Annotated in this window: 42 protein-coding genes, 1 tRNA gene and 1 pseudogene (1 of these 44 only partly in view); 14 read left to right on the forward strand and 30 right to left on the reverse strand. The window is 59.2% G+C overall.

Going from position 1 to position 57,671, the window contains the following annotated elements; translation table 11 throughout:
- Positions 1 to 695 precede the first annotated feature (695 nt).
- The gene (locus ACUIAD_RS07540) at positions 696 to 1,166 is read left to right on the forward strand and encodes a hypothetical protein (RefSeq protein WP_445343222.1); all 471 of its coding nucleotides are present in this window, start codon (positions 696 to 698) and stop codon (positions 1,164 to 1,166) included.
- A 91-nt stretch (positions 1,167 to 1,257) separates the two neighbouring features.
- On the opposite strand, the gene ACUIAD_RS07545 is transcribed toward ACUIAD_RS07540, so the two are convergent.
- On the reverse strand, positions 1,258 to 1,950 hold the full coding sequence (locus ACUIAD_RS07545) for a helix-turn-helix transcriptional regulator (protein ID WP_445343223.1): 693 nt from the start codon (positions 1,948 to 1,950) through the stop codon (positions 1,258 to 1,260).
- A 1,369-nt stretch (positions 1,951 to 3,319) separates the two neighbouring features.
- Here ACUIAD_RS07545 and ACUIAD_RS07550 point away from each other — a divergent pair.
- From ACUIAD_RS07550 to ACUIAD_RS07570, 5 genes and pseudogenes are all read left to right on the forward strand, one after another.
- The gene (locus ACUIAD_RS07550; protein ID WP_445343224.1) at positions 3,320 to 3,496 is read left to right on the forward strand and encodes a hypothetical protein; all 177 of its coding nucleotides are present in this window, start codon (positions 3,320 to 3,322) and stop codon (positions 3,494 to 3,496) included.
- 148 nt (positions 3,497 to 3,644) lie between these two features.
- Positions 3,645 to 4,130: pseudogene (locus tag ACUIAD_RS07555) on the forward strand (cysteine hydrolase family protein); the annotation flags it as partial.
- Between the two features lie 810 nt (positions 4,131 to 4,940).
- Positions 4,941 to 5,195: a helix-turn-helix domain-containing protein gene (locus tag ACUIAD_RS07560; RefSeq protein ID WP_445343225.1), complete on the forward strand. Its 255-nt coding sequence runs from the start codon at positions 4,941 to 4,943 to the stop codon at positions 5,193 to 5,195.
- A 622-nt stretch (positions 5,196 to 5,817) separates the two neighbouring features.
- Positions 5,818 to 5,967 (forward strand): hypothetical protein, encoded by a 150-nt coding sequence (locus ACUIAD_RS07565; protein ID WP_445343226.1) that lies wholly within the window; start codon positions 5,818 to 5,820, stop codon positions 5,965 to 5,967.
- A gap of 612 nt (positions 5,968 to 6,579) precedes the next feature.
- Positions 6,580 to 6,822, forward strand: coding sequence for a helix-turn-helix domain-containing protein (locus tag ACUIAD_RS07570; RefSeq protein WP_445343227.1), 243 nt, complete (start codon positions 6,580 to 6,582; stop codon positions 6,820 to 6,822).
- Positions 6,823 to 9,310: 2,488 nt separating this feature from the next.
- Here the strand turns inward: ACUIAD_RS07570 and ACUIAD_RS07575 are convergent.
- A complete protein-coding gene (locus ACUIAD_RS07575; protein ID WP_445343228.1) occupies positions 9,311 to 10,105 on the reverse strand; it encodes a phage antirepressor KilAC domain-containing protein in 795 nt (264 codons plus the stop codon).
- A gap of 1,095 nt (positions 10,106 to 11,200) precedes the next feature.
- Here ACUIAD_RS07575 and ACUIAD_RS07580 point away from each other — a divergent pair.
- Positions 11,201 to 11,281, forward strand: a complete 81-nt coding sequence (locus ACUIAD_RS07580) for an Ltp family lipoprotein (protein ID WP_445343826.1) — start codon at positions 11,201 to 11,203, stop codon at positions 11,279 to 11,281.
- A 143-nt stretch (positions 11,282 to 11,424) separates the two neighbouring features.
- On the opposite strand, the gene ACUIAD_RS07585 is transcribed toward ACUIAD_RS07580, so the two are convergent.
- From ACUIAD_RS07585 to ACUIAD_RS07680, 20 genes are all read right to left on the reverse strand, one after another.
- Positions 11,425 to 11,501: transfer RNA gene (locus ACUIAD_RS07585), tRNA-Arg, on the reverse strand.
- 105 nt (positions 11,502 to 11,606) lie between these two features.
- Complete coding sequence (locus tag ACUIAD_RS07590) at positions 11,607 to 12,365, reverse strand: TlyA family RNA methyltransferase (RefSeq protein WP_445343827.1); 759 nt, start codon at positions 12,363 to 12,365, stop codon at positions 11,607 to 11,609.
- Positions 12,366 to 12,412: 47 nt separating this feature from the next.
- Positions 12,413 to 12,733, reverse strand: a complete 321-nt coding sequence (locus ACUIAD_RS07595) for a hypothetical protein (RefSeq protein WP_445343229.1) — start codon at positions 12,731 to 12,733, stop codon at positions 12,413 to 12,415.
- Between the two features lie 5 nt (positions 12,734 to 12,738).
- The gene (locus ACUIAD_RS07600; protein WP_445343230.1) at positions 12,739 to 13,803 is read right to left on the reverse strand and encodes an HAD-IIA family hydrolase; all 1,065 of its coding nucleotides are present in this window, start codon (positions 13,801 to 13,803) and stop codon (positions 12,739 to 12,741) included.
- Positions 13,800 to 15,911, reverse strand: a complete 2,112-nt coding sequence (locus tag ACUIAD_RS07605; RefSeq protein ID WP_445343231.1) for a helicase — start codon at positions 15,909 to 15,911, stop codon at positions 13,800 to 13,802. Before ACUIAD_RS07605 ends, ACUIAD_RS07600 begins: the two co-directional genes overlap by 4 nt.
- Before the next feature lie 23 nt (positions 15,912 to 15,934).
- Positions 15,935 to 17,266 (reverse strand): tyrosine--tRNA ligase, encoded by a 1,332-nt coding sequence (tyrS, locus tag ACUIAD_RS07610; RefSeq protein WP_445343232.1) that lies wholly within the window; start codon positions 17,264 to 17,266, stop codon positions 15,935 to 15,937.
- A gap of 247 nt (positions 17,267 to 17,513) precedes the next feature.
- Entirely contained in the window at positions 17,514 to 18,245 is a 732-nt protein-coding gene (locus ACUIAD_RS07615; protein ID WP_445343233.1) for an SGNH/GDSL hydrolase family protein, read from the reverse strand.
- A 94-nt stretch (positions 18,246 to 18,339) separates the two neighbouring features.
- Positions 18,340 to 19,785 carry an argininosuccinate lyase gene (argH, locus tag ACUIAD_RS07620; protein ID WP_445343828.1) on the reverse strand — a complete coding sequence of 482 codons (1,446 nt, stop codon included), beginning with the start codon at positions 19,783 to 19,785 and terminating at the stop codon, positions 18,340 to 18,342.
- Positions 19,786 to 19,802: 17 nt separating this feature from the next.
- Positions 19,803 to 21,038 carry an argininosuccinate synthase gene (locus ACUIAD_RS07625; RefSeq protein ID WP_121912662.1) on the reverse strand — a complete coding sequence of 412 codons (1,236 nt, stop codon included), beginning with the start codon at positions 21,036 to 21,038 and terminating at the stop codon, positions 19,803 to 19,805.
- Between the two features lie 59 nt (positions 21,039 to 21,097).
- Positions 21,098 to 21,634 (reverse strand): arginine repressor, encoded by a 537-nt coding sequence (locus ACUIAD_RS07630; RefSeq protein WP_445343234.1) that lies wholly within the window; start codon positions 21,632 to 21,634, stop codon positions 21,098 to 21,100.
- Complete coding sequence (gene argF / locus ACUIAD_RS07635; protein ID WP_445343235.1) at positions 21,634 to 22,608, reverse strand: ornithine carbamoyltransferase; 975 nt, start codon at positions 22,606 to 22,608, stop codon at positions 21,634 to 21,636. The genes ACUIAD_RS07630 and argF overlap by 1 nt, the downstream gene beginning before the upstream one ends.
- A gap of 47 nt (positions 22,609 to 22,655) precedes the next feature.
- Positions 22,656 to 23,951 (reverse strand): acetylornithine transaminase, encoded by a 1,296-nt coding sequence (locus tag ACUIAD_RS07640; protein ID WP_445343236.1) that lies wholly within the window; start codon positions 23,949 to 23,951, stop codon positions 22,656 to 22,658.
- Positions 23,938 to 24,885: an acetylglutamate kinase gene (argB, locus tag ACUIAD_RS07645; protein ID WP_445343237.1), complete on the reverse strand. Its 948-nt coding sequence runs from the start codon at positions 24,883 to 24,885 to the stop codon at positions 23,938 to 23,940. The genes ACUIAD_RS07640 and argB overlap by 14 nt, the downstream gene beginning before the upstream one ends.
- Positions 24,886 to 24,956: 71 nt before the next feature.
- Positions 24,957 to 26,126, reverse strand: a complete 1,170-nt coding sequence (gene argJ, locus ACUIAD_RS07650; RefSeq protein ID WP_445343238.1) for a bifunctional glutamate N-acetyltransferase/amino-acid acetyltransferase ArgJ — start codon at positions 26,124 to 26,126, stop codon at positions 24,957 to 24,959.
- Positions 26,123 to 27,217, reverse strand: a complete 1,095-nt coding sequence (gene argC / locus ACUIAD_RS07655; RefSeq protein ID WP_110452336.1) for an N-acetyl-gamma-glutamyl-phosphate reductase — start codon at positions 27,215 to 27,217, stop codon at positions 26,123 to 26,125. The genes argJ and argC overlap by 4 nt, the downstream gene beginning before the upstream one ends.
- Before the next feature lie 108 nt (positions 27,218 to 27,325).
- Positions 27,326 to 27,910 carry a DJ-1/PfpI family protein gene (locus ACUIAD_RS07660; RefSeq protein ID WP_445343239.1) on the reverse strand — a complete coding sequence of 195 codons (585 nt, stop codon included), beginning with the start codon at positions 27,908 to 27,910 and terminating at the stop codon, positions 27,326 to 27,328.
- A gap of 27 nt (positions 27,911 to 27,937) precedes the next feature.
- Positions 27,938 to 28,546 (reverse strand): hypothetical protein, encoded by a 609-nt coding sequence (locus ACUIAD_RS07665; protein ID WP_445343240.1) that lies wholly within the window; start codon positions 28,544 to 28,546, stop codon positions 27,938 to 27,940.
- A gap of 25 nt (positions 28,547 to 28,571) precedes the next feature.
- Positions 28,572 to 31,178 carry a phenylalanine--tRNA ligase subunit beta gene (pheT, locus tag ACUIAD_RS07670; RefSeq protein WP_445343241.1) on the reverse strand — a complete coding sequence of 869 codons (2,607 nt, stop codon included), beginning with the start codon at positions 31,176 to 31,178 and terminating at the stop codon, positions 28,572 to 28,574.
- A gap of 7 nt (positions 31,179 to 31,185) precedes the next feature.
- Positions 31,186 to 32,253 carry a phenylalanine--tRNA ligase subunit alpha gene (pheS, locus tag ACUIAD_RS07675; protein ID WP_110452338.1) on the reverse strand — a complete coding sequence of 356 codons (1,068 nt, stop codon included), beginning with the start codon at positions 32,251 to 32,253 and terminating at the stop codon, positions 31,186 to 31,188.
- Positions 32,254 to 32,322: 69 nt separating this feature from the next.
- Positions 32,323 to 33,243 carry a TrmH family RNA methyltransferase gene (locus ACUIAD_RS07680; RefSeq protein ID WP_181414470.1) on the reverse strand — a complete coding sequence of 307 codons (921 nt, stop codon included), beginning with the start codon at positions 33,241 to 33,243 and terminating at the stop codon, positions 32,323 to 32,325.
- A gap of 220 nt (positions 33,244 to 33,463) precedes the next feature.
- Between ACUIAD_RS07680 and ACUIAD_RS07685 the strand changes: the two genes are divergently transcribed.
- Positions 33,464 to 34,084: a superoxide dismutase gene (locus tag ACUIAD_RS07685; RefSeq protein ID WP_110452340.1), complete on the forward strand. Its 621-nt coding sequence runs from the start codon at positions 33,464 to 33,466 to the stop codon at positions 34,082 to 34,084.
- A 106-nt stretch (positions 34,085 to 34,190) separates the two neighbouring features.
- Here the strand turns inward: ACUIAD_RS07685 and ACUIAD_RS07690 are convergent, their stop codons facing one another.
- The 3 genes from ACUIAD_RS07690 to ACUIAD_RS07700 form a co-directional block, all read right to left on the reverse strand.
- On the reverse strand, positions 34,191 to 36,686 hold the full coding sequence (locus ACUIAD_RS07690) for an ATP-binding cassette domain-containing protein (RefSeq protein WP_445343242.1): 2,496 nt from the start codon (positions 36,684 to 36,686) through the stop codon (positions 34,191 to 34,193).
- A 10-nt stretch (positions 36,687 to 36,696) separates the two neighbouring features.
- A complete protein-coding gene (locus ACUIAD_RS07695) occupies positions 36,697 to 37,371 on the reverse strand; it encodes an ECF transporter S component (RefSeq protein ID WP_445337714.1) in 675 nt (224 codons plus the stop codon).
- Positions 37,372 to 37,562: 191 nt separating this feature from the next.
- Positions 37,563 to 38,939, reverse strand: coding sequence for a dipeptidase (locus ACUIAD_RS07700; RefSeq protein WP_110452342.1), 1,377 nt, complete (start codon positions 38,937 to 38,939; stop codon positions 37,563 to 37,565).
- A gap of 66 nt (positions 38,940 to 39,005) precedes the next feature.
- Between ACUIAD_RS07700 and ACUIAD_RS07705 the strand changes: the two genes are divergently transcribed.
- The 5 genes from ACUIAD_RS07705 (at position 39,006) to ACUIAD_RS07725 (ending at position 45,168) form a co-directional block, all read left to right on the forward strand.
- Entirely contained in the window at positions 39,006 to 39,632 is a 627-nt protein-coding gene (locus ACUIAD_RS07705; RefSeq protein WP_110452343.1) for a DUF3043 domain-containing protein, read from the forward strand.
- Between the two features lie 138 nt (positions 39,633 to 39,770).
- Positions 39,771 to 41,258 (forward strand): dihydrolipoyl dehydrogenase family protein, encoded by a 1,488-nt coding sequence (locus tag ACUIAD_RS07710; RefSeq protein WP_110452344.1) that lies wholly within the window; start codon positions 39,771 to 39,773, stop codon positions 41,256 to 41,258.
- A 48-nt stretch (positions 41,259 to 41,306) separates the two neighbouring features.
- A complete protein-coding gene (locus ACUIAD_RS07715) occupies positions 41,307 to 42,041 on the forward strand; it encodes a DUF4191 domain-containing protein (protein WP_110452345.1) in 735 nt (244 codons plus the stop codon).
- A gap of 143 nt (positions 42,042 to 42,184) precedes the next feature.
- Positions 42,185 to 43,621 (forward strand): type I glutamate--ammonia ligase, encoded by a 1,437-nt coding sequence (glnA, locus tag ACUIAD_RS07720; RefSeq protein ID WP_045924619.1) that lies wholly within the window; start codon positions 42,185 to 42,187, stop codon positions 43,619 to 43,621.
- 200 nt (positions 43,622 to 43,821) lie between these two features.
- Positions 43,822 to 45,168, forward strand: coding sequence for an MFS transporter (locus ACUIAD_RS07725; protein WP_110452346.1), 1,347 nt, complete (start codon positions 43,822 to 43,824; stop codon positions 45,166 to 45,168).
- Positions 45,169 to 45,253: 85 nt separating this feature from the next.
- Here ACUIAD_RS07725 and ACUIAD_RS07730 read toward each other — a convergent pair whose 3' ends face one another.
- From ACUIAD_RS07730 to ACUIAD_RS07740, 3 genes are all read right to left on the reverse strand, one after another.
- Entirely contained in the window at positions 45,254 to 46,483 is a 1,230-nt protein-coding gene (locus tag ACUIAD_RS07730; RefSeq protein ID WP_110452347.1) for an Mrp/NBP35 family ATP-binding protein, read from the reverse strand.
- A 69-nt stretch (positions 46,484 to 46,552) separates the two neighbouring features.
- On the reverse strand, positions 46,553 to 49,141 hold the full coding sequence (gene ligA, locus ACUIAD_RS07735) for an NAD-dependent DNA ligase LigA (protein ID WP_110452348.1): 2,589 nt from the start codon (positions 49,139 to 49,141) through the stop codon (positions 46,553 to 46,555).
- Positions 49,134 to 52,565 carry a tetratricopeptide repeat protein gene (locus tag ACUIAD_RS07740; protein ID WP_445343243.1) on the reverse strand — a complete coding sequence of 1,144 codons (3,432 nt, stop codon included), beginning with the start codon at positions 52,563 to 52,565 and terminating at the stop codon, positions 49,134 to 49,136. Before ACUIAD_RS07740 ends, ligA begins: the two co-directional genes overlap by 8 nt.
- Before the next feature lie 53 nt (positions 52,566 to 52,618).
- Between ACUIAD_RS07740 and ACUIAD_RS07745 the strand changes: the two genes are divergently transcribed.
- Entirely contained in the window at positions 52,619 to 54,874 is a 2,256-nt protein-coding gene (locus ACUIAD_RS07745) for a hypothetical protein (protein ID WP_445343244.1), read from the forward strand.
- Between the two features lie 18 nt (positions 54,875 to 54,892).
- Here ACUIAD_RS07745 and ACUIAD_RS07750 read toward each other — a convergent pair whose 3' ends face one another.
- Positions 54,893 to 57,130: a glycoside hydrolase family 3 C-terminal domain-containing protein gene (locus ACUIAD_RS07750; RefSeq protein WP_445343245.1), complete on the reverse strand. Its 2,238-nt coding sequence runs from the start codon at positions 57,128 to 57,130 to the stop codon at positions 54,893 to 54,895.
- A 69-nt stretch (positions 57,131 to 57,199) separates the two neighbouring features.
- Positions 57,200 to 57,671: the 3' portion of an MFS transporter gene (locus tag ACUIAD_RS07755; protein ID WP_110452351.1), read on the reverse strand. 905 nt of this gene lie beyond the right edge of the window; 472 of the gene's 1,377 nt are visible here — the last part of the coding sequence; its start codon lies off the right edge, out of view; its stop codon occupies positions 57,200 to 57,202.

Below are 57,671 nucleotides of genomic sequence, written 5' to 3' on the forward strand. Positions count from 1 at the left end.
CCTGCAGCTACTGATGCGTCGCTTATATGTCTTCGCTATGACTGCTGAAAACGAACTTATCTTTGGAGCAAATTCTTGAACATTCCCATTGCTTTCCCAGTCCGCTATAACTTCTGCAGCAGAAGATGAGAAGAGAAATATAAAATGCGGCGTGACTCTGCATCAAACTTTAAACATACTGAATACAGTACTTTTCGTATATTCTGACCCAGTAAGCAGCAAGCGCCCTGAAAACGGTAGGGCTTTAAGGTAAATAGGGTTAATCTTAATGTCACAGCAGACATATCAACCCTGCCACGCAAACACCTCTTTGATAAAAAACTCAAGCTATCGTCTGATGACTTTTCCATTCAAGCATCTGATCAACAACATCGTCTGCTCTTCAAATAACTGACAGATTGACAGCACATTGACTCTAAAAAGTATAAGGACGAATCACGCTCAAACTTTCAAGCAAGAGAATCCTATTCTGCACTTTATCAATCCAATCGAATATTTGTCCACAGGAGCTATGTACAAAAGCAACGCTAACGAATTGTTTCCAAACTTGGGGCTGTTTTCCACAGCATTCGATTAACATCGTAAACCCGTCATCTCTGTGACCTACAGGGGGGCTGATATGAATGCCGACTTCAATCTCACTTAGGCCTGCATGATATTCTATTGCCGTTCACTGAAGACGAGAGGAAGCGCAAATGCGCAAGGGCATCGCGGCTACAGTTGCCGCAATAGTCATGTTGATATGCTTGTCATCCTGCGGAGGAAATTCTTCAACAAGCTCGGATGCAGGAAAGCAAACGACCAGTTCACAAGGGGAGCCGAAGAAAACGAACAAAGCCCCACAACCGGCCGATCTAACAGGGACATGGAAGCAGACAAACGGTTCCGATAAAGACCACTACCAGCAGGCAACGGTGACCGCTGATAGCATAGAAATCAATTGGGTGAGCCCCGACACCACCAGCCTATATTGGTCCGGCAGCTTCACCCCGCCCACCACCGCCGGCGGCTACTCTTGGACCAGCCAGGGAAACAAGGACAAAATGTCGCAGAGCTTGCTCGCCTCACAGGACGACACCAAAGATTTCAAGTATGAAAACGGTGAAATCACGTACAAGGCCAGCGCGCTGAGCACCACAACCACCGTTCACCTCAAGAAGCAGTAGAAAATATCTGTATAGCCCCCCCTCAACTTCTAACCAAGAAATGTCATACAAAAGCGTATTTCTGAGGTGCGATCTGCTTTCCCTATGCAAGTCAGGTCATGCCAAAGATATGAATCAGAGTCCAGACAATACCTGCACCCAGAGAGAATCCAACGGCAGAAGTCACACAGAAATTGATGACCGGCCCCACAATCGGATGGGACTTGAACGCCTGGCTGTAGTATCGATTTCCGGGCATGAGCCACTTTCGTTCAAAGCGGGTTCGTTTACTACGGTCCACTTCCTCGCCAGACAGAAAGGCCTTGATCTCCCGATAGGTCTGCACATCATTGCGGGCTTTAATCTGCTCGATGTACGCGGCAGCTATGATACCCAAAATGCCCGTTATCAGAGCCAAGGCAAGCGTGGCATACAGAACCACATCTGACTTATTCAACTTCAAATAGAAAGTAAATCCGACGATAAGGGTCAAAAACATGAAGACCGTGAGAATTCCACAGACCAAGCCTAGTTGGCGAAGGTTTTTGGTTTCCGAATCAATGCTCTTATCCATGATGTCGAGGTCTCCTTTGATCAGCTGGTCTATGGTCACATCGAAGAGGTTGGACAGGAGGAGCAGGTTCTGCACGTCCGGGTAGGTACGGTCGTTCTCCCAGTTGGATATGGTCTGGCGGGACACAAATATCTTCCCCGCAAGATCGTCCTGGGACATGCCCCGCTCGGAGCGGTACCGGCGAATCTGATTGCCCAGTTCCATACCCTGCCACTCGCTTTCCCTGACCATCGTTCGCTGACTGATTGTTGGTTAATGACTATGTGGTTGCATCATCGTGACCTGCGCAAGTCCGACACCCTCAAGCTATCAACCCAACCCCTCGCCCACCAAAAATTCCTCTGCCAAAAGTCTTTGACACCCTCATTTTTCAAGGATTATCAGCATGGCTCAACCAGAATGTAGGTTGAAGAAACACGTCAGACGGGTTATCAACGCCGTACCAATCACACTCGCCACCCGTGGCCCATTGCCAAGCCCTATGTATTGTCATGCAATTAGGCCATCCAAAGATAAGAAAGTGTAGCCAGTAGGACAAGACCCGGTCATACTCCCCATGATCCACGAGTGACATCGAAGGATTAAGTCAACTGTTGTGCTTCACGATTTGAAATCGGCCATCGCCTCCGCGGCAAGACTTGACGGATCCAGTCCGTAGATACTCATCGGCATGGATTACGGTCCTATCCTGGAAATGGCAGCCACTTACCAAGGCGACTCTAAGAAGGCAACTTGGGTAAGTGGCTTACATACCAAGTCATGACACCGGCATTAGGCAAAACTATAAGAGAGTTCAGAACAACCATGAATTGACCGAGGAGCAGACGGGAATCAACAGCTGCTTCGAAGTGGACAACCAGATGCTCAGCACCATGGTGTCCAGAAACTCCGACCGGGACTTGCACTGTTCTATTCACTGACACAGGCTCTTTAGGTTGATCGAGCTTCACAGCAGCACGTTTCACCGTCTGTGCCAGAGGCTCGAATGCCTCAGAATACAGCGGAGTATCCTCCCTGAAAGTCGGTTAAGGAGAAAATTGCAGGATACAGATACGGTTCGGGCCGACTTGGCGTAGGCAACCGCTCCAGAAAACTAGTTGGTGGCATCCAGGGCAGCAACAATGCCCAGCTCGTGATCCCGCACCAAATATCAAGAAATGCACACGCATATCCATCCCTTATCTTCACTTACTGCCCTTCGCTCTCAATGCCATCAATCAGCAGGACATCGAGCCATAAGGCAGGGAGATCCTCTGTCTTCTCAGAACCGGGTAAATGCTTCTTAGCGTTTATCCACGATAACTAAACGCAGCTTCTGCCAGACTTTAGCACTTTTTAAAGATGAGCGCACGACCGGAGAAGCTTGAACAAAATCTGGTTCGCTCCACCTCATCTACAGTGGCTCCGTAGGTCGAGGGATCATCACAACAACAGACTTCACCTTCTCCGTTCGACGCTCGAGTGCCGCGAAATACAACCAATTCGCCGGAAGGACTATGACACCACAGACCTCTACCAATCTGAGGGATGATACGGTTCATGGAACATCACCGCTTTTGCCATCCTTACCATCGCCACCTTCCTTGGATGGGGACTGGTGGTGAACTCCTCAGCAAGCTGGCTCAACTGGCAGGGATACCTTCTGGGCCCCATCGGAGGCAAGGACGGGACCTGGGCGGCAGCAAACCTGGGTGTCATCATAGCCCTGTCTGTCGGATTCCTCGGAACGCTCCTGTTCCAGAAGGGCGATATCCGTCTTCAGGAGAGCATCGACTGAAACCGTAAGGGGTGCAGAGGGATACGCTCCATATTTCACAGCATGAAAGGAAATTATCATGATCAACAATGATGAATGGCTGGTGGTGATTGATCGCTAGGAGGCATTCGCCCACAATGAGTGGTCCCGTTGGGCCTGCTCCGACGGGGCCTACTACCAGACAGACAAGAACTACACCCGTCTCGCCAAGGCATACGGCGACCGCGTCGCTTACACCAGATACATTGCGCCGCAGCCGCCAAAAGGCGTATGGGTGGAATACATGAACGAATGGCCGGAATTCCAGGTCCCCTCCGACGATCCCAAGTATGACCTCACACCAGAGACCGCCGAGCTCGCCAAGGGGCATCCAATTGTCTCGCTCAGTACCTTCGGCAAGTGGGGGCCGGAATTGCGGGCGGCAATAAAGGGATCCCAGAAGATAGCCCTGTGCGGTGTCGCCACCGATGCCTGTGTGTTGCAGACCGCCTTGGCCGCTGCAGACCAAGGCATTGCCGTTCGATTGGCAGCAGATGCCTGCGCTGGATCCACGGCGGAAAACCACGAGCTGGCACTGGATACGATGGCCCTGTTTACACCGCTCATCACCATCACCGATACAGATCCACTACTGAGGGATCTTCAAACAGACTAACCTTCGGCATTCTTGATACATCTGTAGGTTGGGTTCTTTCCTCGCAAGAAGGAAAGAAACCAACCGCACAAACTCATTTGCCGCTACTCGTCTCATGCGAGCCAGCCAGATACTTCGCTTCCCATTGACTTTCCTAGCAGCTCTGAGATAACTATTTTAAGCAGACTGCTCAGTTATAAAGACTGTCCGACAACTTATGAGCCCAAGTATCCTTGAAACTTCCCACCTATCAACAACTCTGTTCCTCATCATTAGGCCGTGATATCTCACCACATATAGCGGAAACCCAAAGAACCGATACCTCTTAGATAGCAAGACAGATATCTATAGCAAATCAACCTAATCAATATCCTCCTCAGGAGGCAACTCACTAGGGCTTATGCCCAACTCTATTGCGCTATTCTTGTCGCATGGTCAGGAACAGCGAGCTACCCGAAATGGACCCGTTCTCACAGTTGATATCCGCATCAATCAAGGACCTGGCGACAAAAAGGCGGATGTCGAACGCCTATATAGCAAGGCAAATCAGCAAATCTCCAACCTATGTGTCACTACGCATTAGAGGTCTTGACGCATGGGATACGCACGATCTGAATGCACTTGCGCACCTCTTTGGTTACACAAACGGCTTTCGTATTATAGACGAAGCTCGCGGACTGTCAGATTCCAACAAGGCGAACTGAACAGCATTCTCTACTCCGTATGACTTTATCCGTCGAGAGACGAGTTGCAAACGTATGCTCTCTTGTTTTATGGGAACTGACAGGGCAGTTGCCAAGATATAGACGTATACATGCGATAATCTATCGTATGTCAAGGAAACAGAAATTCCATGGAACGAGTAGCGCTTCTAAGGTCGTTGCTGATTACATAAACCAGTTGGCAAAAGCAAGATGTGCCAAGCAAACAGACTTAGGGAGAGTCCTCGGGAGATCACAGTCCTATGTCCAGACTCGTTGTTCTGGACTGCAATCCTGGTCCTTGGACGACATTGATGCGCTGGCCAAGTACTTTGACTTCCCTAACGCCTTTGCCTTACTTGATAAAGCCAGAGGTATCCAATGAAATAATCGCGAGCCAGCCCTCACCCACACAGAAAGAATCATATTTACCACGAACTATAATTAAGGCTTGTCCAAAGCGCTACGCGTGCGCAGAATCTTGAAAGACCTGTCTGACGATGGACTAGTGGAAAAGTGAGGCTTGAATACCCAGACTATCTACCGCATGTTTGGCGCAAAACAAGACATTACAGTTGAGCCTCTCTCCAAGATCGCACAAGCCCTGCAAGTCTCACTGGCCCGCATCATAAGAAGACACGGAGAAGATAATAGAAAAGCAACAGTAACCAGAGACTGCGGCAAGGCGGAAGACTGAATTACACCTCTTTAATTTGAGTTTGTTTATCTCGCAACGACAGAACTGGGGCGCTTGAAGTCCAGGGCCCATTTTGCGAATGTTAAAACCCAGCCCGCCAGAACGAATAAGCTGCGCCTTCGGATACCGAGATCATACACACTGCCTGGTAATAATGTGCGAATCACTGTCGCTAGACTCTTTTAATTACCTCTGCAAACTGCTTCAGGGTATGCTCATATTCATGGGGAACAATAGGCATCAATCTAACGATCGACTCACTGCATATCTCAGAGATACTATGAAAGCCAAAGGTGTCACACAAGCAGATATGGCTATTGCATCAAACCGTTCACAGTCTTATATTGCGAAGCACCTGATGGGTGCAACCACATGGCGACTGGATGACGTGGAGGCCATTGCCCCGCTGTTCGGCTATCCGAATGTTCTTTCGTTCATGGCGGCCGCACTGTGTTGCTGAGGGTATCCGCTCCGACAAGGACATCCACGTTTATCTTCACAAGTGTATTAGATCGTTCTATAGCAAGCGGTTTACGCTTAACCCGGAAGAAAGATGCTTCCAGATGTGCGCCCATAGTCAGATATGTAACTGAGAGTTTTCTACTCATTGATTTCTTTATCTTCCGTCACCACCATGCAATAGTGAATGAAGGAGAGACGCACAGTTAACCTGTGTCCTATGCCGTCCAGAGAACTCGCTCCCACCCATCTAATATGCCTGACAGTACTAGTAAGAAGTTGCCCAGTCCGAGCCCTGATCGAAAGCGACTGTCCTGCTCGCAGTTTGCAATCAATGCTCATAACGGTCCGCATAACCATGAGACTCGGCTCTCTGACAGAGAGTTTCAAAGTCACGGAGACACATATTGATCGCCCAGTTACACTCTCAATTCTGCAAGCACTGAGTTTCACAGCACCACTTCGCGCGATTTCAAACGCAATACAATATGTGGGCACCATGTCACGCCGTCAAATTGTCAAAAATCTTTCAGCACTTCCATCCAATCGCATTTAATTAACAGCTGTCAGAAATTCAGATCAAGTCTTCAATTTCGATAGTATTGTATGGGTCATGAACTTTAATCAAGCAACAGCCAAGGCTCTTCATGCTGCCAGAGCAGTCAGCGGAATTACGTATGACGAGCTGGCAAAGAAAACAGGAATAAACGTACAAGCCATCTATCGTTTGTTTGGAGCAAAAGGCGAGATAAAAGTAAGTCAGCTTGCAGCGTTAGGAAAAGCTATGGGCCTCACTCCCTCTCAGATCATGGAGGACGCACAGCGCATCTTGGAGCGCAGCAAAGTTAAGAACTAGCCGGAACATCCGAGCTTCATAGAAAGTACCGACAGCGCACAGTTTCTTTCTCCTGTATTTGTATGGAGAAGACGGGATTCAGCGGCAGCAAGCCATGCAGTACTGTTGTCTGTACATTTTGTTGAAACGCCAGCTGATTGGATAAAACACTCATCCCAACCCGGCACCCTGCCAACCCGATATAGGTCATCCGCTACTCTTGCTAGGCAGACGCCAGCGATAGAAAATGACCATCTCGCTTTGCCGACAACTCATATAAGGTATTAGTACAGACGCCCTCCTTTAATCAAACTACATTGACCCGCGACAAATTCTTTATATGAGTTACTTTGCAAATCAGCCAACTGTTTCACCCTGTAGGTGATAAATTTCTGATATGGACACTAAACCTGGCCCTACAGATAGAGCAATTTCTGAGTATGTTCGCTCTGCCATGAAGCAAAAGCGAATCACTCAAATGCAAATAACTTTCAAAATAGGTCGTAAAGCCCAATCTTACGTAAGCAACAGGCTGAACGGCAAGTATTCTTGGAACATCAGCGATTTGGATACCATTGCTCCGATGCTTGGTTTACCAAACGCCTTATCGCTTATAAGCATCGCTGTGGGGTATGCAACGTAGACAATCTCGCCATATCTTCCGGTTCTCACGATCTTTATTCGCCACGATTACCAACACTGAGACTCGGCTAGTTTGACCTAAATGACCGGCTTCTTTCAATGCCCAAGCAGATATACTCATGTCGCAGCAATGACTTCGCAAATTGTACAAGATTCAACATTTTTGCCACGCGTCTTAATGCCCTATATAACCGATGACGAGAGAAACAACCCTGTTCGTCTCTTGCGCCGCAGACCTGCCAGGGACTCCGCTAGAATTCGGCAACGCGACACGCCTCATACATTCCGAACTGCTCATTATATTTCATCTGTTTCTCACCAGTAAATTTCCTGCCTCGACGCTCTTATCTAAAGGCTGTATAGCACCAGTGGAACAGCCCCTTTCTTCATTTTTCTGACTCTATATAGAGCCCTTTCTTCTTTCTAAACCTATAGGGATCAGAATTGGTTCAGCTAGCAGTCTACGCAATCCAAACCCTCGCACATTCAACACCCGTTACATCTTGACGTGCAATGGACAACGTTCTCTCTCCGAGTACTTATGTCGTCTAAGCCATGTTCTTAACGAGCAGTATGACTTCCGCATAAGGATCTGAACAGCAGTAAAGAATCCCACTCATCATCCAATTGCTGGGGTCACTTAGATACGAGCAGCAATGACAGTTACGGAAAACCGCAAACACAAAGAGGATAACTCTTACAATATAAAAGAGCTATAGTGCTTCCATGCCTAGAAGAAGATACCCATGGACTGTAGTAGATTACGCTGCGGCCCTAAACGTGGCTGAAATGATGTCAGCCAAACAATTGACACTCCGCGAAATAGTAAAGATGTCAGATGGACAACTGCGCTACAACCGCATACGAGATATAAAAAATGCGGATAAAGCTCCCGTCAGAATCAGCGAGTTCGTGCTAATCTGCGAGATTGCCGACTACTCTCCAATAAAGATGTTCGCAAAGGTCTGCCAAGATGCTCGGAGTATACGCTGCGGTTATCTGGCACCAGTATGGCCACGCCCGGATGGGGAGCTTCTGAAGCCAACGCAGGAGGAATTGACACGCCCCCCCTACGCTCAAGGACCGACTCATTGTGCAACCCACTTCTGTTCAAGAAAACCTAGAGCAGAAACTTCAGACCATGGAAAAGAAATAAGCTCAGAACTACTTGTCGTCTAGTTCAGTTGCTCTCTGCAGCACAGGCACACGATCTTACACATCGCCATATCTTCTGTTTCCTTAGCTCGACACACCCTGATTCAATAACAGATGGCGAAAAGCAGAGATGAGCCATCCCAGTCGAAGTAGGCCACACCCCAAGTCCAATTGCTGAGCCAATTCAGTGTTGTCTCGCCTCTTTTACGGATACCTACAACACAGCATTACTTCGATGACCGTATAGCATTCCAATTACCTTTATCTATGTGTGTTTCATACGTTCTGCGTCCATGCCCACGCACAAACTCGGAAGCAAGCATTTACAAGGCATCTGCCGCCGCTATAAATGATCCCATAGGACATTCATGCGCATTAATTTGGCCCGTATACTTGGATCCGACATTGGGCATGCACCTACTTTCCATGCTATTCCAGCAGTTGCAGCTGCGTTCTTTTGCAGATGACAATCGAGATCAGGGGGGGGCTATAGCGCGATGAATGCAGACGAGTCAAACAAGGGCTAGCTTTAGCCGAAATTAACCGGCCTACCCTTGCGTAGGTCCATAAGCGCTGCGGCTATTTCTACGAACACGTATAGCTGTTAATGCCTTCAAAGCAGAAATCTTTATTACCTTGGCAACCAAACCCGGAAACACTCTCCCCCCAAGCAGACAATCAATGTCGACTAGCCACGATTTATTTAACCCAGTCATGCAACCAGACTTTGCCTTGAGTCTCCTAGGAAGCAGGCAACAAAATATTCCTGCCCACGACCCGTGACTTTTGGAGTCTTACTGACCGTAATACGCCCATCGGGGTGAACCACCGTTGTCTCCTTCACGGTGAACAGTCCGAGATTCATGGACTTCTGAGTAGGCATGTTCCTCGCGCTGCTGGTTTTCATCAGATACCCCTGATTCCGCATCCAGGCAAAAAGACGCGTAGCGCCAATGTTCACACCATTTTCTTTGAGTATCTTTGCTAGATCCCCAACGAGGATGTTCGTTCGCGAAGCGGCAACAGCATCAGCGAATAACACCTTCGGCCGTTGAGCAGCTATCTGCCGTTCAGCCTCAACCCGAGCCTCTTGCTCCTCACGCAATGCCTTGTCCAAGTGAATCAGATAATCCGGAGCCGGCAGAGTACTTGCGATCACTTCGGATGACTTGAAAGCGCCGTAGCGTCGAACAGAGGGAAGTATTTCATGCGCTATCCAACGCCGGAACTCTCGAGCTTTCGGTTTGTCCGACCTAAGCACAATCTTGTACAACCCGGACTCGTTGACCATGTTGACCAGTTTGTTGTAGTTCACCCCTAACTTAGCGTCAAGGTCCACCTTGATTACCTCATCAGTATCCAAACATTGCACCACCCGGCCTAGATTTGACAGTCCAAGCGCGTCACATATGTCGTTGAGCACCCACCAAGTCTCCCCAGTCTCATGGGTTAGCGTCCTTACTCGCTGGCCTCTGAAATCAAAGGATTGCATAATATCATCAGACATTGTTTTCTCTTCCTTTGTCGCTCGACATAGTTATCACTGCGGCTGTTAATTTAATTTGTGTTATGTGAGCACACATATCTAATAGGATCTTGCTTCCCACGTCGCTTTGCTCAGCGGTAATAGTTAACTGCTCTGATGCATGAATGCTTGCGGTGTTTTGTGAGCTTTGATGACCGATTGAGATCGATTAAGTTACCGGGCAAATAGCTAGACAGTAAATATGTCAGTATGCCCGATGATTCGGAGATGACGGTGACCGCACGTTCTTGAGCTGCCAGGGTTACACGAACCCTTTCGGCCATCAATCGATTAGAGTCTATGATGTTCATAACCTCATTATGACTTTTATTATCATCAAAATCAAGTATAGAAAGATTATTTTCTTTTTTTACAATCGTATGAGTGTAAAACTTGTTGTCAATCAGTTATTATGGGAACCATGGGAAAGCAAAGAATAGGAATGAGCGATTTTGGATTACAAATAAGCAAGTCCATAAGAGCTGGCATGGGCATACGCAGACTGTCAGGACGGGCTCTCGGATTGCAGATAAACAGAAGCTACTCGTATGTGCAAGCTAGGGTCAATGACGAAAAGGAATGGGCAATATCAGACATTGAACGCATTTGCAATGCATGGGACATCACACCTGATCAACTCCTTAATCAACATTGATTCGCTCTTACCCATTGCCCGGGCAAGCACTTTGATCTGCCTCATTGATAGACACCTGAAGTTCTTTCTTACCGACCTTGCCACAGAGACCTCCCCTAAGACCCTTAGCGATATCCAAGGCAAACGCATTATACAAGAGCTTCTTTAGCGGCATACACCACTCAACCGAAGACCGACCAGGCAGTCTGCGTCGTGGTCCAGGAGTACAAGTCGACACTGTCTAAGACGAAGACGTATTCCAACATGATGTATATAAGCAAGCAGTGAGTCTACTCACAGCAGACCAACTAGGCATACTTAAAATCAGCTCAAGCCCAAAGCCACACAGCATGCCATCGACAACCTTCAGGCGGATTACAACACCGACACCCAGACCAAGGCAAAGTCGCATCAAAAGAAGATGGACGTGAGCCCCTGAATCAATCCGCACGCAGCTGACTAGTGAGCTCGAGCAGTTCCCTGACGACGAGGCAAGCTACGCCATCCAACACCTTAACCAATAAACACCACAGTCTGCATATAGTTCAGCTTCTAGAGGCTTTTTACGAAGACTTTGTCACACGGATGTCACACAAAATCGTGTTTCAAGTAAACTGCCTAAGCAATGAAAAGGCCCCACAGCCGTTGCGGCTGTAGGACTTCCGTGTGGTGCGCCAGACAGGATTCGAACCTGCAACCTGCTGATCCGTAGTCAGCTGCTCTAATCCGTTGGGCTACTGGCGCATGTCATCTTGACGAGGAACTCGTTTTTGACAACTCACTTATATTACCGCAATTGTGGATTCTGTCCAGTCTGGTGTGTCGCGCGGGAAGCGTGAACCACAGGATTCAGGCCGACTGTGACCAAGACAACCAGAGCAGATATTCAACGTTGCCATGGGCTCCGGTTATGGGCGATGGCATGGTAGCTCGGACAGCAAATCCATGCTCACGTGCACAGGCTAAGACGCGCTCCAGGGCCTCTTGCCTGCGGTCCTCGTCCGTCACAATGCCATGGTGGCCCAGCAGGCTACGTCCGACCTCGAACTGGGGCTTGACCAGCAACAAGCAGTTAGCAGTAGACGCCAGCAAGGCAGGGAGAACGGGAATGACGTAGGTCAGCGAGATGAAAGACACATCAGAGACCACGTATTCCGGACGATACGGCAGGTCACCCGACTGAACTTTGCGTATGTTGACACCACTCATGTCAATCACCCTAGGATCAGCGGCAATCCGTTCCAGCAACTGTCCGTGGCCCACATCAAGGGCGATAACACGCTTGGCACCATGCCTGAGCAAAACATCAGTGAAACCGCCCGTGGAAGCCCCGATGTCGAGGCAGAACCTGTCCTGCGGATCGGGCATCCCCTGCGTCGCAAAAGTCGTCAGGGCACCCTCCAGCTTCAGTGCTCCCCGGGAGGCATAGTCATCGCCCGGGTCCAGAAGAATCACATCACCTGGCTGGACGCTCTGAGCAGGCCTTGATGCCAGATGATCATTGACCGTAACCCGGCCCTGACGAATCAGCGCCTGGGCTCTGGCCCGCGAATCCGTCAGCCCCTGTGCAGGCAGGATGCGATCAAGTCGGTCGCGGGCAAGAGCCACAGTTCTTTGGCAACCATCCCCAGCGCTGACGACCGTATCCTCATCGTTCACTTGCCCTCCCGATTCAGATCCTGCTGAAGCCCGGCCAGCACCTTGCCGAGCATCTCAACCTGTTGGGCATCGTCCAGATCGTCCAATTTCGCTAAATCAGGGAAACGCTCCAAAAGGGGGGCCATGGCTTGCTTATCCATGGGCTCTTCAGGTTCTGACGCAGTTGTATTCTCGTCTTCTGTCTGTGAGGACCCTGCAGAATCCTCAGACTCAACAGGCTGCTCAACCTGGCCAGACTGCTCAGACAGCCCGTAATCATTGGAACCTTGCGAAGATCCATTCGCTCCGAGCTGTCCTGACTTGACCTCTTCCGACATGGGCGCTACGCCCCGACGACGAAGGCAGGCAGATCCAGCGAATCCATATCGCCACCACGATCCTGATACTCCCAGAGCGCACAGGCGCAGGCCCGTACAGCATCCAGATCAGATATGGGGTCGCTATCGCCCTCAAGAGCACGCAGGGTGACATGCCCGTCATCATCCACCTTTGCGGTTTGGTCTCCGCAGTGCCAGGTCTGGTCGGCCTCCTTGTTGGGCTGTGGTAGCGACTCGGCCAGGCCACGCAGGTCTTCAGCCAGATAGGTCGGCCGCCACTTGGCAGGTGCAGTCAGAATAGCGGGTGTTCGAGCCACACCCGTCAGGACGAGCATAGAGTCGTAGCCGCCCCGGTTGGCTGCTTCGATGTCAGTGTCCAGACGATCGCCCACAGGCAGGCATCGGTCAATGTCCAGGATCTTCTCCTGGCTGCCAGCCAAGAGCTGCCGAGCCTCGTCGTACATGGCCGATTCCGGCTTGCCCGCCGAGTCCTCCGGTTGCTTGCCAGTGGCCAAAATCACCGGTTGGAGCATGGCCCCATTGCCGGGCGCCATACCGCCCTCTCGGGGCAGGGTCTGATCCTTGTTGGTAGTGAAGTAACGTGCACCGTTTTCAATGGCAAATGCGGCCTGAGCCAGGTCCTGCCAGCTCAGTTCGGGATACCAAGCCTGAATAACAGCATCTGGCTGATCGGCAGCCTTATCCACGGGCACCATCCCGTTGATGCGGATCTGCTCGCGCAAATGGTCTGAACCGATGACCAGCACCCTGGCGCCCTCCTGCAGGTATCGGCGCAACATTCGTGCGGCGACGACGGCTGAGGTAATGACCTGGCCATCGTCCAGGGTCAGCCCAAACCCGCGCAGCTGATCGGCCACCACATGGGGAAACCGGGATGCATTGTTGGTGGTGTAGGCCATGCGCATGCCAAGTGTCTGAGCGCGGTCGATGCCCTCGGCCGCATGCTCAACAGGGTCAGCGCCCCGGTAGACCACTCCGTCCAGATCCAGTAGAGCCAGACGGTAGACCTCTGCCGGGGCGTCTTCAGTTCCTTTGAGGAAGACGGTCATGATTCGGCCCTGGCTTCATCAGACGTATCCGACTCCTTGACCTGCTCACCCTTAGACTGTTCATTTTGATGATCGGCAGTATCGGCTTCAGATTCTGCGCCCTGGCCAGACACATCACCATCGTCAGTAGCCGGTTCATCGGCAACAGTCGCGTCGGTTTCGTCGCCAGTCTGGTCGCTTTGAGAGCCATCCCCCGAAGTTTCCGCATCAAGGCGAGAGGTCTCTCCCTCGGATTGCTCCGCAACATCTGATGATTCCGGCATTCCGGATTCGGACATTGCGGATGAATCAGCCGACTCAGTTGAATCAACTGTGTCAGTCGAGTCCGCTGAATCGTTCGAACCTACTGATTCAAGAGATTCCTCAACCTGGCTTTCATCGGCACTCTGTTCGGATTCGTCAGTGACATCAGACCCGGCATCTTCAGTCTCAGCCTCATCCGAGTCCTCCTCGCCGCCATCCGGGTCAATGGAGAGATCCTCCATCATGGCCGGATCCAGGTGTTCCAGGTCGTAGTCGATCAGGATCTCCTCAGACTGTCCGCCATTCTGTCCATCCTCGTCCTCATCCTCGTCGGCATACTCAGCTTCCAGCCGATCCAGTAGGGGTTCCAACTCCAGAGCCTCCTGGCTGCGACCAGCCTGTTCGAGGAAGTTCTGCTCGGCCTGCACGGCACGCATCCGATAGTCACCACTGAGTCCGCGGGCCTTGACCAGGGCCTGAACGGTCTCGATGGCCTTGTCCCACAAGCCCAGATCGCCCAATGCTCCGGCATAAACCAGGAACATCTCCGCCTTGGACTCGCCTTGCAGCTGGCTGCCCTCCTCAGAGGTGGCCTCCTCGATGGCCTTGCGAGGATTGCCCAGGCCACGCTCGCAGTCGGCGATGAAGGGCAGGTAATCAGAATAGCCGTTCATACGGTGTGCGGTACGGAACTCCTTCAAGGCCAGCTTGTAGTCGCCCTGACGATAGGCCACCAGGGCCAGAGTCTCACGGGCAAGATCGATCCGCGAAGCCTGCCGGGCAGCCCACTTGGCGTGGGCTAGAGCACCTTGGGGATCGGTCTCCTCCAGCGCGTAGGCGGCCAGGATGTGCAGACCAATGTTCTCGGCATGCTCCTTGCTCAGTCCGCGCAGGCGTAGGCGATCATCCTTGGAGAGCATGGACCACTCCAGGCCCTTGGGCATCTTGGGCTCGCCAGGCCGACGATCCGTGTAGGGGTTCTGCGATGGGTAGGAAATGGTCCCGTCTGAGTTGCGGCGACCGCGGTCATAGCCATTCTGGCGGTCACGCTGATAAGTCCCGCGGCGGTCATCACGGCGATGGTCGTCACGACGACGGTCATCGCGACCATGCTGGCCCTGGTACCTGTCGCCATGGGAACGGTCACCCCGATAGCCGCCTTGACGATGGTCGTCACGGGAACGGTCGCCATAGGAACGGTTGCCATAGTGACGATCTCCATGTGAACGTTCCTGGCGTGGACGGTCATCACGGGAATGGTTGTTCCATGAGCGATCACCGCCAGACTGCTCACCCTGCCTACGATCAAACCTCCGGTCGTCATCCCGACGACGGTTGCCACGGAAGCCCTGCCCACGATCATGGTCACGGTCATGCCGCTGGTAGCCATATCCCGACCGACCGCTGTCGTTGTCATGATCATGATGCCCGTATCCACCATGACCGTTGGCATGGAAGTCGCGACGTGGACGGTCGCCATCTTGCCGACGGCCGTGGCGGTCGTCACGCCTGTCGAAATGACGGTCCCGGTCGTAATCCTTGCGGAAGCCGCCGTGACCATCCTGACGGTCATACCTGTATCCGCGATTGTCGCGGTCGAACCGGTCGTGCCCGCGCCCGCGGAAGGGCCGCTGGCCATTCCTGTTCTCGGAACGACGCTTTTCACCGCCCTCGCCGTCATGGTTGTGGAAGTTGCCGGAACGGTGGTCTCCCGAACGATAGCCTCCGGAGCGGTATCCGCCCGAGTGCGAACCGCCCTTGTGGAAGCCCGAAGAGCGACGGCCGCCCGACCGGAAGCCTCCTGGGCGCGAACCGCCCCGGCCCCGTCCGCGATCGCCCCGGGAATGATTGTGTTCTTCTGCCATCAGTGTCCTTAATTCCTACGTTCCTACTTGCCGGCCCGACGCTCAAGCGCGCCCAGGGCCTTCTTTCCTCTGCGAACCAGGGCGAAGCGCCCATGCAGAAAGTCCTTGTTCTCCAAAACCTGATCCGGATCCTCGACCCGCTGGTTATTCAGGTAGAAACCGCCCGATGCCACAGTCTTGCGCGCCTCGGAGACCGAACGGAAGAGTCCGGCCGCAACCCCGGCTTCCACCAGACGTTGACCCTCACTGGCAGCGGGCAGGGCTCGCCCACCTTGGCCATCATCGATCTTGAGGCCGTCGAGTGCGGAATCCAGCACATCCTCGTCCAGCTCCTCCAGGGTCTTGCCGCGACCGAAGAGGGCACCAGAGGCATCAATGGCTCCTTGGGCGGCATGCTCGCCATGCACATATGAGGTCACCTGCCAGGCGAGAACCTTCTGGGCCTCGCGCGCGCCCGGATCCTGGGCGGTCCTCTCCTCCAGACGTTCAATCTCGGCCTTGGGCAGGAAGGTGAAGGTCTTCAGCAGCTTAACCACCTGGTCGTCAGGCTGATTGAACCAGAACTGGTAGAAGCGGTAGGGGCTGAACATGGTGGGATCCAGCCAGACCGCGTTGCCCTCGGACTTGCCGAACTTCTTGCCCTGGGAGTCGGTGATCAATGGGCTGGTCATGACGTTGACGGAGGCATTGCGAACCTTGCGAATCAGGTCCAGGCCGCTGGTCAGGTTCCCCCACTGGTCGCTGCCGCCCAGCTGCAGGCTGCATCCGTAGCGGTCGAAGAGCTCCAGGAAGTCGTTGCCCTGAAGCACCTGGTAGCTGAACTCGGTAAAGGAGATGCCCTCGTCGGAGTCCAGACGGCGGGCCACCGTGTCCTTGGCCAGCATGGTGCCCATGCGGAAGTTCTTGCCCACATCGCGCAGGAAGTCGATGGTGCTCATAGAGCCGGTCCACTCATAATTATTGACGAATCGGACGGGATTCTCACCTTTGGTGTCCAGGAAGCGCCCGATCTGGCCACGCAGGCGCTCGGTCCACTCGGCCACGGTTTGCTTGGGGTTCAGCGTGCGCTCCCCCGACTGCCGAGGATCACCGATAAGCCCAGTGGCCCCGCCTACAACGGCGATGGGATGCAGACCGGCCGCCTGCAGGTGGCGCATGTTGAGCAGCTGGACCAAATTGCCCACGTGCAGTGAGGGGGCTGTGGGATCAAATCCGCAATAATAGGTCACCGAGGGGTCGGCCAGCACCTTCCTGAGCTCGGACTCGTCCGTGCACTGGGCAATGAGACCGCGCCACTTGAGTTCGTCGAAAAGCGAATCGAAACCCGCCTGCCTGAAATCGGTGACCTGCGACATGAGAGGCTACTCCCTATCGAATATTTGATGAATGTATGCTAAACCCTACTATTCTTGCAACAGATACCGACACGGCAGACCCCCGGACCGCCGCAGACAAGGCCGAACCGAGCTGGAATTCCGAGGCATGAAGACTGATTGATTATTCATAGCAGATCAGCCGCTGTTGCATGATTATTGGCCGCTGACCGCTTTCGCTAAGGCAGAGCGAACCGTGGGGTCTCTCAGCGAGTTCACCGCGTCCAAATCAGGAATGCGCGGGTACGGACAACTGATCGATCAAGTCTTGGGGAATGTGGTCGATCACGCAGGCGGCCATGCGCCGGTAACCCTCAACCCCCGGATGAAAGTGGTCAATGCCCCAGAAGTCAGGTCGATCAGTGCCAACATCGTCGCGGGTGGCATCCACGAAGGGCACCAATGCCTCTTGACAGACCCGACGGCTGGTCTGCGTCTGGCGGGCTATCCGACGCTCCACCTCGGCCCTGAGCGCCCGGCCCAGGGCAGGATCCCGATAGAGCTGACCGGAGCTTAGGACCAGCACCTGATGACCCTTGTTTTTGGCCAACTCGATGCTGGCAGCCAGGTCATCCCGCCACTGCTCATCGGTTCGGTTGGCCATGATGTCGTTGGAGCCTGCACACAGAACCAGCAGATCAGGATGGTCCTTCAGGGCGGGCAGGAACCGGTAGCGCACCCTGCGGATGGTGGCTCCCAGCCGACCCTGGGTCGCCCAGGATACCGGACGCCCCAGCCGAGCAGCCAGGCAGGCGGCTATATCAGGGACGAAGCCCTGGCTCTGGTCCTTCACCCCGCAGCCAACCGCCATGGAGTCGCCCACCACCAGCATGGTCAGCGGCTCCAGGTCGCGGCCTTGGTCCGGGGGCGAGCACAGCCCCTGGCGGGAACCAGGCGGCTCCTCAGCCAGAGTGATGTGCTGCTTGGCCCACCAAGCCTGGACCAGTGCCACCGGATTCATATTCGCCGCCGCCTTTCGCTCTTTGCAATCCCCCTTGAGGAATTTGCCGTTCGGAATTCTAACGCGGGCACCGGCCTGGCGGAAACCAGAAAGCTCACCTGGGCGGACGGTAGGCAGGCCCATCAGACTGCGAATCGGCGAAGGCCTTCAATTCCTCCAGCTTATGTGCAGCCCGGTCCATCTGCTCCTTTACCCTCTCCGGTGCGGTCCCCCCCTGGCCCTGGCGAGCACGCACGGCTCCCCCGGCGGTCAGAACGGCACGGACCTCAGGAGCCCGATCGGCGGGCACCCAGTCAGCGAAGATCCTGACAAAATCGTCATCCTCCAGATCAGCCAGCTCGCAATCTCGCCCCTCGGCCAACTTGACGCAGGCCCCGGAGAGTTCATGGGCATGCCGGAAGGGCACTCCTTGCCTGACCAGCCATTCGGCCAGGTCGGTGGCCAGAGCGAATCCTGTGGGTGCCTGCTCCTCCAGCCGATCCTTGTTGAAGGTCAAAGTAGCGACCATGCCAACAAAGGCAGGCAGCAGGACCTCCAGGGTATCCACCTGGTCGAAGACCGCCTCCTTGTCCTCCTGCAAGTCTCGCGCATAGGCTGTCGGCAGCCCCTTGAGGGTGGTCAGCAGGCCAGCCAGATCTCCGACCAGTCGACCTGCCTTGCCGCGAGCCAGCTCGGCCACGTCCGGATTCTTCTTCTGAGGCATGATGGAGGATCCGGTGGAATAACCGTCGTCTAGTCGAACGAAGGCGAACTCCTGGGTATTCCAGATGATGATCTCCTCGGCCAGCCTGGATAGGTCCACGCCAATCATGGCGGCGACAAAAGCGAATTCAGCCACAACATCCCTGGCGGCTGTCCCGTCGATGGAGTTGGCGCAGACCCGGCTAAAGCCCAGATCCCGGGCCACTGGCAGGGGGTCCAGACCAAGGGTGGTGCCAGCGAGCGCACCCGATCCGTATGGGCTGGCATCAGCACGCCGATCCCAGTCTCTCAGGCGCTCCAGGTCACGGATCAGGGGCCAGACATGGGCCATGAGCTGGTGGGCCAGGAGGACAGGCTGGGCATGCTGCATGTGGGTGCGGCCAGGCATGACCGTGGTCCCCGCCGAACGTGCCTGATCCATCAGAGCCTGGGCCGTGCTTAACAGGTCCTTGGCCAGCACCCGGGCGTGACGACGCAGCCAAATCCGAATCAGGGTGGCGATCTGATCGTTGCGCGAACGCCCGGCCCGCAGCTTGCCGCCCAGCTGGTCCCCCGCTATGTCGATCAGACCACGCTCCAGTGCCGTGGCCTCGTCCTCATCGCCAGGTTCAGGGGCGAAGGCGCCGGAATCTACCTGGTCCTGGAGTTCATCCAGGGCCTGCTCCATACGCGCCAGTTCGTCATCATCCAGCAACCCAGCACGGTTGAGGGCCCGAGCGTGGGCCCGGGAACCGGCAAGGTCGTCGTCGGCCAGTCGCCAGTCGAACTGGGTGGATCGGCTGAGCTCGACCAGCGCTGGCGAGGGACCACCGCTGAAGCGCCCGCCCCAGAGGGCCATGGGCTTGTCGCCGGTGCTCACTGCTCTTGTCCGTCCTGTGCGATGCCGTTGCCGAAGCGCATATCACGGGCGGCGGCCACTTTGTCAGCCAGGCCGTAGATGGCGATGAATCCGTTGGAGGCGTTCTGGTCGAAGCTGTCGCCGGACTCGTAGGTGGCCAGGCTGTAGTCGTAGAGTGAGCTGTCGGAGTGCCGACCGGTGACCACGGCCCGTCCCCCGTGCATGACCATGCGGATGCGGCCGGACACGTAGCGCTGGGTCTCCTCGATGAAGGCGTTCAGGGAGCGGACGGCAGGCGAGTACCACTGGGCATCGTAGACCAGCTCGCCCCAGCGCTTGTCGATGTCCCGCTTGATCCGGTGCTGTTCACGCTCCAGGCAGCAGTTCTCCAGCTCCTGGTGGGCGGTAATCAGGGCAACGGCCCCCGGAGCCTCATAGAGCTCGCGAGACTTGATGCCCACCAGCCTGTCCTCGATCAGATCCACGCGTCCAATCCCCTGGGCTCCGGCCCGGCGGTTCATCTCCTCGATGGCCTCCAGAGGCGTGACGGCCCTGCCGTCGATGCGCACGGGTATGCCCTGCTCGAAGTCGATGGTCACCTCATCTTCGACCGGTGGGAAGGCCGGGTCGTCGGTGTAGGAGTAGACGTCCTTGGTAGGCCCGTTCCAAGGATCCTCCAGGTAACCGGTCTCGATGGCCCGTCCCCAGACATTCTGGTCGATGGAGTAGGGGCTCTCCTCGGTCTGCTCGATGGGCAGGTGGTGCTCCTTGGCGTAGGCGATCTCCACATCCCGCATCAGTCCCAGGTCACGGATGGGGCTGATGGCCTTCAGCGAGGGGTCGATGGACATGATGGAGACCTCGAAACGGACCTGGTCGTTGCCCTTGCCGGTGCAGCCGTGGGCTATGGTGTCGGCGCCGTACTGGTGGGCCGCCTGGACCAGATGCTTGGTGATCAGCGGCCTCGAGATGGCCGATACCAGCGGATAGACCCCCTCGTACATGGCATTGGCCTTGAGCGCCAGCATGCAATAATCCCTGGCAAACTCGTCCCGGGCATCCACCACGACGGACTCGACGGCTCCGCAGTCCAGGGCCCGCTGGCGGATGGTCTGCAGGCGCTCGCCGCCCTGGCCCACATCCAGGGAGACGGCCACCACATCCTTGCCGGTGCGCTCCTTGAGGTAGGGAATGGACACCGAGGTGTCCAGGCCGCCCGAGTAGGCCAGCACGATGCGATTGTTTTCGGTCATGGCGATCCTCTTTCCTTGTAATTTCACACTTGTCAATATTCAGTTCGTGCTTCCGGCGATCATCGGACCTTGGCATCCTCCTGGCCGGAGACGATGGTCATGAGCCAGTCGGCCCGGGATGAAGCCGATTCATCGTCTGCAGCGATGATCAGAATCGTGTCGTCCCCGGCTATGGTGCCCAGAATCCCCTTGATGGGCTGGCGGTCCAGGGCGGAAGCCGCATACTGGGCGGCGCCGGCCGGGGTTCTGACCACCAGCAGGTTGCGGGCCCGTGCCACCGAAGTGATCAGTCCGGTCAGAATCTTGGCCAGGTAGGCATCGGTCTTGTTCTCCCCCTCGACCTCAGGCCCTTCGGCGGCAGCCGCCTCCATGGCCTGCTGGTCGGTGGTGGCGGGAATCCAGTAGGCCATGCTGCCGTCTGCATACCGCAGCTTGGTGGCATGCAGGTCGTCCAGGTCCCGGCTCAGGGTCGCCTGGGTCACCTCGATGCCTTGTTCAGCCAGCAGGGCCGACAGCTGCTGCTGGGAGTTGACCCGATGTCGGTTCAGGGCCTGGCGGATGGCATCCAGCCGGGCCACCTTGGTCGTCGGACGCATCAGCACACCCCCTGCAGGAGGGATTCGTCACCCCGGGAGCGGGCCACCAGCCAGGTCATCAGAGCCTTCTGGGCGTGCAGCCGGTTTTCCGCCTCGTCCCAGACCACGGACTGTGGGCCGTCGATGACCTCGGCCGTCACCTCACGGCCCCTATATGCGGGCAGGCAGTGCTGGAAGAGGGCATCCGGGCGGGCATGGGCCATAAGTTGAGTGTTGACCTGATAGGGCAGGAAGGGATGGGAGCGGATTTCGTACTGATCCTCCTCGCCCATGGAGACCCAGGTGTCAGTGAAGACGCAGTCAGCGTCCTCCACGGCCTGGACCGGATCCGTGGTGACCAGAATGGATCCGCCGTTTTCAGCGGCCAGGGTCCGCGCCTGTTCCACCAGGTTTGGATCGGGCAGGAAGCCGTTGGGTCCGGCAATCCGCACATTCATGCCGGCTACTGCCCCGCCCAGCAGATAGGAGTTGGCCATGTTATTGGCTGCGTCGCCCAGATAGGCGATGGTCATGCCGGCCAAGGCATCGACCCCGCCCCGGTGCTGGGCCAGGGTCAGGAAGTCGGCCAGAACCTGGCAGGGATGGAAGGAATCGGTCAGCGCGTTGATGACGGGCACAGTGGAATGGGCAGCCATGGTCTCCACCCGATCCTGGCCAAAGGTGCGCCAGACTATGGTGGATGTCATCCGCGTCAGTACACGGGCAGTGTCAGCTACAGGCTCGCCACGGCCCAGCTGCGAGCCTGCGCTGTCAATGACCATGGGATAGCCGCCCAGCTGGGCCACGCCGACGCAGAAGCTTGTCCTAGTGCGAGTGCTGGGCTTGTCGAAGATGATGGCCACAGCCTGAGGCCCCTGATATGGCTGAAATAAATAGGGATTTGCCCTGAAAGCCATGCCCAGTCGAAGAACCTCCAGCTGCTCCTCATGATTGAGGTCATCGTCGCGCAGCATGTGCCGCAAACCGTTGTTCATCTCTGTCTCCCTATCGATATGGTCGTGTACGTCATTGATGGCTGATCTCACTGATCATCCTGCCGCAAGCCCTTGTCCGCGAGACTGGTCGGAGCCTTAGACAGGATATCGACGGCTCGGTCGATCTGATCGGCTTGGATGATCAAAGGCGGAGCCAGACGCAGGGCATCAGGGGTCACCGCATTGACGATCAGCCCGTGGTTCAAGGCCCAGGAGGCCAGATCACCGGCACAAGAAGCGCTCAACTGGACCGCATCCAACAGTCCCCTGCCTCTGACCTGGGTGTAGAGGGGATTGCCGCAGGCGGTAAGGCCGGAGCGCAATCTCTCGCCCATCTCCCGCGCCCGTTCCAGCAGACCCTCCCGCTGGATGGTCTCCAGGGTGGTCAGCGCCAGGGCCGATCCCAGGGGATTGCCGCCGAAGGTGGACCCGTGCATGCCAGGGGTCAGCAGACCTGATGGTCCAGAGCCGAAAGTGATCATCCCGCCCATGGGAAAGCCGCCTGCCACCCCTTTGGCGAAGGTGAGCACGTCCGGGCAGGCGCCTCCGGACAGGCTCTGGTCTTGGAAGGCGAACCAGTGGCCGGTCCTGCCCATGCCGGTTTGCACCTCGTCCAGAATCATCAGGGCTCCATGCTGGCTACAGAGCTCACGCACCTGCCGAACGTAGTCAGGATTCAGCGGCAGCACCCCGGCCTCTCCCTGGATGAGCTCCAGAATGACGGCAGCCACCGGCTCTCCTGAGGTCTCCCCCTGTGCGAAGGCCTCTTCTATAGCCTCGCCGTCTTCTGCGGGCAGGAAGCCCATACCCGGAACCAAGGGCTGGAAGGGCTCTCGGATGGCCGGCTTCCATGTCAGGCTCAAGGAGCCCATGCTGCGGCCGTGGAAGCTATGGGTCAGAGCCAGGATCCGGCCGGGATGCCCGCCCATGCGTGCGCCATGCAGCCGGGCAAGCTTGATGGCCGCCTCATTGGCCTCGGTCCCCGAGTTGGCGAAGAAGACGCGGGATCCCTCCGGTGCCTGAGCCAGGTCCAGCAGTCGTTCGGCCAGCTCAATCTGCGGCTGGGAGGCGAAGAAGTTGCTGATGTGGGCCATCTTTCCAGCCTGCTCTGCCAATGCCTTGTTCCAAGCAGGATGGGCGTAACCGAGGGCATTGACCGCAATTCCGGCCATCATGTCCAGATAGCGATTGCCGTCCAGGTCCCAGATCCAGGCGCCTCGGCCATGGTCCATGACCCTGCCCGGCCGACCGAAGACCTGCATGTGGACGCGGTCATAGCGGTCTGCCCATTGACTGCTCTGCGGCCCCTCGGGAGTCCTCATAGGTGCATCAGCCTTCGTCATGGCTCCTCCTCATGATCATGTCCTGGCCCGGTACAACCACCGTGCCGATGCCGTTGCGGGTGAATATCTCGTTGAGCATGGAATGCGGTCGCCGCCCGTCGATGACGTGGGCCTCGCCCACCCCGGAGCGCACGGCCTGCAGGCAGGCCTCCATCTTGGGACGCATCCCCTCATGCATGTCCTCCAACATATCCTCCAGCCGGTCCACACCGATGCTGGAGACCAGGGAGTCGACTTGAGGCCAGTTGGCGTACAGTCCCTCCACATCGGTAAGAATGACCAGTTTCCGTGCCCCCAGAGCTACTGCCAGAGCCGAAGCGGCCGCATCGGCATTCACGTTGAGCACCTGGGTGGGATCCTGCTCGTCAGGAGCCACAGAGGAGACTATGGGAATTCGCCCGGCATCGATCAGGTCCTCGACGGCCGAGGCATCCACGCCTACGACTTCGCCTACCAGGCCCAGATCAACCGGCTTGCCATCCGCCATGCCAGTACGGCGGGCTGCACTGAACAGGCCAGCATCCTCCCCTGACAGGCCGACAGCCATGGGACCGTGTGCATTGATGGCACCGACCAGATCCCTGCCTACCTGTCCGGTCAGCACCATCCGAACCACCTTCATGGTTTCGGGGGTGGTCACCCGTAGGCCGCCGCGGAAAACCGAGGGAATGCCCAGGGCCTGAAGCATACGGGATATCTGCGGACCGCCCCCGTGCACCACCACCGGATGCATGCCCACCTGCCTCAGGAAGACCATGTCCTGAGCGAAGCACTGCCGTAGATGGTCGTCCACCATGGCATGGCCGCCGTATTTGACTACGATTCGCTGGCCGGCGAACTCCTCCAGCCAGGGCAGGGCCTCGATAAGCACCTGGGCCTTGCGGGCATCGTCCAAGGCCTTTTCATCTTCGGCATCCTGCTCGTCTTCCGCCATCCTCTTCCCCTTCCTTGTAACCATCTTCCGATTACTGCGGCTCGTGGCGCTGTGTACGATCCGGCTTCCTGTCAGGTGTGGTAGTCGGCATTGATGGTCACGTACTCGTGGGTCAGATCATCGGTCCATACCGTGGCCTGGCTATCGCCCTGGCCAAGGTCAATGTCGATATGGACCTCGGGCACATGCAGGTCAACCAGCTCCGGGTCCTGACCGGGACGACCTCCCTGGCAGACCTTGATGCCGTTAAAGCTGACATCCACATGGGCCGGGTCATAGGCCGCCGTCGAAACCGGCACAGTGCCTAGGGAGGACACCACTCGGCCCCAGTTGGGGTCCTCACCGGCCACCGCGCACTTGAGCAGCGTGGAGCCGGAGACCGCCCGGGCGCAGGCAAGGGCTGCATCCTCGTTCTCGGCACCATCCACACGGATGCGGATCCGATGCCTGCTGCCCTCGCCGTCGGCCACAATCCGATGGGCCAGATCCGCGCAGGCCTGACCGAGCTTCTCCTGGAACTGATCGGGATCAGGCCGTACTCCTGAGGCCCCGGAGGCCATCAGCAGGACGGTGTCATTGGTGGACATGCACCCGTCCACGTCGATCCGGTTGAAGCTGAGCTGGCAAGCCTTTAACAGGGCTTGACGTGCCTCTTCCAGCTCCAGAATGGCGTCAGTAGTGATTACGCAGATCATGGTGGCCAACTGCGGGGCGATCATCCCGGAGCCCTTGACCATGCCGCCCAGCCGCCAGCCAGACCCGTCCACAGCCACGGTCTTGGTGCAAGTATCGGTGGTCAATATGGCCTTTGCGGCCTCTTCACCAGCCTCCTGACTGGCCGACATCTCCTGGGCAGCCTGGTCGATGCCGGTCAATATGGAGTCCAGATGCAGCAGATGACCGATGATCCCGGTGGAGCAGACAGCAACCCGCTTGGTCGGCAGGCCCAGTTGCTCTCCTGTCCGTTCGGCCATGGCCCTGGCCTGGTCCAGGCCCTCGGGACCCGTGCAGGCGTTGGCATTGCCGGAGTTGATGACCACGGCTCCAGCATGGCCTTCTTCAAGGATTCGGCTGGTCCAGATGACCGGAGCGGCCCGGAAACGATTGGGCGTAAATACCCCAACAGCTGTGTCCATGGGTCCGCTGTTGACGACCAAGGCCAGGTTTCGGCGCTGTGAACCTCCCGGTCGATGGGCAATGGCGGTGCCGGTCCGGAAGCCTGCAGGATAGGTGATGCTCATGGTGCCACTCCTATGGTTGTCAGTCCGGTCTCCTCGGGCAGACCCAGGGCCAGATTCACGGCCTGAAGGGCCTGGCCTGCGGTGCCCCGGGTCAGGTTGTCGATGGCGGCAAAAGCATAGAGGCGGTCAGCGCGCTGGTCTACAGCGACCTGGACCTGGGCCCGGTTGGAACCGTACACATCGGCCGTGGAAGGAAGCCTGCCCTCGGGGAGCAGATCGACAAACTGCTCCTCGGCATAGATCTCTTCCCAGACGGCACGAATATCAGCCATCCCCATGCTCCGTCCACGCGCGCTCAGCTTGGCTGAGACCACAGCCAGAATCCCCCTTGACATGGGGACGAGTATGGGCGTCAGCCCCAGGCGGATGGGTTGTTTCCCAAGACCCCCGTGGTTCTGATCCGCAACTGCGGCCTTACGCAGGTTCTGCAGAATCTCGGGGATATGCCGGTGAGTGCCGCCGACCGAATAGGGATGGGCTGAATTGATGGCTTGTGCTGCCAGCAGATCCATTCTGCCGCTTGAGCGTCCGGCGCCCGAGTAACCGACAGCAAGGTCGGCCACCAGATCAGCAGTCTGCACCAGTCCGGCGGCCAGAGCAGGCTGGAAGGCCAGAGTAACTGCCGTGACATTGCAGCCGGGACCAGCGATCCGCCGAGTCTGTCCAAGCAACTGACGCTGACGGCCGCCACCCGGGTTGAGCAATTCAGGCATCCCGTAGGTCCACGGACTTGAAAAAGGCCCGCCGTAGTAGTCCTGCCAGTCGCCCGGATCCTCCAGCCGGTGATCAGCCCCCAGGTCGACCATCAGCGATTGCGGATCCAGCTGCTCGGCCAGGGGGCCCGAAGCCCCGTGAGGCAGGGCCAGAACAACTAGATCATGACCAGCCAAGATCTCTGGATCGGTATCCTGAATCTGCAACGAGGCCAGCGACTCCGGAAGGTTGGGTGAGAACTCCCCCAGCAACTGACCAGCCGAGCCATGACCGGTGACTGTACATACCTGAAAGGCTGGATGTGCCGCCAATAGACGGATCATCTCTGAGCCGGCATACCCCGAAGCTCCTGCTACAGCCACCGTGTATTGCCGCATGAGTGCTCCCTTCATCGGGCACCATCATACATACTCATGCAGTAAAACGCATATTTATACAATTCGGCGTGTCGCTATGTATATTCTCGAGCTGCGCATCACTTTCATCTACGCGAAGGGGTCATAACCGGAATCTCGGTTGCGGATGTATTCCATCTGCGTACTGGCCTTGTCCGCAGCCTCGGGCCCGCATGTGTCCTCCACAAAGGCCAGGGCCATATCGATGCCGGCCGAGATACCCGAAGAGGTGCGAAACTTTCCATCGACCACCCAGCGGGCATCCTTGGTCCAGTCCACTCGCTCTCCTGTGCTGACGACCCAGTCAAAGGCCAAGTCATTGGAGGTCGCACGCCGACCATCGAGCACACCGGCGGCAGCCAAGAGAGCCGAGCCTGTGCAGACAGTCATCACCTGCGACGACCTGGCTGCCAGATCTGCCAGCTGCCCTATCCATTGGTCATTTCCAACCAGAGTTCGCGTGCCGGAACCGCCGGGTATCAGCAAAACTCCCTTGGGATCAATCGCTTCGGGTCCTACAGCTTCGACCCTGACGCCGCCTTCCCCGACTTTCAATCCAGGGCCGTCCAAGGAGAAAAGCCGCACCCGGGCGCCATCAGTATTGATGAAAACCTCAAAAGGGCCAAAGACATCCAAGGGTTCAAACCCGTCGAATACGGCAATATTGATATCCATGCCCATATGAGTGACCCTTCATAGATCTCAGGCGCTGACTCCATCTGAGCCGGAGCCGCCGCCACCCGTCGAGGGCGACGGGATCATCTGCTGGTAAAAGTCGTTCAGTGAGATGCCGTTGATCAGCAGCCATATCCAGGCCAGCGTGAAGAGCAGGTTGATGATCAGGGCAGCCATGGCCAACCCATAACCCTTCATATGCAGTCGGCGGGTCCGATACATGGAAACGCCACCCAGCAAAGCGGGAATCACAGGCATGGGCAAGAAGAGGGCCATGAGGAAGGCAATGATAGCGCAGGGATCCCAGTGGCCGTAGGCCGGCTTTTGGGAGGGATCGTTCAAATCGGGCATGCCCTGGGGAGGCCACCCGGGCACACCGGGACGGGCCTGAGGATTGCCAGGATTTCCGCTGCGACCGGGACCCGGCTGACCCGCCATAGGCATGGGCCAGTTGGCGCGGTTGTCTTGATGCGAATCGGATTCCTTGGCCTTGGGTTCGGGGTCTGGGCGACCGTAGATATAGGGATTCCATCCTGGATAACGATCAGCGCGGGCGCCGTACAGAGGCTGATCGCTGCCATCGTGATCCTGTCGGTCGGGTCCCCCGGCTGTGCCCTGTTCTTGAGAATCCGTCATATTCCTCGGTCCTTTTGATGACCGGTCAAGCGCGCAGTACGGCGCCCAGACCCGCAGTCTTGTCAACGATGGCTTTGCGCAGGGACTCACTGTCCTCGGACGTTAAGGTACGGTCCGGGGCGCGGAAGGTGACTGCGAAGGCCAGCGATTTTGCATGCTCACCGATCTGATCGCCAGTGAAGACGTCGAACAGCTCGATGCATTCCAGACTAGACCCCGCCGCTTCTCTGATGGCGGAAGTCAGGTCGGCGGCAGAAACCGTGTCAGGCACAGTAAAGGCCAGATCCTGATGAACCGGCGGGAAGGTCGATACCGGTTTGGCCTGCAGGGGGCTATAGTCCAGATGGTCAAGCACCGAATCCAGACTCAGCTCGAAGGCGGCTGAGTGGGCAGGGAAGCCCAGAGCCTGATCAACACGGGGATGCAGCTCGCCCACCATACCGATAAGCGTGCCGTCATTGAGAACCAGCCTAGCGGTACGGCCCGGATGCCACTGGTCGGGCACCTGCTCGGCCGACGGCTGCTCCAGCCGATAGGCAGATCCGAGCCTGTTCAAGACCCGACGAGCTGATTCGACCGCATCAGTCCAGTCCACATCCCTGCTGTCCTTGAGCCAGCCATCCTCCTGAGCGTGGCCGGTCAACAGGGCCGCCACATGCAGCCGCTGCCCTGGCAGCCCCTGGTCGAGACGAGCCAGATCTTCGTCGCTGGGCCGCACGCCGCCCGGAAGGGTGGGCACGGCAGGAGCCTTGGGGTCGCGACGGAAGACATAGCCGATCTCAAAAAGACGCACATCCGTGTTGCCACGTCGCAGGTTGCGCTCCACGGTGTTGGCCAGCGGCAGCAACAGGCTCTGCCGCAGATAGGGCCTGTCTGCGGCCATGGGGTTGGCCAGCTCCACGCTGTTGACATGAACCTCATCAGCGTCCATGCTGAAGGCCTTAAAATCATTGTCGCCGACGAATGGATAATCCAGGACCTCGGTCAGCCCGTACTCGGCCAGAGTGTCGGCCACCCAGCGACGGCGCTGCTGACGATCAGTCAGGCCAACCGCACCTGACACCTTGGGCGATGGCACCGTGACGGGAATGCGGTCATAGCCCACCAGGCGGGCCACCTCCTCGACCAGGTCGCAGCCCTCGCCCAGGTCGGGCCTCCAGGTTGGCGGGGTCACCGAAAGCCGATCGGCTGGATCACCTTGGACTGTACAGCCGATATCACGCAAAATGGCCACAATGCGCTGGGGTTCCACGTCCAGTCCAGTTAGCCTGGCCACCTCGCTGACGGCAAAGTCGATAACTGGCATGGGCTTGGTCTGATCCATATCCAGCGGAGCATCCAGATCCTGACCACCGGCAAGGCGATGCAGCAGGTCAGCGGCCATAGCTGCGGCGGCCGGCTGCATCTGCGGGTCGACCCCACGCTCAAAGCGCTTGGAGGCTTCCGAGGGCAGCTTGTGACGACGGGCGGTCCGGGCGATGGTCACCTGGTCGAAGTGAGCGGACTCAATCAGAATGTTCTGCGTCTGATCGGTCACCTCTCCGTACAGACCGCCCATGACTCCGGCCAGCCCCAGAATGCGGGAACCCTCTTGGCCCTCGGGCGAGTCAGTGATGAGCAGATCCTCGGTGCTGAGTTCGCGATCCTTGCCGTCCAGTGTGGTCAGGCGCTCGCCCTGCCTGGCCCTGCGGACCACGATGGGCCCGCTGAGCTTGTCCAGATCGTAGGCGTGCAGGGGCTGGCCCAGATCCAGCATGACGTAGTTGGTGATGTCCACCGGCAGGCTGATGGAGCGCATGCCGGCCCGCACCAGCCGTCGACGCATCCAGCTGGGAGTGGCAGTCTTAGGATCGCACCCGGTCAGAGCACGCAGATAGTAGCGGTCGCAACCGGGCTGACCATGAATAGGGTTATCGTCCTCAACATGCACGGCCAGCGGAGCTTGATCCTCTTGAGCTGCAGAGGCAGGCACCGTCTTGTTCAGCTCAATCACCGGATCCGTGTACTTAGCGCCTGTGGAGTGGTGGTATTCACGAGCAACCCCCCGGTAGGAGAAGGCGTAGCCACGGTCAGGGGTGATGTTGATCTCAAGGACAGGCTTGTTCATATGCAGCAGGGCCATGGCATCGTCCCCTGGTTTGAGCTGCTCATACTGCTCGGGGGTGAACCCGTAATTGCGCAGCAGGATGATGCCCTGATGATCTGAGCCCAGCCCCAGCTCACGCTCGGAGGCGCACATGCCGTCCGAAATATGACCGTAGGTCTTGCGGGGTTCGATGCGGAAGTCCCCAGGCAGGACGGCCCCCGGCAGGGTCACCACCACCTTTTCGCCAGGAGCCATGTTGGGAGCCCCGCAGACGATGCCCCGAGGCACCTTTCGGCCCTGGTCGTCCACGGCGTTGTACTGCTCGCCCACATCCACATGGCACCAGTTGATGGTCTTGCCGTTCTTCTGAGGTTCAGGCTTGGCATCCACCACATAGCCGACCACGATGGGGCCGGTCACCGTGGACTGATGAATGTCCTCTTCCTCCAGACCAACCCGGACCAGATCCTTGGCCAGTTGTTCATAGGTCAGATCCTCAGGGACCTGCACATGCTCCTTGAGCCAGTCGATATCTACCATTGGCATCTGACGGTCACTCCCCCATCTCGAACTGCTGGCTGAACCGCACGTCGCCTTCGACCAGGTCGTGCATATCGTTGATGTCGTGGCGCAGAAGCAGGGTGCGCTCCATGCCCACGCCGAAGGCGAAGCCCGAGTAGCGCTGCGGGTCCACGCCGGCCGACCTCAGAACGTTGGGGTTGACCATGCCGCAGCCTCCCCATTCGATCCATCCGGGCCCACCCTTCTTGTCGGGGAACCAGAGATCCATCTCGGCGCTGGGTTCGGTGAACGGGAAGTATGAGGGACGCAGTCTGGTCCGGGCCTCGGGACCGAACATGGCTACGGCGAGCTTATCCAAGGTGCCCTTGAGATCGGCCATGGTCAGGTGTTCATCGACGGCGATGGCCTCGCACTGGTGGAAGACCGGGGTATGGGTGGCATCCAGTTCGTCAGTGCGGAAGACCCTGCCCGTGCAGGCCACGTAGAGCGGCACGCCGCGGGTTATCAGGGAACGGGCCTGGTCGGGCGAGGTATGGGTGCGCATGACCATGTTGGATCCGACGAAACCGGCGGCATCCCTGGCCTGGCTGCCCTTGACATAGAAGGTGTCCTGCATTTGGCGGGCAGGGTGATCAGGGCCGAAGTTGAGGGCATCGAAGTTGTACCACTCGGCCTCAAGCTCGGGGCCCTGGGCGATGCTCCAACCCATGGAGACGAAGAAGTCCTCCACGTCCTCCATGAGCTTGGACAGAGGGTGACGGGCTCCCTGGGGACGGCGGTTGACCGGCAGGGTCATATCCACCTGCTCGGCAGCCAGGCGACGGGACTCCTCCTCCTGGCGCAACTGCCGCTCCTTGAGCCCATAGGCACGGCCGAAATCAGCCTTGAGCTTGCCTGCCAGACGCCCGGCGGTCTTCTTCTGATCCGCTGGAAGCGTTCCAATGATCCGGCCGGATCCGGCCAGGGCTGAACCTGTTCCCGCATATCTGGCTTTGACTGCTTTCAGCTCCTCCAGATCGGAGGCCTCGAGAATCCTTTCGATGCCCTCGTGGACCTCGTCGGTCATCGCCGCGGGGTCGAATTCTACCTGTGCCACCATGGACCTTTCCACTGTTGCCATTGCCGTGTCCGGGCCGCAAATCAGCGGAAATCCCGGTCGTTGACGCCTTCACATTCTTTCAATACGACTCGACATGGCCATGGCGTAGAGCAGCACTGCCGCCGAGGTAGCCAGGTTGAGGGATTCAGCCCGCCCATAAATAGGGATGCGGACAATCTGATCCATGGATTGCAGCAGCTCATTGGGCAGTCCGCGTGCCTCATTGCCGAAGAGCAAGACCGTGGGCTGACGTGTCGAGTCTGGCTTGGCTAGGGTATCGCTCGCCATCAAATCAGTTAGGGAGCTGACGGGTTTGTCCGGCGTGCCATAGACATCGGCCGCCACCATGGTCCGGCCCTGCCGTCTGCACAGGGTCAGGAAGTCCTCTGTGCCCATGGTCATCAGAGGTATGTGAAAGGCCGAACCTGCTGTGGAGCGAATGACCTTGGGATTGGCGGGTTCCACGCACTGGTCCACCAGAATGACCGCCCGGCAGCCGGCAGCATCAGCGGCGCGAATGACAGTTCCCGCATTGCCTGGATCACGGATCTGCCAGAAGGCCGCCACCAGGTCGAAGCTCTCCCCTGTCAGACGCCGGGAATCATCAAGGTCCTTCGGCTGAGCCAGAAATCCGTCAGTACGCGCCTGGGCCAGGATTCCCTGGGCGTTGCCACTGACGGCATGCATGACTCGGGAGGAGACGAAGTGCCCATAGCAGTCAGGCAGATCCCGGGCCTGTTGCATGATGGCACCCACGGTCTCGTTGAGTGGACGAGGATGACCGCTCTGGGATGCAGAAGAGGATTCATCCGCTTGAACATAAAGGTCAGTCAGTAGATCAGGACGCCAGCGGACCGCCTCGCGCACGCTCTGCGGTCCCTCTATCAGGAAGCGGCCATGACGCTGCCGGGCCCGCCGATCCTGTAGTTCAGCCAAACGACGAATTCGTTGGGCACGGGGATTGTCAAGAAGGGAATCATCAAAGGGCATGGGCATAACTCTAGCCCCGGCAGCCGAGAGCCCTGCGATCGGACCTCAATGAGCCAGCATCTGTGGGAAAGTTCACTGAAAGGAAGGTCTGCACCCCTTGTGCTCACCGGACAAAAGGCTAGGGTTAAAGGACTGGTCGGGTCGACCACATCCGTCGCTGGTATGGCGCAGACCGACCATCGCACATCTGGATTGTCCAGAATCATTGTGAGGAGACGATATGCCCGTATACACACTTCCCGATCTGCCCTACGACTACTCGGCACTGGAGCCGTACGTGTCCGGCAAGATCATGGAGCTGCATCATGACAAGCACCATCAGGCTTATGTAAACGGGGCCAACAAAGCCCTTGAACAGATCCACGATGCAGCCGAGTCCGGCAACGTGGCTCAGTCCAACCTGCTGGAGAAGAACCTGGCATTCAACCTGGCCGGGCACAAGAACCACTCCATCTTCTGGAAGAACATGGCCCCGGCCGATGGCCAGGAGCCCACTGGCGAGCTCAAGGCCGCCATCGAGGACCAGTTCGGGTCCTTCCAGGGCTTCCAGACCTACTTCGAGTCCATGTGCGCCGGCATCCAGGGCTCCGGCTGGGCCGTCCTGGCCTGGGATACCTTGGGCGAGCGCCTGGTCACCCTGCAGATGTACGACCACCAGGGCAACCTGCCCGTCACCATCTTCCCACTGGTTCTGCTGGACCTCTGGGAGCATGCCTACTACCTGGAGTACCAGAACGACCGGGCCAGCTACGTCAAGGCCTGGTGGCACATCGTCAACTGGGAGGATGCCTCCAAGCGCTTCGACGAGGTGCGCAACATCAACACCACTCTGGCTAGGTAAAAGACCAGCGCTTCCAACCACTGGCAGACCCCGGCCTTCCCCACCTCTGCGGGAGAGGAAAGACCGGGGTCTGTCCATGTCTGGAGTCTGTCGGAACTCCTGGCAGTCAGTTGCCGAAGAAGGCGATGGAGCCTGTCATGGCAGCCATGGTCAGGGAGATCGCGGGCACAGCCAGGCAGATGAGCAGGAAGCCCGCATCACGTGGTCTGACCTGGGAGACCCTGGCATGGGTGCGCGGCGTGCTGCCGCCGAATCCGCGAGCCTCCATGGCCGTGGCCAAGGTCGTCGAACGCCTGATGGACAGAACCAGCAGAGCGAAAGCCTGGGGCATGAAAGCCTTGAAATGATTTTCGTCACCCAGTCCACGGCTGCGGCGCGAGGCGGTCAGGGCCGACCAGTCGTCCTTGAGAACAGTGAAGAGCCGCATACCCGCCAGCCCCCCGTAGACGAAGCGATCAGGCAGATGGAGCACCTGGCTGAAGGCATCAGCCAGGTCGGTGGCGTCTATTCCAAGAACCGTGATGATGGCGGGGATTCCGATGGCCAAAATCCGCAGCGCCGTAGCCAAGGCCAGGTCCAGGGACCGCTGGGTGATGTGGATCATTCCCCATTGCCAGAAGGTGGCGCCGCCGCTCTTGCCATAGAGGATGATCGCCAGGGCCGAGCCGGGCGCCCCCAGGAAGATGGGCCAGGTGGATCTGACCACACGCAGAGGCGTAAAGCCTGCCGCGCCCAGCAGCAGGAACTCCAGGATCAGGGCCGTCGTGGCCGAGACCGGGTCCAGGCTGATCAGCAGGGGCAAAGCTGCCAGAAAAGCCCCAATCAGACGGAAGGCCGGATTGATGGAGGCTATATAGGGCGATCTGCTGGCCGGCTTGACCGGCTCGTCCCGCTGATCCATGGGCGTGACGGTCAGTCTGGCGGCAACAGCCTGGTGGCGAGTCTGCGGATTTGACCCAGCTGCAGGCCAGACGGTCTTCTGGTCTCCTAGGGGCGTCATCTCCACTAGGCGGGCGTCCAAGGCCTGGACCAGCTCCCGGTCATGGGTGACCAGAACGATGCATGCTCCTTGGTCGCGCAGGTCCGCAATCAGCTGGGCCATGCTGACCCAGGTGTTCCTGTCCTGCCCGAAAGTGGGCTCGTCAAGAATCAGCACCTGCGGCGCAGCAGCCAGAGCCGAAGCCACGGTCAGCCGCCGCTTCTCGCCGCCGGAGAGCGTGTAAGGGTTAGCACGTGCATACTGCCTCAGGCTGAAGCGGCTCAGCAGCTCCAAGGCGCGATCCTGGGCCTGGTCCTCGGTCATGCCGGTACGGATGGGAGCCAGCTTGACCTCATCAATGACCGTGCCCCGGGCGAATTGATGCTCAGGATTCTGAAAGACATAGGCGATGCGCGCCGCCAGCTGAGATGACGTCCATCGAATGGGATCGGGCTCCGTAGGCGTTCCTCCCTGGGACCCCCGAAGCAGGCGATCCTGGGCAAGAACCGAACCAGCCACGGGCTCCAGCAGACCAGCCAGGGTCATAGCCAGCGTGGATTTGCCCGCCCCGTTGGCTCCTACCAGGGCAGTGACCTGCCCAGCTCTGAATTCCAGATCGATGTGCTCGGCAACCGCCCGGCCCTGACGGCCCACCGCCAGATCCCGTGCAGCCAGCAGGACGGGATGATCATCCTGACCGGAACCGGATTGCCCGGACCGGACCCGGTCATATCCAAGCTCAGGGATTGAATCCTCGGCGCTCCTAAAGGCCTCAGGGACCCAGATACCCAGGGAGGCCAGGTCCAGCCCAGGATCAGTGAAGACCTCCTCAGGGCTGCCGTCGGCCATGATCACAGTCCTGCGATAGGCCGAGGCACCCGATCCTCCTGTGCCGCCTTCAACCTCTCCCAGCCCAAGCACGATGACCCGGTCGATCATGTCCATCCAAGGCCCTGCCCGGTGCTCGACCAGAATCATAGTGGAGCCTTGCCGTTCCAGGACCTTCCTGACAGCGCCGACAATCTGCTCGACACCGACCGGATCCAAATTGGCCGTGGGCTCATCCAGCAAGAGCAATCCAGGCTGCATGGCCAGGGCGCCAGCCAGAGCCAGACGTTGCATCTGCCCTCCGCTCAGATGCAAGGTGGATCGGGTCAGCTGCAGATCGGCCAGACCCACCTCAGCCATAGCCTGCCGCACCCGTGGCCAGATCTCCTCCCGGGGCAGCCCCATGTTCTCGGGCCCGAAGGCCACGTTGTCGCCCAGCCGCTGAAAGATGGCCTGCGCATCCGGATCCTGCAGGACCAGGCCCACACGTCCCCGGCTGGATGCGGCAGGATTGCCGTCAATCAGGACCTGGCCTCGGGTCACTCCGCCCTCATCGTCCTCAACCTGGTTCTGACCGGCTTGCGGGGCATGATCGCCCAGCAGTCCGGCCACACCCTCGAGAATGGTCGACTTGCCGATTCCAGAGGCTCCCAGCAGCAGAACCCGCTGACCTGCAGGAACGCTCAAGGAAAGATCCCTGACAGCAAAGTGGTTGCGATAGGCATGCCGATAACCCCAGCCGCGCAATTCCAAGGACGCGGGCCGGTAGGGATTGTCCTGGATGCACTGATCCACGCCCGGACCTCTACTTCCCGGCCGTGCGAACATCGCGGCCGGATGCGAAACGGTCCAAGGCCCCGGTGGCGGCGATGGACTTGTAGAGGTACCAGACCAGCACTCCTGCGATCAATGCGCCAGAAATCAAAGTGGCAATCAAATAAATCAGTCCATAGGGACCGGTCAGACTGATGGCCTGCAGGTGTGTGCAGAAGGAGTACAGCCAGCAGCCGAAACCAGCGGCGGCACCAGAGAGCGCCGCCGTCTTCATGCTCCAGCGGCGGTAGCGCAGCAGCATGAAGACCAGCTCAGCCATGAAGCCTTGAAGCAGACCGATCAGCATGGTCTCCACAGGAACCCAAAGACTGCCCAGCAATGACTCCAGGATGGCGGCGACCAGTTCAGCATAGACGGCTGCACCCGGCTTACGCACGATGACCGAGGCCAAGGGGCCGGCAAACAGATAGAGACCGTTAAGAATGCCGCCCAGACCGGGCACAACCCCGTCCAGGAAGGACCAGGGAATAGTAGTCACCATGGCGACCACCCAGTAGATGACGGCGGAAGCGACCCCGATGACCGAGGCGACGGCAATATCCACCACCCTCCACCGTCTGGATGGGCCTCTGACTTCGACGGGAGTCCGCGCAGACTCCGGTTCTGATCCGGAAACAGTATTGTTCATGAAATGACCATCGGTCATGATCTTGTGCCTTTCCTCGGAGCGCTCCCTATGAGCGCCATCCCGTTCAGGCACGGGTCCAGTGACATCCGTGCGCCGGCATTGCCCGGTAAACGTTCGTCCGGTTGAGGCTAAGCCTCCTCTCAGCCGCACGCCCTTAGGCATACGGCCCCCGTGTCACCTGCCATCCTAGAACATGCGATGGCCAAAAGTCAGTTCTGAAGTTCGCCCAGGGAATCCAACAGGAGGGCCTCGGTGATGATGTTGTCGACCAGCCCCTGCAGAGAGATGGACTCGTTCGGGCTGTGGGCGTTGGACTGGGGATCCTCGGGGCCGGTCACCAGGACCTGGGCCTCAGGGAAGAGCCGCTTGAGCTCGGGGATGAAGGGGATGGATCCGCCCTCGCCCTTGTTGACCGGGTCGTGTCCAAAGGCCTGTCGCATGGCCTCCTCGGCCTGCTTGACCACCGGGCTGTCGGCATCCATGGCCCATCCCATGCCCAAGTCGCTAGGGGTGACCTCCACTCTGGCCCCATGAGGGGCATGGGCGATCAAAAAATCAGCCAAGGCCTGCACGGCCTGCTCGGGCCGCTGGGTGGGCGCAGTGCGCAGGGAAATGCGGAAGCGGGTTTTGTCGGTCAGCACGTTGAAGGAACCCTCCACAGGGTGCGCATCGAAGCCTATCACCGCCGCGGCTGGCTTGGTCCAGAGCCGGGAGGCCAGGGAGTCGGTTCCAGCCAGTCGGTAGGAGTCCACCACGCCTGCATCAGCACGCAGCTGGGCCTGGTCCAGGTCACGCTGCAGGCCGCCGATGGGCTGGCCGCCCTCCAGGCCAGGCACCGCCAGTTGGCCCTGGTCGTCATACATGGAGGCAATCAGCATGGCGGCCAGAGTGTTGGCATCCAGAATGGGCCCGCCGAACTGCCCGGAATGGACCGGGTGCTCCAGGACGGTGACCGTGACATCCAGGTCCGCATTCCCTCGCAGGGAAGTGGTCAAGCTTGGGGTATCCGCCGACCAGTTGCCCGAGTCGGCCACGATGATCAGATCCGAGGCGAAGTCATCCCGATGAGCCTGGAGGAAGGGGATGAAGCTGCGTGAGCCCATCTCCTCCTCCCCTTCGATGAAGACCTTGACATTGACGCGCAGGTCCTTATCCAAGGCATGCAGGGCACCCGAGTGGATGGCAATACCGCCGCCGTCGTCAGCGGATCCACGTCCGTAAAGCCGTCCCTCCTTCTCCACGCCGGTAAAGGGGTCAGTGGACCACTGGGAGGGGTCGGGCACCGGCTGCACATCGTGGTGGGCATAGAGCAGGACGGTCGGAGCATTGGCATCCACTTGCCGGGATCCGATGACCTCGAAGGCGCCCGGAGTCCCGTCAGGGTTGGTGGCCTGGACCACCCGGGTGTCCACGCCCACCTTGCGGAGCTGTCCGGCCACATATTCGGCCGAGCGCCGCATGTGGTCCCCGGTGATTCCCTTGGCAGAGACCGAGGCCAGAGCAATCTTGTCCTTAAGCAGATCGACTACCCGGCTTCTATCATCTTGAACGCGGGTGCGAATCGTCTCCAGGCCCAGTTTTGCCATCGCTACCTCCTGTGATTGCTTGCAAATCAATGCTTGCGAGTCTAGGCGTCACCGTAACCTGTTCGCATGACATGGAACCCCTTCTCACGCAAGGATCGTCGGGATAAAGAGGCTGAGGCGGACCAGACGTCCTCTGCGGAGGATGTACGAGGCAAGGGACGCCCCACACCAAAGCGCAAACAGGCTGAGGCCCGGAACCTGCGCCCTCTGGTACCCAAGGACCGCAAGGCCTCTCGCAAGGCTGCCAAAGCGCGGATTCGAGCCCGCGAGGATGCCCAGTACGAGGCCATGAGGACCGGCGACATCGACCACATGCCCAGGTCGGAGCGCCTGCCTTGGAGGATCTACATTCGCGACTATGTGGATGCCCGATTCAATTTGCTGGAATGGATCTTCCCAGCCATCATTCTCATGTTCGTGGCTACACTGCTGGGCATGTTCGTAGGCCCGCAGCATTATGCCACTTTCACCATGGTGGTGACCATCCTTCTATACGGCTATCTGATCGTAGCCCTGGTCGACACCTGGCTGATGTGGCGCAAACTCAAGCGCCTGCTGATCGACAAGTTCGGCGAGCGCTCGGTGGCCAAGGGTTCACGCTCAGCCTCCTACGCCTGGCAGCGGGCCATGATGGTCCGGCGCTGGCGGGTTCCTAAGCCCAAGCAGAGCAAGCGCGGGCACTGGCCCGACTGACAGTCAATCGTCCTTGCATTCCGGCCTGAGGGTCGGTCATACCGCTCGGCGCCCTTGGGCTCCGGGCGGTATTCGTATTCACTCCGCATTCTGCGGATGATCTTCATTCTCCCAGCCGGCACGGCTAGCATGAATGCTATGCAGCAAGAGAACAATCAACCCGGCAAAGGGTCACTGGACCCTTGGGATCCCAACGAGCGCCAATACGACACGATCATCATCGGATCCGGACCCGGCGGATATTCCACGGCCCTTCGCACAGCAGAGCTGGGCGGGCGTGTGGCCCTTGTCGAGCAGGACCCTGTGGTAGGCGGCGTCTGCCTGAACCGGGGATGCATCCCTACCAAGGCACTGCTGACCGCCACCCAGGTTCTCGAACAGGCGAATCTCGGAACCACCATGGGCATCAATATTGAGTCGGCTAACATCGACTACCAGAAGCTCCAGGATTACCAGGATCAGATGGTGGATGCCATGACCGGCGGCTTGGCGAGCCTGCTAAAGCAGCGTGGCATCACAGTCATGCACGGTCGCGGCAGCATCGTAGGCGATGGTCTGGTGGAGGTGGCCTCTTCTGACGGCCAGCGAACCCGTCTGACCACCTGCGACACCATTCTGGCTACTGGATCTCATGCCAGGGCTCTGGAAGAGCTCCCCTTCGATGATCTGGTCATCGACACCGACCGGGCTCTGACCCTCAAACCCTTCCCCCGCCGAGCACTGATTATCGGTTCAGGCGCGGTGGCCCTTGAATTCGCCACTATTTGGAATCAAGCCGGCAGCCAGGTGACCCTGATGGTCAGACGGGACCGGGTGCTCTCCCACTGGGGTCGGCGGATCGGCCAGATCTTGACACGGGAGCTGGCGCGCCAGGGAATCCGGATCATTACCCATGCCCGTTGTTCAGGAGGTCATCGTCTGCCTTCAGACGAGGGCATTCAGGTCGACTACCAGCCATCCGACGACAAAGGCCAGGAGGGACGAATCAAAACCGATCTGGTCCTGGTAGCCATCGGCAGAGATCCCAACACCGATGCCAAGCAGATGAAGGAGCTGGGCATCGACTTGGACGAGCAAGGCCAGGTTCTGACCGACTCCCAGGGACGCACCAGCCGCGACAGGGTCTGGGCCCTGGGCGACATCACTCCGGGGCACCATCTGGCCCATAGGGCCTTCCAACAGGGCATCACCCTGGCCGAGGCCGCCTCCGGGCTGGATCCAGAGCCGGTCAACGAAGCCACCATCCCGCGCGTGGTCTTCTCCTCCCCCCAAGCCGCAGCCGTGGGCTTCAGCCGCCAGGAGGCCGAGGACGATCCATCTTTGAACCAGGTAAGAGAGACCGTCTACCCCATGATGGCCAACTCGCGCATGCGCATGAGCGGTCTGCAAGGCACCCTCAGCCTGGTCACCGCCTGCCCAGCCACAGATATGGAACAGCAGATGGTCGTCGGCCTGGAGATGGTCTCGCCTCAAGCATCCGAGAACATCGCCGAGGCCCAGCAGCTGGTAGGCAACCAGATCCCCCTGCACCGGGCGGCCGGGCTCATCCACCCCCATCCCACCTTCTCCGAAGCCATTGGAGAGGCCCTGCTTAAGGCTGACGGCAGACCTCTGAACATGCGCTAGGCATGCGGTAGACTGGTCAACCAGTGAACGTTTCCAAGTGAGGATGGCATGGCTACAGAGGACGCTAAGGGCAAAAAGGCAAAAAAGAAGACCAGCACGATCAGCCAGATCGTCAAGATCTTCCGATTCACTTACGAGGAGGACAAGGCCCTTCCCTGGCTGCTGGCCGCGGCCATCCTGGTGCCGACGCTGATAGCTGTGGCGATCTGCCTGCTGGCCCACTTCGGCTGGCTGTCCTGGATTCTGACCGTGCTTCTAGGAATAATGGTCGGCCTGCTCCTGGCCACCATGACCCTGACCAGACGCTCAGACAGGGTTGGCTATGCCAGGATGGACGGCCGCCCGGGCGCTGCAGCCGCCGTGCTGAGCAGCATCTCCAAGGCGGGCTTCTCCTTCCCACAGGAACCTGTCTGGATCGATGCCAAGACCAAGGATGCGGTCTGGAGGGGCACTGGCCGCACCGGCGTCTATCTGATAGCCGAAGGCGACTACAACCGCGTCAATAAGGCCATGAACCGCGAGGAGGAGAAGATACGCCGCATCACCCGCGGATCGGCTATCCCCATTTACCGGATCAGTGTGGGGCATGGACCTGATCAGGTTCCGTTGAACAAGCTTCAACGCACTGTGCTCAAGAAGAAGGCCAAGCTGACCGCCACCGAGCTGGAGACCCTGAACGACCGGCTGGTCACCCTGCAAAAGCGGCAAAACGCTCTGGGAATGCCCAAGGGCATCGATCCGACCAAGGTACACGTCAGCCGCAAGGCCATGCGCGGACGTTGATGTTTTGAAGGTCCCGGCTTCTCCCCCAAGGAGGCGCCGGGACCTTCGCATGAAACACCCCCGTAACCTCAGCGGCTCATTGCCGAAAAAACCGGTCCTCTAGACTGGGTGACCGTTACGGTTTCCACGAAAGGAGCAGTTCAGTGAGCGAACTGAAATCAAAGGCCGATTGCGAAGCTCTGATCAACCAGGAAGGCGTGGAATACGTCTCAGTCAGGTTTACCGACCTGATCGGGGTCCAGCAGCACTTCACCGTGCCAGCCAGTGAATTCCTCAAGGACGCCTTCACAGACGGCATGGCCTTCGACGGCTCCTCCGTCCAAGGCTTCCAAGCCATCAATGAATCCGATATGAAGCTGATTCCTGATCCTGAAACAGCCTATCTGGATCCCTTCCGCCGCCACCGCACCTTGAATGTGGCCTTCTCCATCGTGGACCCGGTGACCGACGAGCCCTACTCCCGCGATCCAAGGCAGATCGCCGCCAAGGCCGAGGCCTACCTGCGGTCCACCGGCATCGCCGACACAGCTTCCTTCGCCCCCGAGGCCGAATTCTTCATCTTCGACAAGGTCCGCTTCGAGAACAGCATGCAGCGCTCCTTCTACGAGGTCGACTCCATCGAGGCTCCTTGGAACTCAGGCGTGGACGTCGAGGAGGACGGGTCCGACAACATCGGTTTCAAGAACCGGGTCAAGAAGGGCTATTTCCCTGTGCCCCCCATTGACCACTATCAGGACCTTCGCGACGACATGGTGGCAAACCTGCAGAAGGTTGGACTGATTCTGGAGCGATCCCACCATGAAGTCGGCGGCGCCGGCCAGCAGGAAATCAATTATCGCTTCAATACCCTGCTGCATGCAGGCGACGACCTGATGAAGTACAAGTACGTGGTCCACGAGACCGCAGCTCTGGCCGGCAAGGCTGCTACCTTCATGCCCAAGCCCATCGCCGGGGACAACGGGACCGGCATGCACTGCCACCAGTCCCTTTGGAAAGATGGCAAGCCCCTCTTCTATGACGAGAATGGCTACGGCGGACTTTCCGACATCGCCCGCTGGTATGTGGGCGGTCTGATTGAACATGCCTCATCGGTTCTGGCCTTTACCAACCCCTCCACCAACTCCTACAAGCGGCTGGTGCCGGGCTATGAGGCCCCGGTCAACCTGGTCTACTCGGCCCGGAACCGTTCGGCAGCCATCCGCATCCCCCTGGCAGGCACTTCTCCTGCCGCCAAGCGGATCGAGTTCCGCGCCCCCGATCCCTCCTGCAACCCCTTCCTGGCCTTCTCGGCCCAACTGATGGCAGGACTGGACGGCATCCTCAACCACACTGAGCCGCCGGCCCCCATCGACAAGGACCTCTATGAGCTGCCTCCGGAGGAGCATGCCCAGATCAAGCAGGTGCCGGGCTCCCTGGAGGAGGCTCTGAACGCCCTGGAGGAGGATCACGACTTCCTAAGCGAGGGCGATGTCTTCACCGACGACCTGATCCAGACCTGGCTGGACTTGAAGCGCGGCGAGCTGGATCAGACCCGTCTGGCACCCACTCCCTTGGAATATGAGCTCTACTTCCACATCTGAGTCCATCTGACGACTGACGCCGGCTGACCGGCCAGGCCACATGGGGCTCGACCCTTCTACTGGGGGGTCGAGCCTTTTTGTATCGTCACGACCATCGGTATCCGTCCATTGGCGACAACACGCCAGCCCCGGCATCCCGGCGGGCGGTCAGGCCAGAATGAGAAGAGGCAGGAAAACAGATCCGATGGAGGTGGAAACCGATGCGCTGGCTGCGTGAATTCATGGAGTTGCCCGTATATCTACGAGCCATGCTCATTGTGGACCTCATGTGCAACTTCGGCATCGGCCTGGTCATGCCCATCGAACTGCTCTTTGCCACCCATTCCCTGGGCGCCACCATGAGCGAGGCCGCCCTTCTGGTAACCATCAGCTCGGTGGGGTCCCTGATCTCCAACCCCATCATCGGCTGGGTCTCGGACCGTCGTTCCTCCTGGCTGGCCATGCACACGGCCATGATCTTCTCGGTCATCGGCCCCCTGATCTTCACCGTGGCCCACGACTACCGGGCAGCAGTTGCAGGAGCCTTCGTATCGGGCCTGGGAATGGGCATGCAGACCTCCTGGGCCAGCATTCTGACGCAGATCTCCACCAGGGAGCAACACCGAATCGTCTACGGCATCAACCAAGCCGAGCTCAACCTGGGCATCGGTCTTGGAGCGGCGGTGGGCGGACTGCTGGCCGCCGGTGGCCAGGACTTCCTCTATCGCATCGGCTTCGGAGGCAGGGCCCTGGGATTCGCTCTGCTCAGCATGTCCCTGCTGGTGATCGAACGACACTGGCAGCTGCGCCGGTTGACGGCTGAACTCAAGGCTCAGGCGGAGCGGGAGGTCATCCAGGAATCTACAAAGACCACCCAAGCTCAAAGGGCCAATCCGTCAGACAGCAATGAAAGAGCGACCGTCGACGGCACCTTCGGCGGACGGACCAGTTCTCTAACAAGAGTACTGGCCTCCATGGCGCTTTTGACCATGGGAACTTTCTTCATGGATCTTTTCGGCTACTCCCAGTTCGACGCCGGCCTGGTCACCACCCTGATCTCCGATCCGCATATCCCCCGCTGGTCCCTGTCGGTGGTGGACGTGGTCAACACCTTCTCGGTGGTCATCATGAACATCGTGCTGCTGCCTCGACTCAAGGACGCCAACCATGTCCGTCTGCTGCGAACCGTGCCGGTCTTCTGGGCTGCGGCCTGGGTGATCATCGTCCTGGGCCTGCGGCTGGATTCCACTCCCGGTGCCCTGAGCGTAGCTTCCCTGGGCATCACCATCTTCGGGCTGGGTGAAGTCATGATGGGCATCTCCCAGCCAGTAGTGGCCGCCGAGCTGGCCGGACCGTCGTTTAGCGGACGCATGTTCGGCCTGCTCAACACGGCCGCCTCCCTGGGCTACATCGTGGGGCCCATGTTCGCCTCTTATGTCCTAGCGGGACACGAGGTCATTCCCTTCCTGGCCATGTGCGCCATCGGACTGGTGGTACTGGCGGTCCCCTGGTTCCTGGCTATCCCCTCGCAACAGATCACCAGCCAGAAGAGCACGGCCTCGGCTTAATCTCGACAAGATACAGCACCGGACTAAAACCTCGAAGGCAGCTAATTCGAAGACATACCCGCCGTGGCCCGTCCAGCAGACTGAGCTATCTTTTTAGAGTCAGTCCTCGTTGCGAGAGTCGGTCCTCACCGGCGGCCCGACGGGCATCGCCGGGTTCAGAACCCGCCATCAGCGTTTTGGCCAGGTCCACGAACCGTCTGGTCAGCGACGAATCATCCAGAGAGCCATCTGACCTAAGCACAGCCGGCCGACCGGACTCCCCTGACTCGCGCAGGTCGGTCTGCAAGGGCAGCTGCTCCAGCAGGGGCACCTGATACCCCAGGTCGCGGGTCAGTTGGTCAGCCACACGCTGACCCCCTCCCTGGCCGAAGATGCGCAGCCGCTCCCCATGGTGCTCATACCAGGACATGTTCTCAATCACACCCTGAACCTTGGTGGGCAGCTGGAGGGCGACAAGCCCTGACCGAACTGCCACCTGCGAGGCCGATGGCTGAGGGGTGGTGACCACGATCAGCCGACTGTTGGGCAGGGCCTGGGCCACGGACAGGGCCATATCCCCGGTGCCTGGGGCCAGATCCAGCAGGAGCACATCGGGATCCCCCCACCAGACATCGGAAAGGAACTGCTCCAGCGAGCGCTGCAGGCGCGGACCCCGCCAGAGGATGGCCCGGTCCGACCCGGCAAACATGCCGATGGAGATCAGCTTGACCCCCCAGGCGGTGACCGGCATCAGCATGCCGTTTAAATTGGTGGGCTGGCTGTGCACGCCGAAGAGCCCAGGCAGGGAGAATCCGTAGATGTCCGCATCAATGGCAGCAGTGTCATAACCCAGGGCCGCCAAGGTAGCAGCCAGATTGACGGTCACCGAAGACTTGCCCACGCCGCCCTTGCCCGAGGCGATGGCGAAGATGCGTGTTCCGACGCCCGGCTTGGAGAAGGGATTGCTGCGCCGGGCGGCCTTGAGGTCGGCCACCAGGTTGTTCAGCTTCTCCCTGCTCATGGAGGAGACATCGATATGCGGGCGTAGCCGAGCTCGGGGGTAGGAGGTCACGGTGCCGTTTATCTGGTTGGTGATAGTGGTCGACAGCGGGCATCCCTTGATGGTCAGCTCCACCCGGACGGTCACCTCATAGTCGGCCTGGGCGTCCCTGGCTGGCTCGACAATGATGTCGGTGATCATGCCTAGATCGGTGACGGACCGTCCCAGCTCTGGATCAATGACCCGGCTGAGCCGCTCATAGACCTCCCCCTTGATTCTTCGAGGCAGCTCCTCCAGATCCCGGGTCCTTTCCTTGCGATGCTCTACTTGTTCCATGCCGTCACCATATCGCGCTCAGCCACCTGCTGCTAGGGCGCGGCTGGTCGGATATTGCGAATGTCGCAATCAGCCTTGGGCTGGGCTGGGGTCGCCGGTGTCAAGCAGGCGGCGGAAAGCCGCCTCGTCAAGAATAGTCAGGCCCAGGCTCTCAGCTTTGTCGGCCTTGGAGCCCGGATTGGCACCCACCACCACATAGGTGGTCTTCTTGCTGACGGATCCAGAGGCTCTGCCGCCCCGCTCCACAATGGCCTCCTTGGCGGAATCCCTGGAGAAACCCTCCAGACTGCCAGTGACCACCACGGTCATGCCTTTCAAGGTCTGTGGCTTGGTGCTGCGCTCGACGTGAGCGCCGACTCCGGCGGACTGCCAGGCTTCAAGGATGCGTCCACGCCAGTCGCCTGGCTGTCGGGCGCCCTGGAACCAGTCGTGGATGGAGCGTGCGATCTCGGGACCCACACCATCCAACTCGGACAGGTCCTCCACGCTGGCCTCCTCTACGGCCTTGAGAGAGGGGAAGCGGGTGGCAATAGCCCGAGCTGAAGTCGGTCCCAGATGCCGGATGGACAGGGCCACTAGAACCCTCCACAGGTCGGCATGTCTGGCCTTGTCGATCTCGTCAAGCATCTGCAGGGTATTCCTGGAGGGCTGCGCATCAGTACTGCCTAAGGCGGCTTCCTGGACCTGGGTCTCATGACTGTTCATAGCTCGCTCGCCCTGGCCGGTCTGTACGCTCTTGGGCAGGTTATAGAATGCCGGCACCCGGTACCAGAGGCCGCTGCCGCCAGTCCGGCGCTTTGTTGTAGCGTGGCCCTGTCGGCCTTCCACCGCCGCCTGCTCCATCAGGGGAACCTCACGCCATACATAGACCTGGCGCAGATCCTCCGCTTTCAGGTCGAAGAGGCCTGCCTCGCTGGTCAGAACCGGATCCTGCCGGGGCGGAAGCTTCAGATCCGGGTCCGGCTGGTAGAGGGCCGCCTGGCCGCCTTGGTCAATCAAAACCTCACGCAGTCCAGGGGCGTAGACCTGTACGGAATCAGGCCGATTCTCATCGGGGTTGGTCAGGGCTATGGCGCTCTGTTCCCCCAGATGTTCGATATCCAGGGCCTTTCGCGAGGCCATATGGATGATCCGCTCGGTCAACTGGGCCGGGCAGGACTCCACGTTGGGACAGCGGATGTCCACATCGCCCTCCTTGGCCGGAGCCAGACGGGCGCCGCAGCTGGGGCAGGTCTCAGGCATGACGAAGGGTCTCAGCTCCTTCTCGCGCCCCTTCCTGGCCTCGATAACCGGTCCGACCAGCTCAGGGATCACATCGCCAGCCTTGCGGACCACGACCGTGTCCCCGATCAGAATGCCCTTGCGCTTGACCTCGGAAGCGTTGTGGAGAGTGGTCCTGGAGACCGTGGACCCGGCAACGGTGACCGGAGTGAGAACAGCCACCGGGGTGATCCTTCCGGTCCGACCCACCTGGACGGTGATGTCCAGGAGTCTGGTATTGACCTCCTCCGGCGGGTACTTGTATGCCACAGCCCAGCGGGGGGCTCGGGAGGTGGCGCCCAGCCTGCGCTGGAGATCCCGGTCCTGAAGCTTGACGACGATGCCATCCAAGGCGTGCTCGATGTCATTGCGGTGCTGGCCGTAGTAATCGATCATGTCCAGGATCTGGTCGAATGAAGTGACGACCCTGTTGTGGGGCGAGACCGGAATCCCCCACTGCTTGTAGAGGTCGTAGGCCTGGGACTGGTCGATGACCTCGTCGTGGGTCCCCTTGGGATGGGCCGGCCCCCATCTCAGGGAGCCCAAGCCATGGGCGTAAAAACTCAGACGGCGACTGGCGGTGATGCGTGGATCCTTCTGTCGAAGAGACCCGGCGGCAGCGTTACGGGGGTTGGCGAAGGGCGCCCTGCCCTCCCGCTCCTGCTCCTCGTTCAAGGCATTGAAGTCATCGAACCGCATGAAGACCTCGCCACGGACCTCCACGAATTCTGGGATGTCGCGGACAGGACCCGCCAGGTTCTGCGGAATGCTTGGAATGGTTCTGACGTTCAGGGTGATGTCTTCCCCCGTCACCCCGTCCCCCCTGGTCAGGCCCTGTTCCAGGACCCCGTTACGATAAAGCAGGTTGAGGGCCAGGCCGTCGATCTTGACCTCGCTGGTCATAGGCAGGGTCTTGTCCTGCGGCCAGTCGAGCTCGCTGCGAAGCCCGTCGTACCACTGACGAAGCTCCGAAATGCTGAAGACGTCATCCAGGCTGAGCATCCGGGAAGGGTGACGGACGGAGGCGAAGTCGTTGGAGAAGGTTCCACCCACCCGGTGCGTCGGCGACTGGGGGGTGTCCAGGCCAGGAAAGCGGGACTCCAGCTCCTGCAGGCAGCGCATCCGGGCATCATAGGCTGCATCGGAAGAGACAGGAGCATCGTCTATGTAGTAGGCGACCTGGTCGGACTCCACCCAGGCAGCCAGCCTGGACCAGAGACGCTGGGCCTGCTGGGCCCCCAAGGAGTCAAGGTCCAGCTCCCCCAGTCGCATGGCATCAGCATCGTCGGGCTGAAGGGAGGCTATCCATCGGTCAGTGCCGGGCCTGGGTCTGGACTCGGCATCCCCGCCATCATCATCGGTTTTCCGAATATCTTGCTGAGCTGTTTTGTCATGCATTGAGCGACCTCATGAACTGTGCCTGTACCACATCAACACCTTCATTATCGTCGTCGTTCATCCGAGCTGCCGCCATTGACAATGTTCGGGCCGGAACAAAAAGCCCGCCGTCCACACAGATGCGCGCGGCCTGGCGCACTATCGAAGCCACCTCGGTGTGAGGCCAGACCGGCAGGCCATGTTCAGCCAGCACCTGGCGGGCCTGTCTGTGGTTTTCGGGCAGGACCACGCATTGGGAGCGGGCCCTGGCCTGCAGCTCGGCCAGCTCACTCTTGAGGGCTGGTATCCGGTCAGGGCTGATGTGTTCGCTCATCAAATAAGCCGCCGCAGCCACGTCGAACTCGTCGCGCATCCATGAGGCATAGGCCAGACGGTAGTAAGCGAAAGAGGCGTCGTCCCTGTCTAGAGCCACCCGCAGGGCGTTCAGGGTGGCAGCCCGGGCCGAATCCCAGTCCTCCCGGTTGGCCAGCATGACCGCCAGCTTCAGGTGGGAGAGCGGGTAGGCGGGCGCGTAGGCCACCATTGCGTTCAGATGCTTGAGGGCCGCCTGGTCCTCCTTAATCTGGGCCAACAGATCAGCTATCTCCAGGTGGGCGTAAAAGAGATTGTCCGGAATAAGCAGGGTCCGCTCCCCCGGAGTGGCAAAGAGCCGGTTGTAAACCACCCGCTCAGCGTATGAGTTGAAGTACCTGGGCACCTGTCCCTCGGCAGCGAAAGCGGCATCCAGATGGGCAATGGCATCCTGCTCCACTTGTATGCCCTGGGCCGCGCCGCCGGAGAAGAGCAGATCACGGGCACGAACGCGCTCCTTGTCCAGCTGGGAGGACAGAGAAAAGTCAAAGTCCGGAACAGGAGTGCCGTCGATCATAGCGCTGGCAACCTGGGGAGCCAGCTGATCCAGCTCCGGATCGCCGATGCCCTGGATGATGCCAGTGGCTTGCTGGGCCTTGGCTGCTGAAGTCATAGTCCGGTCCGCGGCTAGCCTGTGGAAACCACCTACAGCTCTCTGCAGCAGGTCGGCTCGTTGAATGGACAGATCCACAGCCTTATGCGCTCCCAGAGCCTTGGCCGACTTGTCAGCAAAGGTCATCTCGGAGAACTCAGGCTCCTCCTGGCTGCCTTGGGGGCTGAAGCGGTCATCGCGCATGTCGAAGCCGGCCTCGGTGGGCTTGAGTCCGCCCTGCGGATCCACCTGCATGGCCGCGTCAAAAAAACGGTAGACGGCACGTGGATCCTTCAGACCTTGTGAACGGATGCGGGAGAGGAAGAGCTCCCTGCTGAAGACCACCGAGACCAGGGTGCGAATGGTCGGATTGCTCTGCAGGGCGCTCAGTGGATTCTGGGATCCGTCGCCGTCGGTCTGATCCGCGGAGGCATCATCGCTCGATACCTTCTCGTTCGAGGTGCCGTCTGCGGTCGGTTCTTCCTCATCGGACCCATTGGCTGACGACGGCGGTGCAAAGGCAGCGGTGTCAAGATCCACTCCCTGCATAAGATCCTTGAACTCACGGTCCACAGATCCCGTTTCGTCCTGGTCCTCGGCCTTGTCCTCCTCATTTCCCTCTTGCTGATCAGGAGCCATCCGGGAGGCAATGGGCTTGGCGGGATCCCCATGCACGTCGCCATCCTTGGGATCGGCCTTGGACCCTGTAGAGGCCACCTCGCCGGAGCGCATACGCTCAAAGGCCTCCAGGGCTTGTCCCATCATGGTCCTGATGGCCGAGTTCTGCTGGTCGACAGCCTCTTCCAGACCGATGGAGTCGATCTGCAGGCTGACCTCGCGCACGGCCGGATCCACCCCGAAGGCCAGAGCGGCCATCATCAGCCCGACGCGCAGGTTGTAGTCAGCGCTCATTGCGGACCGCTCGCCCTCGTCCAGGTCACGCCAGGCCCGTGACTGATCCTCATAGCGACTGGAGGGCATCATGGTACGTCCCGCTGCGGTGAAGGCCAGGGCCACCTGCCCCTGGGCAAGGTTGGATCTGAACTCCGCATCGAAGCGGAAAGGCAACCGAAGGGAACGCACCAGCATGGCCAGCGTCTGCCGGTAGACCCATTCGGATCGCACGGGCTCCTGGCCCTGACCGTCAGCTCGCACCGGCAGAGCCTGGGGAGCCTGTTGACGCACCATGGCAGCAGTAGCCGCAGCCTTGTCGACCATGGCGTTGATAGCGGTCCGTCCGTCGTCCTCCAAAGGGTCGAAGCGAGTCGAATAGTCTCCAGGACGCAGCAGGGCGACGATGGCAGGATCATCCAAAAGGGCCTGGTCCAGCCGGGTCGCCTGGACGCGGTTGATCGAGTCCTCGGTGGGCAGTGTCCCCAGACGGGCATTGCGCTCCAGCCAGGCGCTGACAGCGGCGAACCTGTTGAGATTGCCTTCGATGCGCAGGGCCGCAAGGGCGGCGGTGAACTCCAGTCCGTTGTCCCAGCTCAGAAAGTAGGCACCAGAGTAAGAGGAAGCATACAGATGCAGGGGTTCCGCCCCATGAATGGCTTCAAGGCCCGAGACGGGCGAGAGAGCCCCGGCCTCACGCATCAGGTCGGCGAACAGATCCTCCAGACCGGAGACCCGCTGTCCGTGGGAGCGGGCCTGGATCATGTCGCCCACGCTGCGTCGGATGGCTCCCATGGGCGCCTCCCGGTTGAGCCGGTAGAAGATGTTGCCCGAGCCGAACCCGGTGAAGGTTCCCTGGATGCGCGGCAGAAGGTAGGCGGCGAAGAAGGCGATGGCCACGGCATCCCGGTACTCCAGGTCAAGACGCATCTCCGCAGGCAGGAGGGGACGCATTTGCTCCAGGGAATAGCGACCATCGGATCGCAGCCAGGAGGCCAGCCAGCGCAGGTGGCCGGCATCGTCACGGCCTGCTACGGCACCCTGGAGGGCATGGACCGGCCCAGAATCCTGACCCGGATCACGACCCAGCCGACGGCCGTCGGCAAGGGTCACCTCATCCTCCCGGCCCAGCAAGAAGGCAGGCTCCATGTTCTGCAGGTCCATCCGGCTCTGCTCACCGATGAAGACCCGGCCATGATCGTCAGCCAGAGCAATCTGGGCAAAGTGACGTCGATCGGTGAAGATGCCCAGCGCGAAGCCGCGGCCTGGCGCATCAGGCCATTGGACCCAACCCAGAGTCAGCCCCTCGGGCACGCCCTGCAAGCGGGGAAAAAGCCGACGTTTGACGGCGACGCCCAGAATACGGCTGTGGGAGGCCAGAAATTTGCGCATCTGTTGATCGTCAGGATGATGCCCTGTCCGGTTAATCAGGTCGACCATGTCGGCCACCGAAGAATCCAGGGGACGATCCCCCCGACCCTCTATGGTCGGCCGAGAGGAGCCCGCTAGTCCCTCCAGTGCGGAAAGAATGGAACGGCCCAGACCTGACAGGTCCCCGAACCCCCGGGACTTCTTCGCGTTCTTGGACATACTTTCGATTGTCCCAATCCAACGCGACATGTCGCCGTTAGAATAAAACCGTGATGACTCTGCCAGCCCTGCGACGCCCCACCTTGGCCAGGGACACGACCATCCGGCTGCTGCTGGCGCTTTTTGTTGCGCTTGTCCTCGAACTGGGAGTATTCAACCTGGCCCATTGGCAGTCACTGGCGGCTTCCGCCACCCCCGCTGCGACAAACGCCACTCATGGTGCCACGACACGTCCGGACCTATTGGGCCCTGGACTCTCCACGATTGCAAGTGGAAGGCTGAAGATTACCGATCCGGCTGGCGCCTGGATGGATGTCCCTGTCGCAGATGGGTCAGCATCCTTCGTTCAGGCACATCTGGCAGAAGGCATCGAAGGTTCATCCCTGTCACAGATTCATGTACGTCTTGACCTGCGCCTGGCCGGCGACAAGGGTTGGACCCAGGGCACCCGAGGGGTGATCTGCCCCGGCCAGACCCGCAGCCATTACCTGCGCATCCGAGGAAATTCCAAAGGCGACCGGATCCAGGCCATGCGGCTATGGATACAGGAGCCTATCGGATCTCAGCTGGAGCTGATCGGGATGACTCCAGCCGAGGTAGTCCCCCTGGACCTCAACCCTGCCCGTATACTGACGCTGGTCTGTCTGGCGGCGCTGATCCTGAGCTACCTGCCAGGCTCGGTCCTTTGGCGGACCCGGCTGGATACGGGCTCAGCAAGCCAGCGCCTGGCTCTGGCTTTGATTCTGGCTCCGCTGGTAACCTGGTCCTGCTGGAACATCCAGCACGATCTGTCCGTCTTCACCCCCATGGCATACCATCAGCCGCAGGCCTACGTCTACGACTTCAACCAGTACGATCACGTGGCCCAGGCCCTGCTGCATGGACGCCCTTGGCTGGATCTTGGCCAGGCGCCGGGTCTGGCCAAGGCGGCCAACCCATTTGACATAGCCACGCGCAACGCGCTGCTGGCCCAGGACCAGCAACCCATATACTGGGACTACGTCTATAGAGACGGCCACTGGTATTCCTACTTCGGTGTGCTGCCGGTGCTGCTGCTCTTCCTGCCTTACAGGGCAGCGACCAGCCTGGTGCATCCTGGTGGGTATGCCCTGCCCACCAGTTCGGCTGCGGCCCTGCTGGTGGCGGCGGCCACCATCATGACTGCCCTGGCCACCATACGCCTGCTGGCCCGCTGGTTCCCCCGAGTCAGCCTGGCCGTTGTCGGCATGGCACTGATGATCATGCTGGGAGGATCCGGCATGGTCTACCTCTGGTGCCGCCGCAACTTCTATACAATCCCCTTCGATGCCTCTTTGCTGGCAGTCATGACCGGACTCTGGCTCTGGATGGGAGCCAGACGGGTCCATCGACAGACTGCTGATGCCGATGTACATCAGAATCGTCAATCAACACGCATGTGGATTATAGAAGATGGGGACAAGCCCTGGCATCTGTCCAGACCCCGACTCTTTTGGGGATCGCTGTCAGTAGCCGCTACTCTGGGCTGCAGACCCACCTTCCTGACCGCCGGTCTACTGGCGCTACCCCTGTTCGCCAAGGAAATAAAGGCAGTATTCAGCGCTCTGTTCACGAGCGGGATCCATCCCGGTTCTCTGTCACGAAGGAGTGCGCTGTCCCTCCTGGTCTGCGGCCTGCTGCCGGTCCTTCTGGTGGCCGCTCCTCTGCTCTGGTACAACCGCTGGCGCTTTGGATCCTTGCTGGACTTCGGCAACCGCTATCAGATGACCGTCCTGGACCTGACCAACTATCATCCCGGGACCCAAGGCCTGTTTCAGATCTTTGGCTACTACCTTCTGCAGCCGTTGACTACCATGCCGATTTTCCCCTACCTGCAGTTCTCCCCCGCTCCCATGCGGGTCTGGCACTTCACCGAGCCTGGCCTGGGCGGGCTGCTAATCACCACCCCGGCACTGCTGCTGGCCCTGGCTCTTGTTGCCCTGCCCCAGGTACGAAGGAATCTGCAGCGCCGGGGATGGATGCCCGCCTTGATCCTGGCCCTGGCCCTAGCGGCTCTGGTCATGGCTGCAGACTCCTATTTGGGCGGATTTTCGGTACGCTACGCCATTGATTTCGCTTGGATGATCTGCCTGTCCGCCGTGGTGGTCATGGCCGCCGCATCCTCAGCATATGAAAACGGCCGCTCCAGGGCAGGAACGGCCGTCATGAGCCTGCTGTCACTGGCCTGTCTGGCTGGCCTGGTCCTGACGCTTATCAACGCCATGGTCCTGCTGGAGCACTTCGACTCCAGTCAGGCCATGAACGTAGCCGTCTGGTTCCTAGGACCCTGAGTCCAGCCGACCGCGGTATCAGAAATCCAAGCCCTGCTGCTTAAGGGCCTGGTGATACCGATCGACCATGTCAGCCACGATGTCATTGCCATCGCCACCTGACAAGGTGATGACCGAGGCCAGGGGCATGGTGTCAAAGAGCTGAGCCGTATTGGGATCATCGGGCAGAGGTATACCATCCTGTTCAATGCGATCACGCATGATGGGCCCGCCGATCGAATTCTCGCGCCACTCGGCCATGGTCGATTCGGCATTCAGCGGAATGAACCGGCCGTCACCATCCACCTGCAGGTCCTGCTCAGCAACCAGATCGCGGCTGGAGGTGCCCACCTGGATGCGATAGGTGCCAGACTCCACATGCCAGGCATCCATGGCCGTTGACCAGTAAGCGAAATCGCGCTCTGTCAGGTCCAGGCTCACCCTGCGGGACTGCCCGGCCTTCAGGAAGACCTTGGCAAAGGCCTTGAGCTCGTGGCTAGGCCGATTCACCCGGCTGGCGCAGGGGACCACATAGACCTGCACGGTCTGAGCGCCATCCACCTGCGAGGTGTTGGTCACGTTCACCTCCACACGAGCCGAGTTGGCTCCTGTCTTCGTCACCGTAGCCTGATCCAGCGCAAAGTCGGCATAAGACAACCCGAAGCCGAAGGGGAAGGCCACCTGACGCCGGAAGGTGTCATAGTAGCGGTAGCCCACATAGATGCCCTCGCCGTAACGGGAGTGTCCCTCCTCGCCGGGGAAGGAGGTGATAGTGGGATTGTCCTCAAGCCGGACCGGGATGGTTTCAGGCAGATGGCCCGAGGGATTGGCGGCACCGGTCAGCACATCCACCACAGCGCGTCCACCCTCCTGGCCCAGCAGCCAGGTTTCCAGCAGGCCCTTGGTCCTGTCCATCCAGTCGGCAACAGTCACCACAGCCCCATTGGAGAGGACGACGACCACCCGATCGTTGACCTCGGACACCGCCTTGAGCAGCGCCACCTGCTTGTCGGGAAGATCCATGCTGGTGCGGTCAAAGCCCTCGGACTCGGCATCTTCCGGCAGCCCCAGGAAGAGCACCACAGTCTCGGCTCCGCGCGCAGCCTCAAGCGCCTGCTGGGTCAGGGCAGGATCCTGCTCCTTGTCGTCAAATGTGAACCCAGGCGCAAAGTCCACGTTCATGCCAGCCTCCTTGAAGCCATCCAGCGCTGAAGAGACCTCGGTAGGGGTAATGTGCGAGGAACCTCCGCCCTGGTAGCGTGGAGTTCTTGCGAATTCACCGATGACGGCAACCTTCCCTTGCGGGTCAAGCGGCAGGATCCGGTCCTCGTTGCGCAAGAGGACTATAGACTCCTGGGCCGCTTGACGGGCGATCCTGTTGTGCTCCTCAATGTCATAGCGATACCCTTGCTGGGACATGGCCGGACGGGCCTTGTCGATCAGATCCAGAATCCCCTGGGCCATCCGGTCCAGCTGCTCCTTATCCAACTGGCCAGCCTTCACTGCCTGAACCACCTGATCATCGGTGCGAGAGGGCGGCATCTCCAGATTGAGCCCGGCCTGCAGGGCATTGACCCTGTTGTGGACGGCCCCCCAGTCCGACATGACCATACCCTGGTAGCCCCACTCACCACGCAGAACATCCGTCAGCAGCCAATGGTTCTCCGAGCTGAAGACCCCGTTGACCTTGTTATAGGCGCACATGATGGTCCAGGGCTTGGCATTCCGGACCACATATTCAAAGGCCGGCAGATAGATCTCGCGCAGGGTGCGCATGTCCACGTCCGAACTGACTCTGAGCCGATCGGTCTCTTGGTTGTTGGCTGCAAAGTGTTTCAGCGAGGTTCCCACCCCCTTGGACTGGACGCCTTCAACCAGGCCTGCGGCTTCATGCCCGGCCAGGACAGGATCCTCCGAGTAGAACTCGAAGTTGCGGCCGCCCAGCGGGCTGCGCTTGATGTTGATGCCGGGTCCCAGGATCACAGCCACCTTCTCCTGGATACACTCCTCGCCCATGGCCTGGCCCACCTGATAGGTCAGATCAGGATTCCATGAGGAGGCCAGTCCGGCTGTTGGAGGGAAGCAGGTGGCCGGAACCGAGCCGTAGACGTCGGAACCGGTGGCCTTGCGCAAGCCGTAAGGGCCGTCGGTGATCATGTACCCTTCATAGCCCCTGCCGGGCAGCCCCTGCAGGTGCCAGGAGTCAGATCCCGAAGTGAGCGAGGCCTCCTCTTGCAGATCCAAATCCTTGGCTTTGGTACGTGTGTCTTCTGGCATGTCTTTTCCTTTCGGGTTCAATTAGCCGGGCAGCTGCTCAGCACAGGTCCGGATTACAGGTTTTCAGATTCACTTGACCTTGCGAATCATCATGATGAAGACGGTTCCCACCAGCAGGCAGGCGATGGCGACAGGGAAAATCATCCTGTAGCCGCCGAAGAGGCCAATGACCAAAGTAGTGCAACCGGGGGCGATCACTTGGCCGATTGTGTTGGCCAGGTTGAGAATTCCCAGGTCCTTGCCGGCCTCCTTGGCGTTCGGCAGCACATCGACGTTCAGCGCCTGGTCGACCGACATATAGCAGCCGTTGCCGATTCCAGCCAGAGCGGCATAGAAATACATGCCCGTGGCGGTTGGCATCAAGAAGGGGAAGAGCATGCCGACGGCGAGAATCAGGCAGCTGATGGCCACCATCATCTTCCTCCTGTGCAGGAAGTCCGAGAGCGGGCCCGAGACCACGGAGGCCAGGATCGTGGTCACCACCGAGATCAAGGCCATGATCTTGAGTGCGGATGCGGCCTGGGCATCGCTCAGATTGCAG

It is taken from the genome of Bifidobacterium sp. ESL0819 (genome assembly GCF_052606245.1).

Excerpts from the sequence above, each read along its gene's own strand:
- ACUIAD_RS07640 (WP_445343236.1), bottom strand. The coding sequence starts at position 23,951 with ATGACGAAGGCTGATGCACCTATGAGGACTCCCGAGGGGCCGCAGAGC.
- ACUIAD_RS07540 (WP_445343222.1), top strand. The coding sequence starts at position 696 with ATGCGCAAGGGCATCGCGGCTACAGTTGCCGCAATAGTCATGTTGATA.
- ACUIAD_RS07625 (WP_121912662.1), bottom strand. The coding sequence starts at position 21,038 with ATGACCGAAAACAATCGCATCGTGCTGGCCTACTCGGGCGGCCTGGAC.
- ACUIAD_RS07545 (WP_445343223.1), bottom strand. The coding sequence starts at position 1,950 with ATGGTCAGGGAAAGCGAGTGGCAGGGTATGGAACTGGGCAATCAGATT.
- ACUIAD_RS07700 (WP_110452342.1), bottom strand. The coding sequence starts at position 38,939 with ATGGCAAAACTGGGCCTGGAGACGATTCGCACCCGCGTTCAAGATGAT.
- ACUIAD_RS07575 (WP_445343228.1), bottom strand. The coding sequence starts at position 10,105 with ATGTCTGATGATATTATGCAATCCTTTGATTTCAGAGGCCAGCGAGTA.
- argC (WP_110452336.1), bottom strand. The coding sequence starts at position 27,217 with ATGCGGCAATACACGGTGGCTGTAGCAGGAGCTTCGGGGTATGCCGGC.
- ACUIAD_RS07595 (WP_445343229.1), bottom strand. The coding sequence starts at position 12,733 with ATGTCGGAAGAGGTCAAGTCAGGACAGCTCGGAGCGAATGGATCTTCG.
- tyrS (WP_445343232.1), bottom strand. The coding sequence starts at position 17,266 with ATGTCGCAGGTCACCGATTTCAGGCAGGCGGGTTTCGATTCGCTTTTC.
- argF (WP_445343235.1), bottom strand. The coding sequence starts at position 22,608 with ATGAACAACGGTTTGCGGCACATGCTGCGCGACGATGACCTCAATCAT.
- ACUIAD_RS07685 (WP_110452340.1), top strand. The coding sequence starts at position 33,464 with ATGCCCGTATACACACTTCCCGATCTGCCCTACGACTACTCGGCACTG.
- ACUIAD_RS07695 (WP_445337714.1), bottom strand. The coding sequence starts at position 37,371 with ATGACCGATGGTCATTTCATGAACAATACTGTTTCCGGATCAGAACCG.
- ACUIAD_RS07710 (WP_110452344.1), top strand. The coding sequence starts at position 39,771 with ATGCAGCAAGAGAACAATCAACCCGGCAAAGGGTCACTGGACCCTTGG.
- ACUIAD_RS07750 (WP_445343245.1), bottom strand. The coding sequence starts at position 57,130 with ATGCCAGAAGACACACGTACCAAAGCCAAGGATTTGGATCTGCAAGAG.
- ACUIAD_RS07730 (WP_110452347.1), bottom strand. The coding sequence starts at position 46,483 with ATGGAACAAGTAGAGCATCGCAAGGAAAGGACCCGGGATCTGGAGGAG.
- pheS (WP_110452338.1), bottom strand. The coding sequence starts at position 32,253 with ATGGTGGCACAGGTAGAATTCGACCCCGCGGCGATGACCGACGAGGTC.
- ACUIAD_RS07680 (WP_181414470.1), bottom strand. The coding sequence starts at position 33,243 with ATGCCCTTTGATGATTCCCTTCTTGACAATCCCCGTGCCCAACGAATT.
- argJ (WP_445343238.1), bottom strand. The coding sequence starts at position 26,126 with ATGAGCATCACCTATCCTGCAGGCTTCCGGACCGGCACCGCCATTGCC.
- pheT (WP_445343241.1), bottom strand. The coding sequence starts at position 31,178 with ATGCCAATGGTAGATATCGACTGGCTCAAGGAGCATGTGCAGGTCCCT.
- ACUIAD_RS07560 (WP_445343225.1), top strand. The coding sequence starts at position 4,941 with ATGTCAAGGAAACAGAAATTCCATGGAACGAGTAGCGCTTCTAAGGTC.
- ACUIAD_RS07660 (WP_445343239.1), bottom strand. The coding sequence starts at position 27,910 with ATGGATATCAATATTGCCGTATTCGACGGGTTTGAACCCTTGGATGTC.
- argB (WP_445343237.1), bottom strand. The coding sequence starts at position 24,885 with ATGGCGGAAGACGAGCAGGATGCCGAAGATGAAAAGGCCTTGGACGAT.
- ACUIAD_RS07565 (WP_445343226.1), top strand. The coding sequence starts at position 5,818 with ATGGCTATTGCATCAAACCGTTCACAGTCTTATATTGCGAAGCACCTG.
- ligA (WP_110452348.1), bottom strand. The coding sequence starts at position 49,141 with ATGCATGACAAAACAGCTCAGCAAGATATTCGGAAAACCGATGATGAT.
- ACUIAD_RS07600 (WP_445343230.1), bottom strand. The coding sequence starts at position 13,803 with ATGACCGTCTTCCTCAAAGGAACTGAAGACGCCCCGGCAGAGGTCTAC.
- ACUIAD_RS07605 (WP_445343231.1), bottom strand. The coding sequence starts at position 15,911 with ATGGCAGAAGAACACAATCATTCCCGGGGCGATCGCGGACGGGGCCGG.
- argH (WP_445343828.1), bottom strand. The coding sequence starts at position 19,785 with ATGGCCCTCTGGGGCGGGCGCTTCAGCGGTGGTCCCTCGCCAGCGCTG.
- ACUIAD_RS07740 (WP_445343243.1), bottom strand. The coding sequence starts at position 52,565 with ATGTCCAAGAACGCGAAGAAGTCCCGGGGGTTCGGGGACCTGTCAGGT.
- ACUIAD_RS07570 (WP_445343227.1), top strand. The coding sequence starts at position 6,580 with ATGAACTTTAATCAAGCAACAGCCAAGGCTCTTCATGCTGCCAGAGCA.
- ACUIAD_RS07665 (WP_445343240.1), bottom strand. The coding sequence starts at position 28,546 with ATGACGGATTCTCAAGAACAGGGCACAGCCGGGGGACCCGACCGACAG.
- ACUIAD_RS07745 (WP_445343244.1), top strand. The coding sequence starts at position 52,619 with ATGACTCTGCCAGCCCTGCGACGCCCCACCTTGGCCAGGGACACGACC.
- ACUIAD_RS07725 (WP_110452346.1), top strand. The coding sequence starts at position 43,822 with ATGCGCTGGCTGCGTGAATTCATGGAGTTGCCCGTATATCTACGAGCC.
- ACUIAD_RS07715 (WP_110452345.1), top strand. The coding sequence starts at position 41,307 with ATGGCTACAGAGGACGCTAAGGGCAAAAAGGCAAAAAAGAAGACCAGC.
- ACUIAD_RS07615 (WP_445343233.1), bottom strand. The coding sequence starts at position 18,245 with ATGAATCCGGTGGCACTGGTCCAGGCTTGGTGGGCCAAGCAGCACATC.
- ACUIAD_RS07705 (WP_110452343.1), top strand. The coding sequence starts at position 39,006 with ATGACATGGAACCCCTTCTCACGCAAGGATCGTCGGGATAAAGAGGCT.
- ACUIAD_RS07630 (WP_445343234.1), bottom strand. The coding sequence starts at position 21,634 with ATGCGTCCGACGACCAAGGTGGCCCGGCTGGATGCCATCCGCCAGGCC.